Origin of the sequence: Brevibacterium yomogidense (genome assembly GCF_016107685.1) — a bacterium.
GTDB lineage: Bacteria > Actinomycetota > Actinomycetes > Actinomycetales > Brevibacteriaceae > Brevibacterium > Brevibacterium yomogidense.
Genome location: NZ_JABASY010000009.1, coordinates 1 through 57,402, shown reverse-complemented (window position 1 = coordinate 57,402; position 57,402 = coordinate 1). Strand labels below are relative to the sequence as shown.

51 protein-coding genes and 3 pseudogenes are annotated in these 57,402 nt (G+C 62.4%); 32 read left to right on the top strand and 22 right to left on the bottom strand.

Going from position 1 to position 57,402, the window contains the following annotated elements; genetic code table 11:
- Positions 1–563 precede the first annotated feature (563 nt).
- The 3 genes from JFC09_RS15930 to JFC09_RS15920 all read left to right on the top strand — a co-directional run bounded on the left by JFC09_RS15930 (position 564) and on the right by JFC09_RS15920 (position 5,627).
- Positions 564–3,518 carry a choice-of-anchor G family protein gene (locus JFC09_RS15930; RefSeq protein ID WP_198395037.1) on the top strand — a complete coding sequence of 985 codons (2,955 nt, stop codon included), beginning with the start codon at positions 564–566 and terminating at the stop codon, positions 3,516–3,518.
- Between the two features lie 199 nt (positions 3,519–3,717).
- The gene (locus JFC09_RS15925; protein WP_232483712.1) at positions 3,718–4,431 is read left to right on the top strand and encodes a DUF5819 family protein; all 714 of its coding nucleotides are present in this window, start codon (positions 3,718–3,720) and stop codon (positions 4,429–4,431) included.
- Entirely contained in the window at positions 4,428–5,627 is a 1,200-nt protein-coding gene (locus tag JFC09_RS15920) for an HTTM domain-containing protein (protein WP_198395036.1), read from the top strand. The genes JFC09_RS15925 and JFC09_RS15920 overlap by 4 nt, the downstream gene beginning before the upstream one ends.
- Positions 5,628–5,915: 288 nt before the next feature.
- Here JFC09_RS15920 and JFC09_RS17005 read toward each other — a convergent pair whose 3' ends face one another.
- Both JFC09_RS17005 and JFC09_RS17000 read right to left on the bottom strand, forming a co-directional pair.
- A complete protein-coding gene (locus tag JFC09_RS17005) occupies positions 5,916–6,716 on the bottom strand; it encodes a phytoene desaturase family protein (protein ID WP_332839806.1) in 801 nt (266 codons plus the stop codon).
- 474 nt (positions 6,717–7,190) lie between these two features.
- Positions 7,191–7,343, bottom strand: a pseudogene (locus JFC09_RS17000) (NAD(P)-binding protein); the annotation flags it as partial.
- 401 nt (positions 7,344–7,744) lie between these two features.
- On the opposite strand from JFC09_RS17000, the gene JFC09_RS15910 reads away from it, so the two are divergent.
- Together JFC09_RS15910 and JFC09_RS17135 are read left to right on the top strand one after the other, a co-directional pair.
- Positions 7,745–8,461 carry a FadR/GntR family transcriptional regulator gene (locus tag JFC09_RS15910; RefSeq protein WP_198395034.1) on the top strand — a complete coding sequence of 239 codons (717 nt, stop codon included), beginning with the start codon at positions 7,745–7,747 and terminating at the stop codon, positions 8,459–8,461.
- Positions 8,462–8,504: 43 nt separating this feature from the next.
- Positions 8,505–8,687 (top strand): annotated as a pseudogene (locus tag JFC09_RS17135) (hypothetical protein); the annotation flags it as partial.
- Between the two features lie 100 nt (positions 8,688–8,787).
- Here JFC09_RS17135 and JFC09_RS15905 read toward each other — a convergent pair.
- Complete coding sequence (locus JFC09_RS15905) at positions 8,788–9,462, bottom strand: hypothetical protein (protein ID WP_198395033.1); 675 nt, start codon at positions 9,460–9,462, stop codon at positions 8,788–8,790.
- A 75-nt stretch (positions 9,463–9,537) separates the two neighbouring features.
- Between JFC09_RS15905 and JFC09_RS15900 the strand changes: the two genes are divergently transcribed.
- The 3 genes and pseudogenes from JFC09_RS15900 to JFC09_RS16995 form a co-directional block, all read left to right on the top strand.
- Entirely contained in the window at positions 9,538–10,161 is a 624-nt protein-coding gene (locus JFC09_RS15900; protein WP_198395032.1) for a TetR/AcrR family transcriptional regulator, read from the top strand.
- Between the two features lie 92 nt (positions 10,162–10,253).
- The gene (locus JFC09_RS16600; protein ID WP_232483711.1) at positions 10,254–11,393 is read left to right on the top strand and encodes a DNA methyltransferase; all 1,140 of its coding nucleotides are present in this window, start codon (positions 10,254–10,256) and stop codon (positions 11,391–11,393) included.
- Positions 11,284–11,946, top strand: a pseudogene (locus JFC09_RS16995) (type IIL restriction-modification enzyme MmeI); the annotation flags it as partial. The gene JFC09_RS16600 and the pseudogene JFC09_RS16995, both read left to right, overlap by 110 nt.
- Positions 11,947–12,104: 158 nt before the next feature.
- On the opposite strand, the gene JFC09_RS15890 reads toward JFC09_RS16995, so the two are convergent.
- From JFC09_RS15890 to JFC09_RS15855, 8 genes are all read right to left on the bottom strand, one after another.
- The gene (locus JFC09_RS15890; protein ID WP_198395031.1) at positions 12,105–12,311 is read right to left on the bottom strand and encodes a hypothetical protein; all 207 of its coding nucleotides are present in this window, start codon (positions 12,309–12,311) and stop codon (positions 12,105–12,107) included.
- 972 nt (positions 12,312–13,283) lie between these two features.
- A complete protein-coding gene (locus JFC09_RS15885) occupies positions 13,284–14,219 on the bottom strand; it encodes a hypothetical protein (RefSeq protein ID WP_198395030.1) in 936 nt (311 codons plus the stop codon).
- 259 nt (positions 14,220–14,478) lie between these two features.
- Positions 14,479–14,718: a hypothetical protein gene (locus tag JFC09_RS15880; RefSeq protein ID WP_198395029.1), complete on the bottom strand. Its 240-nt coding sequence runs from the start codon at positions 14,716–14,718 to the stop codon at positions 14,479–14,481.
- A gap of 63 nt (positions 14,719–14,781) precedes the next feature.
- The gene (locus JFC09_RS15875; RefSeq protein ID WP_198395028.1) at positions 14,782–15,105 is read right to left on the bottom strand and encodes a hypothetical protein; all 324 of its coding nucleotides are present in this window, start codon (positions 15,103–15,105) and stop codon (positions 14,782–14,784) included.
- 33 nt (positions 15,106–15,138) lie between these two features.
- On the bottom strand, positions 15,139–15,804 hold the full coding sequence (locus JFC09_RS15870; RefSeq protein WP_232483710.1) for a MinD/ParA family ATP-binding protein: 666 nt from the start codon (positions 15,802–15,804) through the stop codon (positions 15,139–15,141).
- Positions 15,805–16,492: 688 nt separating this feature from the next.
- A complete protein-coding gene (locus JFC09_RS15865; RefSeq protein ID WP_198395027.1) occupies positions 16,493–17,974 on the bottom strand; it encodes a hypothetical protein in 1,482 nt (493 codons plus the stop codon).
- Positions 17,975–18,004: 30 nt separating this feature from the next.
- Positions 18,005–19,633: a M15 family metallopeptidase gene (locus tag JFC09_RS15860; protein ID WP_198395026.1), complete on the bottom strand. Its 1,629-nt coding sequence runs from the start codon at positions 19,631–19,633 to the stop codon at positions 18,005–18,007.
- Positions 19,633–20,184 (bottom strand): hypothetical protein, encoded by a 552-nt coding sequence (locus tag JFC09_RS15855; protein ID WP_198395025.1) that lies wholly within the window; start codon positions 20,182–20,184, stop codon positions 19,633–19,635. The genes JFC09_RS15860 and JFC09_RS15855 overlap by 1 nt, the downstream gene beginning before the upstream one ends.
- Positions 20,185–20,344: 160 nt before the next feature.
- On the opposite strand from JFC09_RS15855, the gene JFC09_RS15850 reads away from it, so the two are divergent.
- Genes JFC09_RS15850 through JFC09_RS15810 form a run of 9 tightly spaced genes read left to right on the top strand, consistent with a single transcriptional unit; the run spans position 20,345 to position 29,249 of the window.
- Positions 20,345–20,995 carry a DUF6668 family protein gene (locus JFC09_RS15850; protein ID WP_198395024.1) on the top strand — a complete coding sequence of 217 codons (651 nt, stop codon included), beginning with the start codon at positions 20,345–20,347 and terminating at the stop codon, positions 20,993–20,995.
- Positions 20,988–21,326, top strand: a complete 339-nt coding sequence (locus JFC09_RS15845) for a hypothetical protein (RefSeq protein WP_198395023.1) — start codon at positions 20,988–20,990, stop codon at positions 21,324–21,326. Before JFC09_RS15850 ends, JFC09_RS15845 begins: the two co-directional genes overlap by 8 nt.
- Positions 21,327–21,357: 31 nt before the next feature.
- Positions 21,358–22,074 (top strand): hypothetical protein, encoded by a 717-nt coding sequence (locus tag JFC09_RS15840; protein WP_198395022.1) that lies wholly within the window; start codon positions 21,358–21,360, stop codon positions 22,072–22,074.
- A gap of 3 nt (positions 22,075–22,077) precedes the next feature.
- The gene (locus JFC09_RS15835; protein WP_198395021.1) at positions 22,078–23,571 is read left to right on the top strand and encodes a hypothetical protein; all 1,494 of its coding nucleotides are present in this window, start codon (positions 22,078–22,080) and stop codon (positions 23,569–23,571) included.
- A complete protein-coding gene (locus JFC09_RS15830; RefSeq protein WP_198395020.1) occupies positions 23,568–23,894 on the top strand; it encodes a hypothetical protein in 327 nt (108 codons plus the stop codon). Before JFC09_RS15835 ends, JFC09_RS15830 begins: the two co-directional genes overlap by 4 nt.
- 13 nt (positions 23,895–23,907) lie before the next feature.
- The gene (locus JFC09_RS15825) at positions 23,908–25,404 is read left to right on the top strand and encodes an SCO6880 family protein (RefSeq protein ID WP_332839802.1); all 1,497 of its coding nucleotides are present in this window, start codon (positions 23,908–23,910) and stop codon (positions 25,402–25,404) included.
- Positions 25,404–27,101: a hypothetical protein gene (locus JFC09_RS15820; protein WP_198395018.1), complete on the top strand. Its 1,698-nt coding sequence runs from the start codon at positions 25,404–25,406 to the stop codon at positions 27,099–27,101. Before JFC09_RS15825 ends, JFC09_RS15820 begins: the two co-directional genes overlap by 1 nt.
- On the top strand, positions 27,101–28,849 hold the full coding sequence (locus JFC09_RS15815) for a type IV secretory system conjugative DNA transfer family protein (RefSeq protein WP_232483709.1): 1,749 nt from the start codon (positions 27,101–27,103) through the stop codon (positions 28,847–28,849). The genes JFC09_RS15820 and JFC09_RS15815 overlap by 1 nt, the downstream gene beginning before the upstream one ends.
- Complete coding sequence (locus tag JFC09_RS15810) at positions 28,839–29,249, top strand: DUF4913 domain-containing protein (protein ID WP_198395016.1); 411 nt, start codon at positions 28,839–28,841, stop codon at positions 29,247–29,249. The genes JFC09_RS15815 and JFC09_RS15810 overlap by 11 nt, the downstream gene beginning before the upstream one ends.
- Positions 29,250–29,292: 43 nt before the next feature.
- On the opposite strand, the gene JFC09_RS17110 is transcribed toward JFC09_RS15810, so the two are convergent.
- A complete protein-coding gene (locus JFC09_RS17110) occupies positions 29,293–29,610 on the bottom strand; it encodes a response regulator transcription factor (protein ID WP_408610980.1) in 318 nt (105 codons plus the stop codon).
- A gap of 874 nt (positions 29,611–30,484) precedes the next feature.
- On the opposite strand from JFC09_RS17110, the gene JFC09_RS15800 reads away from it, so the two are divergent.
- The 7 genes from JFC09_RS15800 to JFC09_RS15770 all read left to right on the top strand — a co-directional run bounded on the left by JFC09_RS15800 (position 30,485) and on the right by JFC09_RS15770 (position 38,138).
- Positions 30,485–31,528, top strand: coding sequence for an extracellular solute-binding protein (locus tag JFC09_RS15800; RefSeq protein ID WP_198395014.1), 1,044 nt, complete (start codon positions 30,485–30,487; stop codon positions 31,526–31,528).
- Positions 31,529–31,632: 104 nt separating this feature from the next.
- Positions 31,633–32,652: a Gfo/Idh/MocA family protein gene (locus JFC09_RS16990; protein ID WP_198395013.1), complete on the top strand. Its 1,020-nt coding sequence runs from the start codon at positions 31,633–31,635 to the stop codon at positions 32,650–32,652.
- Positions 32,649–33,704, top strand: coding sequence for a prenyltransferase/squalene oxidase repeat-containing protein (locus tag JFC09_RS15790; RefSeq protein ID WP_198395012.1), 1,056 nt, complete (start codon positions 32,649–32,651; stop codon positions 33,702–33,704). The genes JFC09_RS16990 and JFC09_RS15790 overlap by 4 nt, the downstream gene beginning before the upstream one ends.
- A 48-nt stretch (positions 33,705–33,752) precedes the next feature.
- Positions 33,753–35,144, top strand: a complete 1,392-nt coding sequence (locus JFC09_RS15785) for an NAD-dependent succinate-semialdehyde dehydrogenase (protein ID WP_198395011.1) — start codon at positions 33,753–33,755, stop codon at positions 35,142–35,144.
- 62 nt (positions 35,145–35,206) lie between these two features.
- Positions 35,207–36,226: an ABC transporter permease gene (locus JFC09_RS16985; protein ID WP_198395010.1), complete on the top strand. Its 1,020-nt coding sequence runs from the start codon at positions 35,207–35,209 to the stop codon at positions 36,224–36,226.
- A gap of 3 nt (positions 36,227–36,229) precedes the next feature.
- The gene (locus JFC09_RS15775; protein ID WP_198395009.1) at positions 36,230–37,039 is read left to right on the top strand and encodes an ABC transporter permease; all 810 of its coding nucleotides are present in this window, start codon (positions 36,230–36,232) and stop codon (positions 37,037–37,039) included.
- A complete protein-coding gene (locus JFC09_RS15770; RefSeq protein WP_198395008.1) occupies positions 37,032–38,138 on the top strand; it encodes an ABC transporter ATP-binding protein in 1,107 nt (368 codons plus the stop codon). Before JFC09_RS15775 ends, JFC09_RS15770 begins: the two co-directional genes overlap by 8 nt.
- Before the next feature lie 148 nt (positions 38,139–38,286).
- Here the strand turns inward: JFC09_RS15770 and JFC09_RS15765 are convergent, their stop codons facing one another.
- From JFC09_RS15765 to JFC09_RS15755, 3 genes are all read right to left on the bottom strand, one after another.
- Complete coding sequence (locus tag JFC09_RS15765) at positions 38,287–39,366, bottom strand: coiled-coil domain-containing protein (RefSeq protein ID WP_198395007.1); 1,080 nt, start codon at positions 39,364–39,366, stop codon at positions 38,287–38,289.
- Between the two features lie 12 nt (positions 39,367–39,378).
- A complete protein-coding gene (locus JFC09_RS15760; RefSeq protein WP_269770559.1) occupies positions 39,379–40,743 on the bottom strand; it encodes a relaxase/mobilization nuclease domain-containing protein in 1,365 nt (454 codons plus the stop codon).
- Positions 40,744–40,937: 194 nt separating this feature from the next.
- The gene (locus JFC09_RS15755; protein WP_198395005.1) at positions 40,938–41,318 is read right to left on the bottom strand and encodes a plasmid mobilization protein; all 381 of its coding nucleotides are present in this window, start codon (positions 41,316–41,318) and stop codon (positions 40,938–40,940) included.
- Between the two features lie 261 nt (positions 41,319–41,579).
- Here JFC09_RS15755 and JFC09_RS15750 point away from each other — a divergent pair, with 261 nt between their 5' ends.
- The 3 genes from JFC09_RS15750 to JFC09_RS15740 all read left to right on the top strand — a co-directional run bounded on the left by JFC09_RS15750 (position 41,580) and on the right by JFC09_RS15740 (position 43,686).
- Positions 41,580–42,023, top strand: coding sequence for a hypothetical protein (locus JFC09_RS15750; RefSeq protein ID WP_198395004.1), 444 nt, complete (start codon positions 41,580–41,582; stop codon positions 42,021–42,023).
- 1,111 nt (positions 42,024–43,134) lie between these two features.
- Complete coding sequence (relB, locus tag JFC09_RS15745) at positions 43,135–43,413, top strand: type II toxin-antitoxin system RelB family antitoxin (protein WP_198395003.1); 279 nt, start codon at positions 43,135–43,137, stop codon at positions 43,411–43,413.
- A 9-nt stretch (positions 43,414–43,422) separates the two neighbouring features.
- Positions 43,423–43,686, top strand: a complete 264-nt coding sequence (locus JFC09_RS15740; RefSeq protein ID WP_198395002.1) for a type II toxin-antitoxin system RelE family toxin — start codon at positions 43,423–43,425, stop codon at positions 43,684–43,686.
- A gap of 182 nt (positions 43,687–43,868) precedes the next feature.
- Here JFC09_RS15740 and JFC09_RS15735 read toward each other — a convergent pair whose 3' ends face one another.
- From JFC09_RS15735 to JFC09_RS15725, 3 genes are all read right to left on the bottom strand, one after another.
- Positions 43,869–45,419 (bottom strand): AbgT family transporter, encoded by a 1,551-nt coding sequence (locus tag JFC09_RS15735; protein WP_198395001.1) that lies wholly within the window; start codon positions 45,417–45,419, stop codon positions 43,869–43,871.
- A gap of 717 nt (positions 45,420–46,136) precedes the next feature.
- Positions 46,137–48,368 carry a heavy metal translocating P-type ATPase gene (locus JFC09_RS15730; RefSeq protein WP_332839801.1) on the bottom strand — a complete coding sequence of 744 codons (2,232 nt, stop codon included), beginning with the start codon at positions 48,366–48,368 and terminating at the stop codon, positions 46,137–46,139.
- Positions 48,365–50,374, bottom strand: coding sequence for a cytochrome c oxidase assembly protein (locus tag JFC09_RS15725; RefSeq protein ID WP_198395000.1), 2,010 nt, complete (start codon positions 50,372–50,374; stop codon positions 48,365–48,367). The genes JFC09_RS15730 and JFC09_RS15725 overlap by 4 nt, the downstream gene beginning before the upstream one ends.
- A gap of 193 nt (positions 50,375–50,567) precedes the next feature.
- On the opposite strand from JFC09_RS15725, the gene JFC09_RS15720 reads away from it, so the two are divergent.
- The 3 genes from JFC09_RS15720 to JFC09_RS15710 are packed head-to-tail and all read left to right on the top strand — an operon-like array spanning position 50,568 to position 53,630.
- Positions 50,568–51,164, top strand: a complete 597-nt coding sequence (locus JFC09_RS15720; protein WP_198394999.1) for a DUF5134 domain-containing protein — start codon at positions 50,568–50,570, stop codon at positions 51,162–51,164.
- A gap of 55 nt (positions 51,165–51,219) precedes the next feature.
- Positions 51,220–51,921: a YcnI family copper-binding membrane protein gene (locus JFC09_RS15715; protein ID WP_198394998.1), complete on the top strand. Its 702-nt coding sequence runs from the start codon at positions 51,220–51,222 to the stop codon at positions 51,919–51,921.
- On the top strand, positions 51,918–53,630 hold the full coding sequence (locus tag JFC09_RS15710; protein ID WP_198394997.1) for a copper resistance CopC/CopD family protein: 1,713 nt from the start codon (positions 51,918–51,920) through the stop codon (positions 53,628–53,630). Before JFC09_RS15715 ends, JFC09_RS15710 begins: the two co-directional genes overlap by 4 nt.
- 14 nt (positions 53,631–53,644) lie before the next feature.
- On the opposite strand, the gene JFC09_RS15705 is transcribed toward JFC09_RS15710, so the two are convergent.
- The 4 genes from JFC09_RS15705 to JFC09_RS15690 form a co-directional block, all read right to left on the bottom strand.
- Positions 53,645–54,451: a M56 family metallopeptidase gene (locus JFC09_RS15705; RefSeq protein ID WP_198394996.1), complete on the bottom strand. Its 807-nt coding sequence runs from the start codon at positions 54,449–54,451 to the stop codon at positions 53,645–53,647.
- A gap of 4 nt (positions 54,452–54,455) precedes the next feature.
- The gene (locus JFC09_RS15700) at positions 54,456–54,839 is read right to left on the bottom strand and encodes a BlaI/MecI/CopY family transcriptional regulator (RefSeq protein WP_198394995.1); all 384 of its coding nucleotides are present in this window, start codon (positions 54,837–54,839) and stop codon (positions 54,456–54,458) included.
- Positions 54,840–55,004: 165 nt separating this feature from the next.
- Positions 55,005–55,250, bottom strand: a complete 246-nt coding sequence (locus JFC09_RS15695) for a hypothetical protein (RefSeq protein WP_198394994.1) — start codon at positions 55,248–55,250, stop codon at positions 55,005–55,007.
- On the bottom strand, positions 55,247–55,834 hold the full coding sequence (locus JFC09_RS15690; RefSeq protein ID WP_198394993.1) for a ParA family protein: 588 nt from the start codon (positions 55,832–55,834) through the stop codon (positions 55,247–55,249). The genes JFC09_RS15695 and JFC09_RS15690 overlap by 4 nt, the downstream gene beginning before the upstream one ends.
- Before the next feature lie 476 nt (positions 55,835–56,310).
- Here JFC09_RS15690 and JFC09_RS16980 point away from each other — a divergent pair, with 476 nt between their 5' ends.
- Positions 56,311–56,565, top strand: a complete 255-nt coding sequence (locus tag JFC09_RS16980) for a DUF1016 N-terminal domain-containing protein (RefSeq protein WP_332839800.1) — start codon at positions 56,311–56,313, stop codon at positions 56,563–56,565.
- 20 nt (positions 56,566–56,585) lie between these two features.
- Positions 56,586–57,392, top strand: coding sequence for an NADP-dependent oxidoreductase (locus JFC09_RS17105; RefSeq protein ID WP_408610979.1), 807 nt, complete (start codon positions 56,586–56,588; stop codon positions 57,390–57,392).
- Positions 57,393–57,402: the final 10 nt, after the last annotated feature.

Here is a 57,402-nt window from a genome sequence, read left to right as displayed (position 1 = left end):
GACGCCGTCGTCGATCCAATCGCGCAATCCGGGACCAGCCCCCGGCGGCTGGTGTTTTCGGCTCTCTTGTGCGGGCAGGTGCGTCTCTCAGGGAGACTCCGTCAAGGGGACCAGTGAGCATCACGCTGGATTGGGTTGTTGTGCCCTATGGTCGCCTGCTCCTACGACGTTCATACAGAGCAGCAGCTGAGAGGGTGGTCGCGAATACTGACAGCAGACCACGCAGAGACGGCTGCTCCCCGGTAGGGGATGGGAGAGCCATCGGTGATCGCGTCTCCTCTGAGAAGCGGGCCCGATCCAGGGGTAGATACTCCTACCGTCACGCACTCACCTGGCTCTCGAACGAGCAGACCGGGCATAGGATTTTCAGCGAATGCCTCTGAGAAGCACGTGCAACACACACCTTTTTCTCAGGTTCTCGCTTAGACTGCAAGAGTTCTTCCTGGTTTTATTGATCGGTTTCCCAGGGACCGACCACACCGAAAGGATGCTGAATGAGACCGCCTAACCTCTCGCGCGGTCGCCCCGCTCGCGTGAGAACCGTCATCGCAGCCGGAACAGCTATGGGCATGCTCGTCGCCCCGATCTCCGTTGCGAACGCCGCACCCGAAGACCAATCTGAAGCTCTCGGTCAAGTCATCAGCACGGACCTGCTGGACATCGATCTCGCAGACCTCAACACCGCCCACACCGGCTTTCCGAGCGAAGTTGGGCCGGAGTCCACTCCGCTAAACCTCGAACTATTCGAAACCCTCACCCTTGATCTGGGCGACGGGATCTCTCTGCCCCTCATCAGTCAGCCGAATGCTCCCGGCCTGCTGGACCTCGGAGAAGTGGGCGCACTCAACTCATTCGCTGAGTCGCCGAACGGCACGACCTCCACAGCCAGCGCTGGTGCAGTAGGCACCGACGGTGCAATCAACCTCGATCCGGATAATCCCGGCGCGTATGGTCCTGCACAGGTCGACCTCACCAACCTCTTCGCGCAACTGGGTCTAGACGCCATCACGGACGCAGTGCTCGATGAAGCTTCTCTAGAACTAGGCGCAGCGGCATCCACGGCAACGAAGGAAGCCGGAGACGTCAGCTCCGAGTACCTGCTCGCAGGCGCGGATCTCAACGTCTCGAGCCCTCTGGTCGGTGACCTCACCACAGGCGTAGACGGAGCACTTGGCGACGTCGGTGACGTCGTCAACGGTGCTCTCGCAACGGACGGCGTCCTCGGTGAGACGGTCGGCGCGTTGGAGGCCCTGAACCTCGACCTCGTCATTGCGCAACTGGGAATCAGTGATGCTGAGCTTGGCATCAATGGCTTGGACACCGCTCTAACGGAACTGAGCAACACGCTTCTCGTGGAGCCACTTGAGGACGAGAACGGCATGGTTTCGGTCAACCTGTCGACCGGCGTGATCCACGTCGACCTCGAACAGGTCTATGCCGACTCTCATGGCGTCGAGGATCTCAACGGTCTTGGCGCCAACACGCGACTGCTTGACGAAGAGACGATCAGCGGAATCACGACAGCCGTCGCAGAGGCGCTGGGCACACTCACGACCAAGGTTACCGACGGCGTAGAAGATGTCCTCAACAACACCGAAGTCGTCATCGACCTGGGTGCGCAGCTGAGGGTTGCAATCCTCTCGTCGGATGTCGACATCACAGTCAACACCACACTCGGCTACCTGGCCGGAACCTCTGATGTGGAACCTGTAATCGAGGTGGACGGCAATCTGCTCGGTCTCCCACTCGGCTCGCTGCTAGGAACTCTCTCAGACATTCTCGTTCCTGCCGTTCTGGACATCCTCCGCCCCGCGGTCGGAGGGCTGCTGGACACTGCCGGAGACGGACTGTCGTCGACTCTCACAGGAGTCCTGGATCCGGTCCTCGATGGACTGGGCCCGGTCTTCGATGCGCTCAACGAAGTTGCTGAAGTGACCATCAACGAGCAGCCCGAACCCGGGCAGCTGGGCGATGAATCCTTCACTGTCAACGCTCTGAGCCTGGAAGTGCTGCCGGCTGCGAGCGTGGCGAACGTTGACCTGGGTTCCTCCACAGTGCGTGCGCTCGATGAGGCGCTCGCGCCCGGGATCACGGTCTCGCCGGCCTCCGTCCCCGCAGGATCGGAGACGACAGTCACCGGAACTGACTTCGGACCCGAAGAAGACGTCACCGTCACACTTGTCGACCCGGACACGGGAGACACGGTTGGGGAACCCGTCGTCGTTACGACAGACGCTCTGGGCAACTTCACCACAACACTTCCTGTCGATGAGGGTGCAACCGCCAAGGACTACACGGTCAACGCCGCGTCGGAGACCGGCGAAGCAACAGCGCCGCTCACCGTGACCGTGGTGGAGGATGGCAATGAGAATGCGTCATCGTCCGCCAGTGCCTCGGCTGATGCTGATTCCGATGCCAATGCTTCTGCTCAGGCAGCAGCACAGGCAGCGGCGAACGCCGACGCGGACACCACCGCCTCGGCGGCAGCGGATGCTGACGCTTCCGCGGCCGCACAGTCCGCAGCTGAAGCAGACGCCTCCACGGACGCCTCGGCTGACGTGAGCACGGATGCAAACGCCGCCTCGTCCGCAGCAGCAGACGCTGCAGCGAACACCGATGCGGATTCCGACAGCAACGCCGACACCACCGCAGCAGCAGACGCTAACGCAGCAGCCGCGGCTTCCGTGGCGGCAAACGCTGACTCCTCCAGCGATGCTTCCGCAGCGGCAGCCGCGGACGCTGATGCAAATGCAGACGCCACCGCCGATGCAGAAGCAGATGCGGCAGTGGATGCGGATGCGACGGCTGATGCTGATGGCAACGAGAACGCTTCGGCTTCTGCAGCGACCTCGGCTGATGCTGATTCCGATGCCAATGCTTCTGCTCAGGCAGCAGCACAGGCAGCGGCGAACGCCGACGCGGACACCACCGCCTCGGCGGCAGCGGATGCTGACGCTTCCGCGGCCGCACAGTCCGCAGCTGAAGCAGACGCCTCCACGGACGCCTCGGCTGACGTGAGCACGGATGCAAACGCCGCCTCGTCCGCAGCAGCAGACGCTGCAGCGAACACCGATGCGGATTCCGACAGCAACGCCGACACCACCGCAGCAGCAGACGCTAACGCAGCAGCCGCGGCTTCCGTGGCGGCAAACGCTGACTCCTCCAGCGATGCTTCCGCAGCGGCAGCCGCGGACGCTGATGCAAATGCAGACGCCACCGCCGATGCAGAAGCCAACGCGGGCGCTACTGCTGATGCTGACAGTGATGCGTCGCCAGAGGCAGATGCGGACGCGAACGGTGATGATTCGGCAAGCGCATCCGCTAACGCCAACGCATCGGCAAGCGCTAGCGCATCCTCGAATGCCGGGGCTGGCGCAAATGCGGACGGCGGCGGCGACGGGGATGACGATCTGCCCCGTACCGGCGCTGAAAGCGTCGCGCCGATCCTGGCGATCGCAGCGATGGCTCTGCTTGTCGGTGGCGGCATCCTGATGGTCGTTCGCCGTCGGAAGGTATGAGAAGGGCTCTGTAGCCGGGGGCTGGCTTCTCACCACTGAGTGAGAAGCCGGCTCCGGCGTCAGAGCAGTGGTGGGGTGCTGTGAACAATGCGGCACCCCACCACTGCGTCAGCTATCGAAAGAAGTCATGACAGTGAAGAACAGCTCTGCGGCTAGCACGATGCCCCGGACACGGCGACCTTTCTGGGTTCGCATCTGCATGGTCGTCGCTCTTGTGCTGACGGCATGGCATCTGCTGGCGTCGTTCCTCTGGATCGCACCAGCCGGTCCTGCCCGTGAGGTCGTCCCGGGTGAGACGCTGCGCAACTACATGCTTCCCTTGTATGGACAGAGCTGGAGCGTGTTCGCGCCTGCTCCCGTCAACGGAGACCACCACCTGGATGTGCGTGCTGTGGTTGAAAGAGACGGTGCGGAAGAGGTCACGGATTGGGTGCGTGCCACTGACGTTGAACTGTCTCTCTCACGGCACAACCTGTTCCCGCCCCGTGCAGCCAGCCTGGGTCTCAACGTGGCAGCCGGCCACAAGCGCACCTACGACCAGCTCAACGATGACCACGAGGTGGTCGTCGACCTTAACTACTTCAAAGACGATTGGCAGCCTCGGCTCGAGGAGAACCTGAAGTCTTATGACGGGGAGGACGCAGTCGACGCCTACCTCCAAGCGGAAGAGACGGCCACCGCATATGCCACACAAGTCGCCTACGCAGTCTGGGGTGAGGATGTCATCCGCGTGCAGTTCCAGACGACACGTCAGAACGTCATCCCCTTCGACGACCGCAACGAGCCAAATGCCGAGGAGCCCCCGCTTCAAGTGGTCAGCACTGGATGGCGCGGACTGATCGAACGAGATGGACAGTCGCGTGAGCAGTTCGCGAACTACTTCTGCTCCGCACCCGAGGATGTGTGCACATGAATCAGAAGACCAGCTCACGGGACGCCGCGCAGAAGACGCAGGGGTCTACACCAACGACTCCCCGAAAAGCACGTACCACCGAACCAGCAGGTGCAGCGCCGAACCGCACATCCACAGCTTCCGGGGCTCTGGGGCGCCGCGTCCTCCGCACTTCGAGAGATCTGCTCACCCAGCTCCGGCAGAGGGTGGCGGGAGTAGTGTCTTCTCTCTATCTCTTCTCCGAATCATGGTTACTGGACGCGAAGCATGCGCAGTACGGTCTGGCCGTCACACGGATCGTCATGGGCTTCGTGGGCCTAGGGCTCTTGCTCACCAACTTCAATGCACGGCTGTACACCTTTGGGGAGGGGTCTGCCTGGAACGGTGAGCTGGCAGAACCGGTAAGTGTCTTCCCGAGAATCTGGCTCTTCAGCCTCTTCCACCGTGTAGCCGACAACGCCGCCGTATTCACCCTGTTCTATCTCCTCCTGGCGGCCGCGGCGATTGTGATCATCGTGGGGTGGCGGACGCGGATCATGTTGCCGATCTACTTCATCGGGTGGATTAGTTTCATAGAAGTCAACGATTCTGCCGGTGACCAGGGCGACAACGCGTACCGGATCTTCCTGATCGCTCTACTCTTCGCGGACACATCGATGCGGATGTCCCTCGATGCCCGTCGGCGTGCCCGCGGAGTTGATGCTTCGAAACCCTGGCTCTCGCGCAAGTTCGCCGGCGAGCGACTCCTGCCCGCGCCTCTGACGAACCTCGCGCATAACATCGTGCTCATCGTGCTCACGTTCCAGGTCTCTGCGATATATGTCGCTGGCGCTCTGTACAAGGCAAGTGGCACTCCATGGTCAGCGGGCTGGGCAGTCTACGATCCACTGCACGTCGCGCAGTTCAGCACGTGGCCGGAGATCGCGGACCTGATCACCGTCTGGGGTCCAGGTGTAGCCGCGATCAGCTGGGGCTCGATCATCCTGCAGATGTCTTTCCCTTTCATGCTGCTACGTCGCGGTACTCGAGTCGTCGCGCTCTTCGGCATCCTCAGCTTCCACGTAGGCATCGGAGTCCTCATGGGCCTGCCGTGGTTCTCTCTCACGATGGTCGCGATAGATGCGATCTTCATCCGCGACAAGACGTGGAAGGGGATCGGCAGAGTCGTCACGAACACGTGGCAAGCTGCAGAAACGAAAGAGAAGAACGAGACGTAACGTCTCGATTCCGACGGCTCATCTCAGGGTCCTGTGAAGCGACACCGAAGGCGTTAAGGCAGCGCAAAGAGCGCTGGCACCGAGTCGCTGCCGCCAGAATCGAAAGGGGAGCATCCTCGCAGTTGCGCGGTCAGCGAGATCATCCACCAGTACGTGTTCTTGAAACCGCCACGACCAACGACGGAGCGTGATCGTCGCTCTCGATCGTTCAGCTCAAAGCAGTGGCATCTCATCTGGATCTGCGTCCTTGTGTCACGCTCTCCGCAAGCGGTCATCTTCGACCGTCAGTCACAACGAGCTGGTCCCTGAAAGTTCTGCCAGTGCCGCCCCTGCTGCGTTGTACCCACACATGCCATGAGCCCCTGCTCCTGGGGGAGTAGCCGCAGAGCAGAGGAAGAGCCCCGGCCGCCCCAGAGAATAGGGCGAAGCGGAGACCCGAGGTCGGAACAGCAGCTGCATCGCTGAGTTAGCTCCGGTGACAATGTCGCCTCCGACGTAGTTGGCATTGGTGGATTCGACTTCGGCCACATCTTTTACATGGCGCGCGATGATTCGCCCTCGGAATCCAGGCGCGAAGCGTTCGATCTGCCTTTCGATAGCGTCCGTCGCATCGCCGTCGAACCCTGCCGGCACGTGAGCGTAGGCGTCGATCGGATGAACATCGCCGGCCGAACGTGATGGATCAGCGAGGTACTGCTGTCCCAGAAGCACGAAGGGATGCTCGGGCATCCGGCCTCGGTTGATCAGCTGTTCCGCGGCTGCGATCTCCCTGAAGGACCCGCCCACATGGACGGTGCCTGCTCGTCGTGCCGGTGCGTAGGTCCAGGGGATACCGCCTTCCACGGCGAAGTTCACAACGAACGCGGCAGGGCCGTGACGGTAGCGCTTCAGTGCCCGGGAGATCCTGGGAGGTAGTGCGTCGCCTGCGATTCTCGCGGCGGCGGCCGGTCCGGTGTCGAACATGATGATGTCAGCCTTCGGCAATTCCGACAGTGACTGCACGCGCATCCCTGTCTCCACATGTCCTCCCAGAGTTTCCAGCGCACCGACCATCGCGTTCGCGATGCTCTGAGAACCGTTTTTAGCCACAGGCCACCCATAGGTGTGGGCTGCAGTTCCTAGTGCGACTCCGATTGCTGAGGATGCAAGCGCATTCAGAGGTCTGAACGAGTGCGCTGCGACGCCTGCGAAGAGTGCCCGGGCTTCCTCTGTCTTCCAGACTCGGGATAGCCATGATGCCGGGGGGCCCGCGAATCCGCCGAAATGAGCTAGCTTCAGAGGGTGGATGGGCACGTGGAGCATGGGACGGAGGAAGTCCTGCTGAATATCGGGGAACCGGTTTGCGAGGGGCCCGAAAATCCGCTTCCACATCTGGCCATCATCTTGCAGGTGTCGAGCGGTCTCCCCGATGTCCTGCCAGGCTGCGGCACCCGCTCCTCGAGCGAGGGGATGGGCATATTGGACTTCAGGCCACGCCCACTCCAGGCCATGGTCAGACAGGTCGATGAAATCAGAGAACGCGTTGGAGACTGCCAGTGGGTGGAACCCTGAACACTCGTCGTGGACAACACCTGGGACAGTGAGTTCCGAGGATCGGGTGCCTCCACCCACGGTGCCCGCGCCTTCCAGGACCGTGACCTCAACTCCACTGCGGGCGAGTGTTACGGCGGCAGCGAGCCCATTGGGCCCACTGCCAACTACGATCGCTTTCGTCATCGCAGTAGTCTGCCACGTTCGGTGTGAGAGCAGCCTGCCGCCATTTGAAGCTCCCGGCTGAAGAGCCTCCAGCTCCACTCCGTCAGACAGCGGCATCTGCAGTCGATCGCAGACAGCCCAGTCCTGATCGTGCAGACATAAATCCCCATTACACGCTCTTGAGATTTCGCCTGGTGTCATCTCTTCGAGGAACAGCCGGCTGCCCAAGACGCATACCTGCGTTGATAGGGCAAGCCGATCACTCCAGCCACACCGCTTGCTGTCATCGGCCCCCATGGCTACTGCACCCGAGGGCCGCGGGTGGCCCTCTAGCGAAAGTTTTCATTTCGCTCGATCCGAAAGGTGGGAGAAAAGCGAAGCGACCATTGACCACCCTGAGAGAAGTGGTCTAACCTTCCAGCATGGAGACATCAGACCACCGGAGCGACGGAGGGAAGCCGCGCCGCCGGTACACTCCCATCGCCCAGGATCTGTTGCGTTACATTGATCGCACGCCGGGGGCAGGGCCGGTCCGCCTACCTCCCGATCGTGACCTCGCAGAGAAGTACGGAGTGTCCCGCGCCACCGTGCGGGAGGCTCTCTTCGCTCTCGACCTCATCGGTGCTGTCGAAGTGAAACACGGCGAAGGAACCTACGTCGTCAACAGGAGCGCGCGCCTCCAGGAGTCGGATCAGTTCCAATACGGGGCGACACCGGAACATGTGATCGACACGCGAATTATCATCGAACCGTCCATCTCAGAGCAGCTCGCCCGCCATCCTGCGCAGATTGAAGACGCTGTCCGTGCTTATGAGATCGGACAGGATCTCATTCCATCGCAGACCCGAGTCGCGGAGTTCACCCAGCAGGCCCTCCAGTTCCACCTGAGCCTCGCCGCTGCCTTGGACAACAAGCTTCTGGGAGAGCTCGCCTTCGAAGTGGTTTCAATCGACACACAGCCCCTCTGGGCACTCATCAATCAACTCGCCCTGCAGAGCCCCTCGCACCGCGAGAAGCTTCAGGAAGAGCACCTATCGATCCTCGAAGCGATCCAGAGCCGTGATGAGGAACGCGCCTTCCGCGCAATGGAGGGACACCTCAAGAACAACAAGACCCGCATTATCCCCGGCCAGCAGTGACGCGGGCCGAACAAGAAGGAGAGACCATTACTCGGCCCCTCCTGAGCTTAAGGAGGTCCTGCTCGATACTGCGCGTTTCCGCTGGACGACCATCAGCCCCGCGATCTTCGGGGCGATGTTCCAGCTGGTGAAGAACAAAGAAGCACGCCGCGGGGACGGCGAGCACTACACCAGCGAGACGAACATCCTCAAAACTCTCGGCCCCTTGTTCCTCGACGAGGCTCGCAGGATCACTATTGCCCCCGCCTGATGGCCGGCCCAGGGAGACGAGAATCTCAGTCGCTCTGACCTTGAACTGCACACGCACCTCGCGCCGTGAACCCTGGCTAGTGGATCATCCTGTAGAACCCAGGGAGAGCACGCATCTTATTTCGTTTCAATGTTCCTCGCACAATGCGATGGAAGCTCGGACGCAGGAGTTGATTCAACAGAAATCCAGGCGGATTGGAAGGTAGCCGGGCGTAGTTCACGAACGCGAACTCCGATCGCTCATCGACCGAACGTAACGCCGTCGAGTTGTCTACACCGATTCGCGAGGTGTACCAGTCGGTGAGAGTCATCCACGCCTCGACGGGATCCGCGGCACTCGCCAAGGTGAAGTGATTGAACAGGAAGACCGCATTCTCGTCCGACTCAGTTTCCCCAATGCGCGCTGCGTTCGACCCGGCGAGCAGCTCTGTCCCCCCAAGAGATCTGACCATCTCGTTGTTGCGCACGTCTGCCAGATTCGCCGCCGAGGTGGTTCGGATCAGCATCGCCAAGTCATGCCGGGGTGCGCCCGCTATGGGAGGGACCATGTGCGTTCGGAAAATGCGGCTCGAAAGAACTCCCGGCCGCTCACTGAGTTCCTTGGCTTTCGCGATCAGCCGCACCGCTGCTTGCTGTCGTGAGGGTGACTGGCGATATAGCGGAACCGTTTGGGGCTTATCCGCCTGGAATCCAAGGTAGAGGAAGCCGTGAGGCTCCGGCTCAATCAAGGGGAGTGGGGGACGAGTGTTCATGTGACTCCTAACGACTTGAGTGAGTGCCCACTCATACTAACATGAGTGGGCACTCACTCAAGCTACACTGGTCATATGAACCTAGGCACCTCAATGCGCGACCGTATCCTCGCAGCAGCGCTGGAATGCATGCGAGAACACGGCGTGGGCGCTACGACGACTAAGAACGTCGCCCGGCGCGCGGGTGTGTCTGAAGGCAGTATCTACAATCACTTCAGCAATCGTTCCGAGCTGATCATCGAGGCCTTCGGAGACGCGACCAGCGCGATCCGTCACCGCGCCATCGGCCTGAAACAGCTCGTCGGCACGAACTCAGTAGAAGAGAACGTGGTGGAACTCATGGAAGCGATCATTGAGTTCCTTCGTGAGATCGCCCCCATTGCAGGGTCGGTAATCGGGGACATCGAGTTACGGTCCTGGTTCACAGACGAGCCGGCAATGAGTTCCGCGGGGCAGCGGCTGACTCCGCTGAACGGAGTGGTCGAGCTCAGCGATTACCTCGAACGCGAACACGAGCAAGGACGCCTTCGTGAACGCGACTCATGGGTGGTCTGCGCGTCGATGCTGATTGGTGCGTGCATGCAATACGTCTACTTGGAGCTGCTGTCACCGTCGGGTAGCGCAAGCATCTTCACGATGGACGAGAACTCCGTTCACGAGTACGCACGTACGGTGGTGCGTACTTTGTTCAGCGAGTAACAGGTACTTCGGGTCCCGCTACGACGCTCAGCTCGGCGCACCTCATCTATTCAGATGCTCAGTGCCTCCCGCCGGCCACGCAACCCGGGTGCGTGGACCTGAACCAATCGGTTCGGGTGATCTGGGCGCTCACCCGTTTGGTGTACTTTCCATCGGTTGCTGAGTACCGTAAGAAGGCCGATCGCCTCATCGCAGACACGGAGCAGACAGGGCCTCTCCGTCGCCTGCAGGAAGAGATCGCGTCGAACATCTATGTTGACCCTGCCTGCGGTGCGGGGACCTTCCTCAACGTCGCCTACGCGCAGCTCCGAGAGATCGAGACGGATCTGATCGTCGAGCGACGCAAGCGCGAGGGAGCTACGACGGGTGCTCTCGATGTGACGATGGATCAGATGCTGACCATCGACAAATTCTTCGGCTTCGAACTGAACTGGTGGCCGGCGAAGATCGCGGAAACCGCGATGTTCCTCGTCGACCATCAGGCCAACCGCGAGCTCGCGGCTCGTACAGGTCAGGCGCCGGAGCGACTACCCATCACCCTCACCGCGAAGATCACGCATGGAAACGCTCTTCGTCTGGATTGGAGCAGTGAGCTACCGACCCCTCCTGGTAAGACATTCATCTTCGGCAACCCTCCATTCCTCGGCCACTACACGCGAAACTCAGAGCAAGCAGAAGACCTCAACACTGCATGGGGTGAAGACGTCAGCGGGCGACTGGACTATGTAACAGGCTGGCACGCGAAAACCAAGGATCTCCTAGCCACACGGCCCGGGGAGTTCGCCTACGTAACCACCAATAGCATCACTCAAGGATTGCCTGTCCCGGCGTTGTTCGGCCCGCTCTATCGCGAAGGGTGGAAGATCAAGTTCGCTCACCGCACCTTCGCGTGGGACTCCGAAGCTCCAGGTAAGGCTGCCGTCCACTGCGTCATAGTCGGCTTCACCAAAGCCCCTTCAGCCCGACAACAGCTTTGGGACTATCCCAACGTGCACGGGGAACCAGTGCCACAACGCGTCGTTACCGGCGTGAACGCATACCTCATCGACGGTCCCGACCTTATGGTGAAGGCAACGACAAAACCGCTTTCGCCCCACAATCCCTCCCGTTCGATATGGCTCCATGCCAGCCGACGGAGGGCACCTCGTGTTCAAAGCCAAGGAAGGCAAGCGAGGGTTTGGCAAAGACCCCGTGGCAGCGAAGTACCTTCGGCGCTTCGTGGGGACGTCTGAGTTGCTCTACGGCACGGAACGGTGGTGCCTGTGGCTTGAGGACCTCCCCCAGGCCGATTTAAAGGCATCTAAGCAACTCCAAGAGACGATCGAAGCCTGTCGTCGATGGCGTTCTAAGCAGAAAATAACTGGGGATGCGTACAACCTTCAGCACATCCCGCACCTGTTCAGGCCGAGCCGGCATGTTCCTCACACGCCGTATCTCTGCATCCCTCGGCACGTCACAGAAAACCGCCGATACTGGACTGCCTCTCGCTTGGAAGCCAAGGTTATCTGCGGCGACGCAGCCTTCCTCGCCCCCGATGAAGATGGGCTCCTGTTCGCATTGATTTCGTCCTCCATGTTCATTACCTGGCAGAGGACAGTTGGCGGTCGACTCGAGTCACGCCTACGTTTCTCCAACACGGTCACGTGGAACACGTTCCCCGCCCCTGCGCTCGATGGCGTGGCACGTGACCGGATCATCGAAGCAGGGAAGAAGGTCGTGGCGGCCAGAGCTAAACGCCCCGACCAGTCGCTAGCGGAGTTATACGACCCGTATCTCATGGGTGCGAACACGAGCCTCCAAAAGGCCCACAATGCTCTCGATACAGAGGTCGATAAGGCGTTCGGGGCACCCCGTCGACTCCAATTCGGAGAAGCAACGGCTAGAGCTGCTGTTCCCTGCGTATCAAGCACTGGTCACCCCTCGGAGGTAGGTTCACCCGCAGTTCACTTCTCCCTGTCACTTTCGGGGATCCGCGCGATAAGCGCGCTCACCTGCCCTACAACGCGGTCACGCTCCGCTTCGGCGGTCGTGGTCCGGTCCTCAGTGTGGTCAGCACGGGCCGTTACCTCGGTTCGCTCGGATACGGCGGTGTCGCACTCTTGCTCTGCCTTCTCGGCGCGGGCGGCATTGTCGTCGCGTTCCGTTTCCACGTCCTCGACAGTGGCGGTGGGCTGACGATGGTGACAGTCTCTGCGTCCACGGCTTCGGTGATGGTGAACTCCGGAGCATCTTTGAAGGTGAGGCGGAAAAAGATGATTTCGCCCATCGATCGGTGGTAGACCGCGCGGATGCGAGAGGCTTGGAGTTCCAGGCGAGACGTTCGCGGACCTCTTCGGAAGTGAGCACATCGCAACTGTATAGAGCACTAGTTCTATAGGTGCTGGTCGTTTCGAGAGTGGGCCGGGGTCGCTGGCAGCTCGTTCATGGGTGTTCTCTTTGTGCTTCGCCACGGCTAGTACAGACATTAGTGACCCCACGGGAATCTGCACCCGGTCACACGAACTGGCCACACCGGACGACTGCACGGACAGCCGGCTCCTTTTCACTGACCGCGTTCGCGGCCTCCATCAGCGGGGGTCTGCTGTTGGATTCGGTGGCGCTGCTGAAACTCCGCTGTCGGCTTCGCAGTTGGGGTGTTCGTGGTCATACCGGTGAAGAGTCGGTTTCGAGTGTTCACCGTTTCTGCGTACTGGTCCCGCCGCGGCGCTTCCCGGAGGGGTGGGCCACTGCTGTCCGGACCGGGGTTGGGGGAGTCTTCCCACGGGGTGCGTGCTCCGAAGTAGCCAGTCGGGTTCTGCGGGGTGAAGGTCTCAGTCGAGACGGTGTCTCCCATCGGTCCTTCTTCGGTGTGCTCAACGGGTTGGCTCCCGAGGGCGGGAGTATCGGCTGGGTGCACGGTGGTGCGGTGTGTCAGGGGCTCGGGGTCAGAGGCGTCGTTGGAGAACGTCTGCTCGACCTGCGCGGCGAGTCCATTCTCCACTGCGACCTGGGCAAGGTCCCTGTGAGCTTCCCAATCGCCTACAGGAAGACTGTTGGCCTGCGCTTGCAGAGTATGGATGATCGAATCTGACGATTCATTCGCTACCATGGGCTCCTCCTCGAAGTCCGACGCTCTCAGCGTCTCATGCTGCCCAGACACGGCTGGGTGATCGCAATGCCTGGATGGCGGCCTTAGCCGCGGCCACCTCGGCGCGGCCAGCGGGAGTCTCCCGCGCTGCCTTCGCCCGTGCGGCACTCTCGCGCTGCGCTACAGGATCCCAGGTGGGCCGTGGCCGTGATCCTGAAGGGGCAGGGGTGGTCTCGCGCACGGCCAGGGCGACCGGGAGTGCTCGTCTCAGCCATCCAGCAGGATTCCTCACGTGGGTGAGTGCGTCTTGTCCCAGCGCGACATTGCGGGAGTCGAGCGCATCGACCAGCTGCCTAGGGGACAGGACCAGCGCCTCGGGCGTCGCGTCGAGGACTCGCGCCAGCTCTGCGGGCCGGCTGCACTGGTGGAAGATGCCTTTCAGCTCTCGCATGAGACGACGAGCCAGGTGCCGTGCCCGCGAACTCGCCGCCGGAAGCGCCTTCTTCTTTCGGATCGTTGCTCGCCGCGAAGCGGCTCCCTCGGGCGCGCCCTGCGCGCGCGTTGGTGAGTAATTACCAAGGTGAGAGAGACGTAGAACCTTAGTTCTACGAACTAGGGGGGTGGAGACGGTCTCTTCCGCGTACTCATGCGGAACGGTCAGTGCGCGCGTCGAGGCGATGCGCAGCTGCATGCCTCCATGTGCTGCGCGGGCCTGCTGGCGTTCAGCGGTGGTGAGGTAGCGACCTTCCAGAACCGTGCGCATGAAACCAAGGCGGGTGAGGATCCGGCGGGCATGCTTCACCGTGTCCCGGGTGAGATCGAGCTTCTGCGCCACGGTCTCGTGAGCGGTGCGCAGTTCGCGGCCGGTCTTCACATCGGCGTAGGAGGCATCGCAGTCTGCGACACGCAGGAGGGTGTGTCGTCCCAGCTTCTTTGTCGCCAGCTGCTTTCGGCCAGCGTCTGTGACGAGGGCACGAGCAAGTGCTTGCATCCACTGGCGGCGTGAGCGCCAGCAGGGGACGTCTGAGTATGCGCCTTCAGGCGTCTCAGGTGCCCACGACGTGTGGATTGGGGGTTCTTCAGGACACGCGGACAGGGCGGGAGTAGACCCGCTTTCGGGTGTGCGGTATCCTGAACTCAGCTTAGGCAAGCAGAGTCCTTTCGGATTCAGCGGAGAAAACTAGTTGGTAGCTAGCTCTCCCGCATACTTCAGCCCCTCGCGGATTAGGCCCCGCGGGGGGCTAATTTTTTTATGGGCTGAGCGGGTCGGGCAGCAGTGCCTCCTGGCCGTGATTGGAATTGGTGGTCGGCTGTGGGGCGAAGTCGGGCAGGCCCAAGGCCTGGGCGACGATGTACTCGGTATATTCGGCCCACGACATGCCTGCGGCCTCCGCACGTGCTTTGAGCGCGGATTCGACCTTCACATGCGGCCGATAGGCAATCGGCCGATCTGCGCGGTCGGCTCTGGGTTTGGGTCCTGGCTTCGCCATATGCCCCACACTACAGGAACGCAATTTGGCAATTGAGATTCATGAGGCGCGTGTTGCCCCGTTTTACCGGGAGGGGTCGAGGCCATTCCGGGCGGCGTCGAGAACGGCGGCGACGGCATCGTGGTTGATCGTGTAGCGCACGGTGCGTCCGTGCCGCAGCTCTTGGGCTAGGTCGCCGGTGATGTAGCCGAACGTTTCCAGCTCGCGCAGGATCTTTCCCAGACCCGTGGGATGAATGCGGTGACCGCGTTCTTCGAGTGCGTCCACGATTTGGCGGTGGAAGACCGGTTCCGGCTGTGCGGCGAGGACGGCGAGGACTCGCAGGCGCTGCTCGCCTCCGGCAAGCTGCCGGAGGTCGGCGATCCAATCGTCTGAGGAAGGCGGCATCGTCGTCCTTTGGCTCTCGTCGGCGAATGTCGGTCACAATGCGTCAATGATCGTGGCACCCACTTCGAGGTAAGCCTGCCGGGTCTGCGGTGTCAGGTCCGGCAACCGCACAAGGTCACCCTTGGCCACTGCGGGATCGAACGGAACGACGTGGACTGCTCGGCAGAGTGAACCGAGGGTTTCCACGATCTGATCACGATCGATGGCCTTGCTCGTGGTGCCAGTGTCAGTCAGTACGACAACGGCATTGCGCGCTAGTTCAGCATACGCGCCGTTGTGAGCCTGGTGGAGCCATGTCAGCGTGCGCTCAGCGCGCTTGGCGCCGGTCACAGCCCACCCGGATGCCACGACAAGCTGCTGGGCGTTTTCCAGGATCCCCTTCATCGCTGGATGCGTGACTCCGGTGCCGCAGTCGGTCAGCGTGATGGGGTAGAACCGGTCAGCGACGTCGCGGACACTGATGTATTCCTCGGCGGTGAGGGACTCCGACACGTCAGGGTCCTGTTCGCCGGCGATCAGGTGGAGCCGACCGCTGGTCTGGGTGAACCGGTTGAGGTCGGTGAGGTTGTGAATCTGATCGGCCTCGATGGCGTGGACGAGGTCGGTGATCGTGCGGGGGCTGACCGCTTCGACCTGCTCATGGGACAGGGCTCGGTCTGCGAGGTCACCGGCATCAGGGTTGGCGCCGATGGCCAGCACTGAGTCGGGCGGTGCTCTGCAAGTGTCAGGCCGACTCCGAGTGTGGTGCTGGTCTTGGAGATGCCGCCTTTGAGACACATGAACGTCACGTTCCGGGTGCCGGTGATCTGCTTCGCGGCGCGCTGGTGGAGCTCGTCCTTGTAGCGCTCCGTCTGCCCAGGGCCAAGGTTCCACAGCCCTCCGGTCATCTTGTAGACGACCGACTGCATTCCCTGCCTCGGCGCAGGCGTCTCTTCACGCACGAAGCTGCCGCTGCGTGGGGGAGTGGTCGCCGGTTGCTGGGTGTGCTGCGCCGGGGCCTGCGCTGTAGTGGGAGCGGGGTTGAGCAGGAGTGTGGGGTAGTCGCCGGCCGGGGCCGACTGGGCCTCGACGGGTGGCTGGTGCGGCCTCGACGGGACCGGCGTAGCCTCGGCAGCTGGCACTGCGGGAAGCGTCTGGGTGTCCTCGACTGGTTGTGCCGGTGCCGGTGCTGCGCTCTTGGGTTCTTCGTGGACGCGACCGTCTGGGTGGATGACCAGGCGCGCGTTATCGGCAGTCGCGGAGGCTGGTCCGCCGAGTTCGCGGGCGTAGGTCGCCACTACTCCGATGGCTTGATTACGGCCATCTGCCAGACCTGCACCGTGAATCTGGACGGTCCGAGTGGGCAGCGTGACGATGCCCTGCCCCTTGTCATCGAGACTAATGGTGATCATGGTGTCGGCTCCTTCGATGGTGTGCGATCTGCACGGTAGAGGTATGTCTGATCGACGCGGGTATGGACGACATAGGCCGCCCCGTCAGTGACGAGAACAGGGCTGGGATCCTCAGGGGAGTACAGCGGATAGTCCTCGACCTCGAGCCCGTCGCCGGTGACGGTCGCCGTCAATGGTGTCCGGTCCTCGGTGCCGTAGATTCGATGGCCGTCAATCGCGGTGGCATCGAAGTCCTCCAGTCCGACTAGTGCGGGGTCGTCGCCGTAGGAGACGAACACGTCTCCGATGACGGCGGTCTGGGCGTCTGCATCGGTCAGGAGCGGATCGTTCTCGGCGGGTGGTCGTGTGAGGGTGGAGTGTGCTGCCACTGTGTCGGTGGTCAGATCGATGAGTGCCAAGGTGCTCTTCGACGAGCCTTTCTGCTCCCACTGCGCGAGGACATGATCGGGGCTCAGGCCGATGACCTCGTCGGGTGAGCCCTCGGCTGCCTTCGGAGGATCGAGGCTGACCTGCTCGTGTTCTTCCGTCTCGGGGTCCGTACTCCAGACTGCCTCGTCGGTGAGGGAGCGGATCGCTCCATCGGCCACCGCGGCAGGCACGGCCCCCGGTGGCAGCGTGACGCGCTTGGCGTCACGGGTCTCGGTAGCTGGTGCAAGGACGGTGTAGTCGCCCAAATCGATCAACGGAGCAGTCCCTGCATACGTGACATCAGCGCTGGCCTCCAGAGAGACGGTGACAGGTGCGGCCCGGTCCTCGCCGTCATCGAGGGGCCAGAGGCTCAGGGACTGCGAGGAGGCGGAGGCCAGGACCGGACGGCCTTGCCAGGTCGTCTCGTGGACCTCCTCGAGGTCGGTGGGAGCGCTGCTTCCCACCCACTGCGCCTTGCCCGTCGCAGGGTCGAGGATGGCCAGCGTGCGGTCTGCGGTCAGGGTCAGGATGCGTCCATCTCTCATCTCGCGGGCGAGGGCCTTGTCGTTAACCTCGGCTATCCATGCGGCGGTCGTGGTGAACGTATCTGGCAGCCCGACGGGAATGTCGGTGCCGTATCCGGGTGGGGGAGTCGGGGTTTCCGCGACCGGTTGCGGTTCGTCGGCTGAGAGGGTGTGGCCCAGGACGAAGGCGCCGCCGCCGAGGATGAGTGCTCCGGTGAGGCCGACTGCGGTGAGGATGAACGCACGCTTCCTGCGACTGGGTTTCACCGGCTCGTCCGGCGCGGTGGTGTCGTAGACCTCGCCGGTGGTGCGGACGACGAAATCGACCCTCCGGCCACCCACTAAGTGGGCGCGCACGCGCACTGCGTCATGGCCCTGCTGGGCGGCTTTCTGCGCGGCCGCGTCGGTCGCGGCGCGGTGTCGGCTGGCCTCATCGTGGGCGGGTTCGATGGGGACACCATCGAGCGTGTCTGTCCCGTCCTGCGACTGGCGAATCGTGAACACCGGGAACGGTGGGACCGCGTGAGGATCGAACTCGTTGTTCATCTGACTCCTTGTCGAACGCCAACGCTGCTGTTAGTCGACACCGTTGAACTCCCAATGCCATGCCTCGGGTGTGCTGCCGCCTTGTTGCGCCCAGTCGGGGTGCTTCCAGCCGTACTTCCCGGCGTTCTTACGCATCCACTCATGCTGGGGGCTGCCGAACGTGTTGACCCCTGTGCCGAGATCGACTGCCAGCGCCCAGCCATGGATCGACGTACCGGGCTTGGCTGCCATGCCGTCGGGCTTGGTCTCGTAGAGATATTCCTGCTCGGCATACGTGCGGTAAGCATCAGTGATGCCGAGGTCAGTGCCGAACTCGTCCTTGAAGGCGTTGTTCATCTCGATCAGCTGATCGGTGGCATCCGTGCGGAGGGACTCGCCGCGGGCCCACGGAATCGACTTCAGCGAATCCTCCGGGACGCGCCCGTTCTCGTGGTCTCCCCACGGACCCGGCTCGTTCTCACCGGGGGGAGGGTCGCCGCCGCCTTTGTCTTCTTCGCATTCCTCCATGCCTCCGCCGTCCTCGCCGGGGATCGCCGGTGCCTCATCGGCATCGCGGGGATCGCCGGTGGCTTCTTGGGTGAAGGAGATGTGCGGGTGGTCTACGTGGTTCTGTGTGTCGCTTCCGCGATCCTCCATGTCGCGCCAGCCTTCCTCGGCCCGGTCGACGGTGTAGATCTGCTGGTACCAGATCACGTACTTCACGTTCAGGTGCTCAGCGTTGTCGATCGCGTAGGCGGCTATCGCCTGTCCGCGTGTCTTTCCTGCGTCGGTTAACGGGACCATGAAATCGACAGCCAGGCCGGTGGGGTGCCCGTGGGGGTCGCGGTTGCCGCCTTCGCGGTAGCCGCCAATATCGGCCGGGTTGTGGTCGGTGACTGTGGCGATGACGGTGGTGGCTTCCAGAACGTGGGCCTTGACCGGTCCCAGGCTCTCGTCGAGCTGCTCGTAGATATCGTCGTCGTGGTTGCTCTGGGCCATGAGAGACGTTGTCATCGGGGCTGTGAGGCCACGGAGGCCGGTGACCTGCGCGGTCGCCGGTGGCACGCCAAGACCGGTTTGGCCCTGGGCGAGTGGCACGTCTTTGAGCGCTTCGACGATGTCGCGGGCGGCCTCTTCGTACTGCTCGTAGTGGTACGGGTCGGCGTTGCGCTGGACCTTGTTGATCGCCAGCGTCAGTTCCATGTCTTCCCACCCCTCGACGTCGGTCAGGCCGTCTGATTCGGCGTGGTCACCGATGCCGAAGAAGCCTTGGGCGGCCACGTAGGGGTCCATGCGCTCTTCCTCACTTCCCCAGCCCTCGGCCCGCTGCTGGAACAGCCCGCGACTGTCGGGGCCGGCTGCGTCGCCGTGGTCGAGGTTGCGCAGTGCACTCTCACCGATCGCAGTCATGATGCCGATGATCTGAGCCTTCTCGCTCAGCTCCGCGTCGGCGGCCGCGTTCATGATCAGTGCGGCGTTTATCAACTGCGGGTCTTTGCTGTAGGGGCCGACGCTCTCGACAGGTATGTCTTCGGGGTCAACGTTCTTGCCGACTTCGGAATCGTCGCCACCCTCGCCTCCGCCGGTGACGTCGCACTCGCCGCCGCCTGTGGCGATGATGATCACCAGGAGAGGGATCAGGAGCATCAGGACAGCTCCGATGGCGACGGGCTTGTTCATCAGTTCTCAGCAGAGGGGAAGCGGAAGCGATCGACGGCCCAGTCGTGGCCGGCTTCTTCAACGATGAGGTCCACTTGGACGTCCCCGGCCGTGGTGGGTACGGCGATGGTGATCGCTCCACCACCGGAGTGGCGCACGACAGATGGATCGCCGGCCACGTCATGGGCGGGAATGCTGGCCGGGTCGACGGTCTCGTAGGCAGTCTGCGCCTCACGGCTGAGCAGCGGCCGCAGATCGTCGAACCACTCCTCGTGCTCCTTGCCGCTCGCGTAGTACGCCGAGAGGGCTTCCGTCGCCTGCTCCATCGCTTCCTGCTGGCGCTGTGCGCTGGGAGTTCTCGGGCCGGACGTGTCTTCGGGGATGCCCTCGTAGTCACCTAAGAACTCTTCGTCCGGGTATGCCGTTCCTCCCGTAGACGGGGAACTCGAGCCCGGGGGGCTACTCGGGGAGGAGGCGCTGTTATCCACATCCCCGCATCCCACTAGGCTGACCGCGGTCACGACGAGGTAACTACCCAGGATCAGCGCACACAGCGCAGGGTCGCGACTCATGCCGCCGAGCGTAAATTTGCCGGCACACCCACGTCAAGTCCATCAGACGTGCATCCACCTCTCACACTATGCAAGGTTCAACTTTGCAAACTCTTATGTTGACATGCCCCAAAACCCGAGGTCAGACTGAGCGGGTGGTCACGTATGTGAGGGGAGTGGGATGAGCGTCAATCCGTTCGTGCCCGTCGAAGAGGCGGTGCCACCGGAAGAGGTGGAGATTCGCGATGCTGTGTTCGGTGATCGCGAGGTCCTTGACGGTCCTGCTTCGCCTGCGACAGCTCCACCTGTCGCAGGCGAAGTCGTTGAGTGGCCCCTCGTAGAGGTGGCGGACTCGCCGGGCCTCATGGTCATGGGGCTGCACGGCGGTGCCGGAACGAGTCTGCTCACGTCCCTGCTGGTTCGCACCGAGCAGGACGAGACGCGCTGGGAGGCCCACGACGTGGGCGCTGCGTGGCCAGTCAGTAGCGGGTGGGCGCGGCCTCGTCCGTCCTTGAACGTAATCGCGGCCTATCGGCCACACCGTGCAGGCGTGGAGGCCGCTGAGCGGTTCGCTCGGGCCTGGGCGATGGGCGCTCTTCCCGATTCGGTGCTGCTGGGAATCGTCGCCGTCGATGACGGGCCAAGACTGCTGGAAGCACAGAGGCAGGCAATCCGCAGAATCGCCCGCATGACTCCACACGGCTGGCATGTGCCCTGGAACGAAGAGTGGCGGGTCACCGACCCAGACTTCGACGCGGTCCCGCGTCGGATCCGCAAGACCTTGCGATCCATCCGCAAGACGACAGAAGAAGAAGGGGTACGCAATGACTGAGAAGACAGCGCCCAGGGTGCCTCGTTCCTGGCTTGTCGCCGTGGGTGTGCTCACAGCGGCCCTGGTGATGCTGATGCCTGAGACGGCACTGGCCCTGCCGGACCTCAACCCTGAGCAGCCCCCCGGCACCGAGGGCTTCACCACGGTTCTGAACTGGATCGTGTGGGGAGTGATCATCCTCGGGCTGGCTGCATTCCTGTGCTCGGCCGGCTACCTGGCGTTCGCGTCCTTCACCGGCCGCGAGATCCAGGGCTTCAAGGGTCTGATCATCGCGATCATCGTCTGCATCCTCGCGACGGCCGCAGGGGCCATCATCGCGGTGTTCATCTGACCTCTGTCGACTATTCGGAGAGGGGCAGCTCATGGCTGAAACCGAAAGCAAGAGTCCTTTCAACGTTTGGTGGTTCGGCGCTGGCGCGTTCGTGATTCTCGTCCTCATAGGCGGGGTGCTGTTGGGCTTCCAGCTTGGAAGCTCAAATGACGGTGACTCAGCGGCCGCTGAGTCACCTACAGAAGAAGCAGCGCCGGAACAGTCAGCGCCGGCAGTCGAGGAGACGCATGCGGCTGACGACGAAGTCCGCGAGTGTGGGTCCCTGGCCACCGATCAGGACTACCCCACGGAGGCTCCGCCGACCGAATGGGAGACCTATGGGTCGTCTTCGATGACCGTCCCGGTCTCCGAGGAGTATGGGCCAGTCAATCGTGACGGCAACCTGTGGGGCTGTTACGCACACTCGCCCACGGGCGCGGTCTATGCCGGCCTGGGACTCATTGCGTCGTTCAGTATCGGTGGGGAGTACGACGTCGCAGTGGATACTGCACAGGCTGAGAGCGCGTTCGAGGATCAGTCAGCGGGATCAGGGGCGAGCTTTCCCTCGTTCTCAGGTTTCCGTATCGATGAGTACAGCGATGACGCTGCGAGGATCACGTACTACGGCGATCAAGGTGAGCACAGTGCTGGAATCTCGTTCTCGTTGGAGTGGGATGAACAGGCCGAGGATTGGCGGCTCGATTGGACGCGTCCGGACGGTTTTGAAGAGGACCCCGACCCTGAGCAGTTCGTTATGTGGGAGCGGTGACCTATGGCTGACAGCGGGGGCATGACTGACTGCTCGTGGTACGAGGTCGGGTGCAAAGTCGGAGGCGTCATCTCGGACGGCGTCGGAGCGATTGCCCATGACCTCCTCGTGAAGGCTGGCGATGCCATCACCTTCCTGAACAAGGGGTGGCTGTCGTGGTCACCGGGCATCGACACGGAGTCGAACGCTGTCGCACAGATCCAGGCGAATCTCTGGTGGTACACCGGAGCTATCGCCATCCTCGGGATTCTGATCGCTCTGAGCCGGATGGTCCTCAGCAACGATTTCAAATCCCTCATCGGCGTGGCCAAACCCATCGTGAACCTCATCATCGTCACAGGAACCTACGCAGTCGGTATTCGTCTGCTCGATGATGCGGGCAACGAGCTGGCTGTCTGGCTGTTCGAACAGATCGAAGTGAACTACGACGGGTCAGTCGGCCTCGACGCGATCACGGGCATGATCGTCATGAACCCTCAAGCCGTCAACGCAGCTATCGGCGGTGCTTTGATCGTTGGTCTTCTGGCGCTGTTGGGTGCTGTCGTGCTCTTCGCGTTCATGATCTTCCGTGACGTGATGGTCCTGATCATGCTGGCTTTCCTGCCGACACTGGCAGCCTCGACGGGTACGGAGACCGGTGACCAGGCGTTTAAGAAAGCCAACGGCTGGCTACTCGCGCTGCTCTTATTTAAGCCAGTTGCTGCTGTCGTCATCGCTCTCGGTGTGACGTTGATGGGGGACAACACCAGCATCAGTGGCGAGGCCGAGGGCGGGATCATGCGGCCGGTGTCCGGAGTGATCGTCATCTGCCTCGCCTCCCTTGCCTTGCCAGCTCTCATCAAGTTCGTGGTCCCCGCAGCCTCCGCCGGGTCAGGTGCCTTTTCGGGCGGTGCTGCGGTCGCTGGCGCCGCGACTGTGGCCGGTGGAGCGGCGGTCCTCGCCGCGTCTGCTGGAACGGGCGGCGGCGCCGGTGCGGCTGCGGGCGGCGGCTCGAAACTTGCCTCCGCTGGTGGCGAGAAGGGCGTGGGTGCCCCGACCGGAGGAGGAACGAGCGAGGGGCCGGCTGGCGCGACGTCGTCGCCCTCCAGTGACGGCGGCGGGGGCCCCGCAAGTGGAGGCGCCCCCGCAGACGCTGGCACGACAGCGGGAGAGTCCTCGTCCGGCGACGGCGGCCCTAGTAGCGGGACTGGTTCCTCAGGTGGGGAGACCGGGTCGACGGAGGGTGCAGCGCCCGGTCAGTCGTCCACAGGCGGTTCGCCGGAAGGTACCTCCTCTGGCTCATCGTCTGAGGGTGATTCGTCTGGCGAAACGTCAGCCAGCGGTGCCGAACAGACGGGCGGCACTGGTGGCTCGGGCGGTCCCTCCCAGCAGCCGGCAGGCGGGTCACCCTCGGGCGGCGGGACGTCCGGCTCGGACGTAGCTGCTCTCACGCAAGCGCTTGGTCAAGGAAGCGCGGACGCGCAGAGCGGTCTCGATGAGGCGGCGGAGGGATCGTGATGCGGACAGCTGTGGGCCGCTGGTTGATGAGGATGCCGCTGCGGCGGGGCCGCGACCTGTGGGCGCATACCGGTGCCGCTATCGGCCTGGCGGTGGTTGGTGCGGCCGTCGTGGGCGGGATTGGCTCGATCGATGCCGGGGCACTGGCGCTGTACGTGTTGGCGATCCCTGCGGCTGTCTATGTGGGCCTGATCCACTTCTGGCCCGCCATACGGACGGACATCGCGGCCACTCGTCGGCACAGGGAAGCCGTCGAGGCTGAGGACTCAGCCGTGGCTTCGGCTCAGGAGATCCTGGGAGGGGGCCGGACTGATGAGCAGTAACACAGAGATCAAAGTGCAGCCGGGCACTTACGGGAATATGACCAAGCCTGGACGGTCGGGCATTCTCGGCCTCCCGATGGCGGCATCCCTGGCTGGCGTGCCGCTCGTCCTCCTCGTGGTCGGAGCAATGGCGCGGGGCTGGTTCCTGGTCGCGCTGACAATCGGTCTCGGCGGCATCATCGCTGCCGTGTTGGTGCTGGTCACGCGGAAAGACGGACGCTCAATCTATGGACGGACGATGCTGAAGATCATGCAGAAGCGAAAAGAACGGACGGGGAAGCACGTCTACCTCGCCGGACCCACGGGCAGGGCGCGCGATGGAGCGGTCCGCCTGCCGGGGCTGCTGGCTCCGAGCGAGCTGAGCGAGCACACGGATTCCTACGGCAACCACTTCGGCATGATCCGAGTCGCTGGTCAGGGGGTGAAGAACTACTCCGTGGTCTTCGAGGCCTACCCGGATGGCGACGAGCTCGTGGATCAGCAGCGGGTGAACTCGATGGTCGCGCATTGGGGTGGGTGGCTTGCCCAGCGCGGCATCGAAGAGGGCATCCGTGGTGCCTCGGTCACCGTTGAGTCCGCGCCGGACTCGGGCCTGCGGCTGCGCAGGATGATGGCTGCCAACGCCAGCGGTGCCGGGTCGGAATTCGCGACGGCTGTGGCCGAGGCGATCCCGGATGAGTACGAAGGTGGAGCACCTGTGCTGACGACCCGCCTGACCGTGACGTTCGACGGCAAGGCCGTCGACGGGTCGGGTAAGGATCGAGGCGTCGAGGAAATGGCCCAAGACATCGGTAACCGGCTGCCGGTGATCATGTCGGGTCTGATGGACACCGGTGCCGGCACGTCAGTGCGCACGGCCACGGCACAGGACATCATCGACCACACGCGCATGGCCTACGACCCGACGACGGCCACACAGATCGAAGAGGCCTGCGCAGAAGGCGGGACCGGTCTTTCGTGGTCAGATGCAGGGCCGGTCTTCGCGCTCGATGCGTTCGACCACTACCGCCACGACCGCGCCTTCTCGAAGTCGTGGACGATGTTCGAAGGCCCTCGTGGGGTGTTCCACTCGAACGCACTGCGGCGCGTGCTGGAACCCTCCAAGGACGTGCTGCGGAAACGCGTGACGATCCTCTATCGGCCTATTCCTGCCGCGAGGGCCACGGAGATGGTCGAGCGGGACATCAACGATGCGACGTTCGCGGCTTCTCAGCGTCAGCGAGTCTCAGCCCGCGACGCACAGCGTCGGGCGGCAGCGATGAAGTCCGCGCAAGAAGAAGCACAGGGGGCCGGTCTCCTGCGGTTCGGGCTGGTGGTGACGGTCTCGGCGGCGAATCCGGAACGGTTCAAGCAGCTGGATAAGCAGATCCCGGCGTCGTTCAACCAGGCCCGCCTACGCGTGCGCACGGCGCTGGGCAACCAAGCGGTCACGTTCCAGGCCGGACTGCCTCTCGGCCTGGTTCTGCCAGACCACATGCTCCTGCCGGACGAAATTCGTGACTGGATGTGATGACAGTGCTGAATCTGAAACCCAAGCGTCTGCGCACGGCAAAGCCGAACCGCAAGGACCAGCGCGACGAGCAGGAGGATCTGGTCCGCAGTATGCGGCTGACCCCGAAGGAAGCGACGGCGCTTCAGCGGCAGGTCGCTCAGGAAGAGCGTGCCTCCCGGAAGCGTCCCTCGACCGTGAGGCGGTGGGTCGAGAACGCGGAGGCTGCCCGGGTGAAGACATTAGAGAAGCCAGGCCCGCGCGGCTGGAACGTACCAGGCGGTGGCCCGGCGGGATACGTCGAACCTCCGGTCGAGGCGCAGGGCACCTCGGTGCAGGTGTGCGGCCTGTGGCCGTTCGTCGCCGGTTCCTCCTCCCCGATGGTGGGCGTGCCGCTGGGCAACCACCTGCGGCGCGGCACGACCGTGTGCGCGGACCCGATCATGTGGTTCCTCGCGAACCTCGTGTTGCAGCCCTCCGCGTTCGTCCTCGGACGCCCCGGGCTGGGGAAGTCCTCGCTCATGCGGCGCATCGTGACGATTCTTCAGGCATGGGGTGTGACCCCCCTCGTGCTCTCAGACACGAAGCCGGACTACGTGCCACTGATCCTCGCGATGGACGGACAGATCATCGAGGTCGCCCGCGGCCGCGGGCACCTCAACCCACTCGACCTCGGCCCACTGGTCCAGCACCTGCGGGAGATCCCAGAGGCGCGCCAGCGGCACGCTGCGCTAGAGGAAATGCGCGGTCGCCGGCTAACGATCCTCTCAGGACTCATCAGCCTCGTCCTCGACCGGAAGCTCGAAGCACACGAGACGGCGCTGCTGTCGGAGACGATGCGGGTACTCGATCCCGACCTTGAGAACGCTCCAGTGATCGGTGACGTGGGCCGGCTCATCGAGTCGCGCCACGACCGGCTGCGCGCGATCGCGCTCGACCGGGGCGACGATGGCCACTATGACAAGCGCGTCTCCGGGCTGCTCGATGCGTGCACGGCACTGGGTCCGAACGGGCCGTTCAGCGACTTGTTCTCCGCGCCGACGTCGGAACACTTGCAGCCGGGGGTTCCGGCTGTGTTCGACATCTCCGGCATTGACGACGGGGACAAGACGATGGGCGCGGCCGTGCAGACGGTCTGCTGGGGCCTCGGCTCCGCGATGGTCTCGGCTGAGAAGCACCTCGCGGTGGGAATGGGGCAGGACCAGCGGCATTACTTGCTCATCATGGATGAGATGTGGCGGATGCTGCGCGCCTCGGAGCAGATGGTCTACTTCCTCGACTCGCTGACCAGGCTGAACCGCACGCTGGGTATCGGGCAGATCATGTGCACGCACACGATGGGTGACTTGAAGCTCTCAAGCGATCACCTCACAGAGATTGCGTGGGGCTTCGTGGAGCGGTCCGCGATGGTGTTCCTCGGCGGGCTTGCAGAGCGCGAGATGGGCAATCTGGAAGAGGTCTTCATGCTCAGCCAGGATGAGAAGTCGATGATCACCGACTGGTCCGCCGAAGGCGGCATCAATCCGGACACGAACCGGGCAGCCTCCCCACCGGGGTTGGGGAAGTTCATCCTCAAGATCGGCAAGAAGCCGGGTATCCCGTTCCAGGCCGTGATGACCAACGTCGAAGGTCGGGTCAACGATACGAACCAGGCGTGGTCGAAGAAGCCCGCTCAGCGCGAACCGACAACCAGTGCACCCGAAGGTGAGGGCTGGTGATGGCCCGGCAGGCAGGGCGGCGGCCCCAGCCGCAGAATGACGAGCTGGCGTGGATGCTGCTCGGCGGCGTCCTCGGGCTGATGTTGCTGCTAGTTGTTGCGTGGTGGGCCGGTGGCCTGTCGAGCGCGCCTGTGCGGGAGGTCGCAGGCTCCGCGAATCCGGCCACGATCATCCTCGGTCAGTTCAGTGGCAGTGTGCCGGTCACGGCCGGCCAGGTCGTCGTGTTCATGCTGATCATGGTGGTCTTCGCCGCGATTACTGGACTGCTGGGCTGGGCGGCGTGGAAGCAGGTCGGCGGACGGTCGCGGGTCGATGACCGCGCGAAGTCGATGGCGCATGTGAAGGACATGGAGGAGTTGACGGCAAGGCGGCAGGCCGCCGATGCGGCACGTCTCGGCGCGGGTGGAGCCTCGGAGGGTGTGCCGCTGGCGAAGCTGGTGAACAACCGTAAGCGGCTGTTCGCGTCGTGGGAGTGGGTGCAGCTGTGGATCATGGGTCCGCGTGCGGGTAAGACCTCGTGCGTGTGTGTGCCCCAGATCCTGGAGACGAAGGGGCCGGTCGTGGCCACCTCGAACAAGCGAGACATTGTGGACCTGACGCGGGGGCCGCGTTCGCGTGAGGGCGTGGTGTGGGTCCACGACGTGCAGGGCATCATCGGTGAGCCGGCCTCCTGGTACTGGAATCCGCTGAGCTTCGTGGATGGTATGGAGAATGCGGAGAAGCTGACCGATGTGTTCGTCTCGGCCCTGGCGAACGCGAATGCGCGCGAGGATGCGTACTTCGGGCCGACAGCCAAGGGAGTGCTGGCCCGCTACATCCTTGCGGCTGCGCTCGGTCAGCGTCCGATCACGGACGTGTACCGGTGGGTCAATGACGAGACTGACTTCACGGCGGTGCGCCTGCTACGGGAGGCCGGTGAGTTCGGTCACGCGGAGAACCTGGAGGGCAATCAGAAGGTGACCTCGAAGCAGCGTGACGGCATCTTCGGTCAGGTGCGTACGTGGGTGGGCATCCTGGGCAATCCCAAGGTCGCCTCCTGGGTGCGACCGGATGCGAACCCGAACCGGCCGGAGTTCAACCCGGAGGCGTTCGTGAAGTCCTCGGACACGATCTACCTCATCAGTCGTGAGGGTGGCGGGTCGGCGCGTGCGATCACTGCTGCGTTGGTGATGGCGATCCTGCACACGGCTGAGCGGGCGGCTTCTCGGCAGGCCGGGGGTCGGCTCTCGACGCCGCTGATGGCCGTGCTCGATGAGGCAGCGAACGTCGTCCGATGGCCGGAACTGCCAGACCTCTACAGCCACTACGGCTCGCGCGGCATCGTCGTGTCGACGTTCTTCCAGTCCTTCGAGCAGGGTGTGGAGGCGTTCGGAGAGCACGGCATGAAGAAGATGTGGTCGGCGGCGAACATTCGCGTTGCTGGCTCGGGCCTGTCGGAGGATCCGTTCCTGCCGTTCTTGTCCTCGCTCATCGGTGATCGGGACGTGGTGAAGCGGACCTCGCAGACGCAGGGAGGCGGCCGCATGGGTGGTCGGTCCTCGTCTACTTCCATCCAGCGTGAACGGATCATGGAGCCGTCTGATCTGGCTCAGTTGTCGCGTGGCCGCGCGGTGATGACTGCTTCGGGGCAGCCTGCTGCGCTGTTGGAGTTAGAGCATTTCTCACAGAAGGATTACGCCGACGACGTGAAGGCGTCCCAGGAGTTCTACGAGTCGCAGATCGGTAAGGAGGAACACCATGTCCGATGACTTCGAGACGGAAGAACCAGTCGAGGAGCCACCAGCGTTTGAGCCGCTTTACTCGTCTCTGGATGCGTGGGTGACCGATTGGCTCCTGCCGAACTACTCGCGGCCGCTGCGGGACGTGTCGCAGTTCCGCTGGGACCCGCAGTGGTGGCGGTACTCGGAGGTCGTCATGCGTTTGGAGGCGCTGTGGGCGTCGTGGGAGAAGATGCGTCTGGAAGGTGGGCCGGGGATTGTGGCGTTCTTCCGCGACTACCTGGACCCGATGATGCGGGTCATCCTCGATCCTGCCGGACCGTTCCACACTTACGATCCGAACAAGACGGACCCAGATGGCGAAAGGGATATGCCGGAGCCATTGCCGCATTCGCCGTTGACGGTCCCAGACCTGTTCAAGCTCAACTGAGATGGACCGAACGCGTCCGCAGCAATTTGTGGCCGCGGTCCGTTCACCCGTCTGTGGCAGACGGCACGTAGATACCCTCCCCGATTGCGATCGATGCGACTGCAGTACGCGAACTGGCGCTGAACTTGTGCAAGATCCGTTCAACATGTGTCGACACTGTCCGGTGGCTAATCCCGTGCCTGGCTGAGATCTCTCGGTTACTTAACCCAGCGACTAAGCCCGAGACCACATCAAGCTCCCGAGCTGACAATCCATACGGTAGGGAACCTCGGCGCCAACTCACCAGGTGCTGGGATTCGGCTGCCGCACCACACGGAACAATCTCCGCCGGGAACACGGTGCGACCGGTCCCTTTGACCATGAACTTGCTCGGGGAGCGACCACTCCGAACAAGTCCCTGTGCCGCGTCTATGAGGCCGTCTGGCACTTCACCATCGACATAACCTCCGACGGTCCCATCGGAGGCAATCAGAAGCCCCCCTTGCCCTGCAGACTCCACCAACGCCGACAACGACGGGACGCACGCTTCGAGAAGCGCGACTACGTCTTCACTTGGGGGCGTGTAAGAGTCTACGTTTAGTGCCAGCATGCCGACGTAGCTAGTGGGGGAGTACAGGGGAACAGTAAGTCCTTCGTACAGACCATGTGGCCGAAGAACATCGCGGAAGAACGGTGACGACGACTGTCCTGGCACATCTATCCAGCGCACGGGCGAACGGCGCTGTTGCATCTTGTGCCATTTCGGGTCAGAGACATATGCCCCCGAGACCACGGCCTCAGCCACTGAGTCCTCGTACCGGGAGACCGCAAGTGGCAGATGGTGGCTCCGCGTGGGGTCCCAACGAGCCAGCAGTGCTCCTGCGTACCCAACAACACCCTTCAGTTCATCGACAACGTCAGACGCACGCGTCTTGATATCAACCGCCGGCCTGGCCGCCGCCTGGGCCATACGGATGGCAGACGTCGCACCCTGCAAGCTAATCATGCCGCAATAGTACAGCTAACCAAGCCGCCATCAGTCGTCGGGTACGTACGATGACGTATTTCGGCTCCGCCGAGAGACGAGTAGAGTCAACGAAACGTGACGCCGCGGACAACTCTCGTCGACCGTGCGTCAGAGACACACTGTGCCTCGCACAGGGCAGAGGGCTCCCCAAAGCTCACACATTAACACGCCCTGTTATCAGTCGCGCACTGAGCGCAATATTACGAATGTAGTGCAGGGAGACATCTCAATGATGAGAAACCGCAAAGCATTGCCCTTGGCAGCCGCTGGAGCCGTAGTCGCGATGACGCTCACCGCATGTGGGGGAGGCATCGGGTCAGGAGACAGCAGCCAGGTCGTTTTCGCCACAACCGGCGGGACTACGACCGAAGCCTTACAGGCCAGCGCTTACGAAACGCTGGCTGAGAGCGGAATAGAGGTCCTGGAGGAAACTCCGAACGATCGCGCCAAGCTCATTGCTATGACGGAATCAGAAAACCCCATGTGGGACGTCTTTCATTCCGCCCCTTACGACACCATCGAACAGTGTGGAGTCCTCTATGAGGAAATCGATTTCGATCGCATCGAATCAGATGGCGTGAATCTCGATAGCGCCAATAAGTGTGGCGTTCCATTCCTCCAGTCGAACTTTGTTCTTGCATATAACGCGGACACCTACGGAGACAATCCACCGACTGGCTGGGAGGATTACTATGATCCCGAGTTCCCTGGTGAGCGTGGAATCATGAACTACCCAAAGGACATGGGCCTCGAAACAGCTTTGCTCGGGGCAGGCGTTGAGCCTGATGATCTCTACCCCATTGATTACGACAAGGCCTTCGAAACCCTCGACGGAATCCGAGGCAATCTGCACTTCTTCTCCACGGGAGCCGAGCAGCAGACTGCACTCGCGAACGGGACCGTCGACATGATGCTGGCCTGGCCGACACGGCTCGCCGGAGCACAAGAGAAAGGTCCTGACATCGAAGTCGTATGGAATCAGCCGATTGCTTACAGCGACGCACTCGGGATCGTTAAGGGCGCCCCTAACCAGGATGCGGCATACGAATTGATCAACGCGATCCTCGACGAAACGAGCCAGGCAGCCCTTGCTGAGGTTATGCCCATCACGCCTGTCAACGAAAACGTCCCGACCTCCGACGCTCCTGAAATCGAGGAGTTCCTGAACACTGAAGAGAAGTCCGAAGGAACCACCATCACCCGCAATGACGAATGGTGGGGCGAGAATCGAGACGAAGCAACTGAGCGCTGGACGGCCTGGGTAAACCGCTGACGACCCAGTAGTGGGAAAGCCGGCCGTCGCGCCCGCATGCGGTACCTCATTCGGCAAGAAACTAGTCACTGTAACGCGATCAATAGAATATTAAAGGGAAGACTGTGAACGAAATAGTAAAAACTGCGATCATAGGCGCCGGCCGATGGGGCCAGGTCATGATTGCCGCCTGGCAAAAGAACCCGAATGTCTCGATCGAGGCGGTCTGCGACCTAAACGGCGAGCAGGCTCGGGCTGTAGCCGACAAACACAACATCCCTCGGTCGTTCTCAGATATCAATGAAATGTTCCGTACTGCGGATATCGATGCTGTTGGGATTGCAACTCCCGACTTTGCTCACCGCGATCCAGTCGTGATTTCGTTGGAACACGGCAAGCATGTTCTCGTGCAGAAGCCAATGGCAACGAATGTGGCGGACTGTCAGGCGATGGTCAAGGCCCAGGAGTCTTCCGGTGCCCACCTCATGGTCGACTTCCAGCACCGGTGGGGCATTGGTTATCGAGAGGCAAGAGTAGCTGTCAGCCAAGAGTCGTTCGGAAACCCTGTGCATGGCCGCATCAGGATGAGCAATAAGCAGAGCGTTCCTCTTGAGATGCTGAGCTGGTCGGGTCAGTCAAACGTTCTGTGGTTCATTGGAACCCACACCTTGGACCTCCTTCGATACATCCTTGGCTCGGATCCCGTTAAGGTCTTTGCTGCATCCGAATCCAATATTTTGCGAGCAAAGGGGCCTGACACGGAAGACTTTTTCCAGTCGATGATTCAGTTCGATAACGGAGCGTGGATCCAGATGGAGAACTCCTGGGTCCTGCCAGCGGGCGGATCCAGCACAAACGAGACCGACATGATCATTTATGGAGCAAATGAGTCGGTTGAAGTCAAGCAATCGCCCACGGACCTCGTCGTGAAAAGCACCGAAATTGGAACTGAAGTTCCTGACGGCGCTCGCGCGGACATTACCGCGCGGCACGTATCGATCAATCATTTTATTGATTGTATCCGCGAAGGAGTGGCGCCGTCGGTAACCGGATACGACGGTTTGATGAACACTGCGACGCTCGTGGCTATTGAGAAATCCGCAAAAACCGGACAGCCAGTCCTGATCGAGGAGATGCTCTCGTGACCGCTACTCACGAATCAACCCAACTCAAGGAATCCCGCAGTCAGGTACGCCGCGCACGCGATCGGGGAGCGCAGTGGCTTCTCGAGCAGCAGCGTTCCGATGGCGCACTCAAGGACACCGACAACACTTTGGCGACCTACTTCAAATCGCCGCTTGCGTTCTCTAGCGCGGGCGAAGGCGCCGCGGGGAAGCAGTTGCTCTCCTGGGTGCGGGAGAATGCGCTGACTTCGATTGGAGATTTCGCAGGGGCGGATGGGCGCGGTACGCAGGCCCACAACGCCACCTACGCGAACGCTTGGCTTATCGTGGGCGCGCAACGGCTTGGGGACTACGATCTCGCTCACCGAGCCGTCGAGCGGCTGCTCGAGCTTAGGTTCGATGGTGGAGGCTTCTATCGTGTTACGCCGGACCAGAGCGTTCCTTCCCCGAGTGAACAGGACGGCGGGGTTTACACATCTGGTTTAGTGCCTGGTACTACAGATCTCCTGTGCACTTCAATGAGTGGCCATGCGTGTCTCGCTACGGGGCGTTTGCGTGAAGCTCAGATGGCAGGTGACCTCCTTTGCAGAATGTGGGAGGCGCAACCGAGCGTGTCGAACGGTGTCTACTTCCAGTGGCACGATCACGACGGTCTGGTGACGGATTTCAGCGAGGACGTAGCTGATGCCTTCATGATCATCGCCAATGCGACGAAACAGAAGTACTTCCAGGTCGGTATCGCAGCGTCGTTCCTTGCGAAACTATACGAGGTAACCGGAAACGATAAGTATCTACAAGTGGCGTGCGGCTACTTGGATGCGATCGAATTCTTTGCCGAGGATCGGTTCAGTACTCCTCAATCTGGAAAGGTTGGCTGGGGTGCCGCCTACGTGTACCGGATCACGGGCGATTCGAAGTACCAGGACATTGCTCGAGCTGTTGGTGAATCCTTGGTCACCTTGCAGGGCGCTACAGGATCTTGGGTCGAAGACTCTCAGGATATGTCGCGCCAGATCGAGGTGACGTCTGAGTTTGTGGCGCTGTTGAATGAGATTGAGGACGCGCTCCGGTAAAGCGTAATAGTCCATTCGATAAAGAATACTCCACGGAAGGAACAGGGCTTGTCTGCAGACTCAGCGTACCGAATTGAGAACCCGTCCACCGGCGCGGTTGAGAAAACCTTTCGGTTCACGAATGATGAAGAAGTGTCATCTGCCATCAAGGCGGGGGACGAGTCGTATGTGGAATGGTCTTCGCGTTCGATGGCCGAGCGCGGAAGCATCCTTGAGCGGCTTGCCTCGCTGCTCGATGAGCGTGCGTCTCAGCTTGCTGCTATCGCGACCCGGGAGATGGGTAAACCTCACGCTGAAGCGGTGGGCGAAGTCAAATACTCAGCACAGATCGTACGGTACTTCGCTACCGAAGGAGAACGGCTGACCCAGGATCAAGAGCTGAAAGATGTGGATGGCACTAAAGCAGTGCTTCAGCGTCGACCGATCGGTTTACTTCTCGGGATCATGCCGTGGAACTATCCGTACTACCAGGTGGCGCGCTTTGCTGCGCCCAATCTGATGCTGGGCAATACCGTTCTCCTAAAGCACGCGGAGATCTGTCCAGGTTCTGCCTTGGCAATACAGGATCTTATGGACGAAGCCGGGGTCCCCTCCGGCGTGTACCAGAACCTTTTCGCCACGCACGAGCAGATTTCCACAGTCATTGCTGATCCTCGCGTACAGGGGATATCTCTGACTGGGTCAGAGCGAGCAGGGTCGCAGGTCGCAGAGCAAGCCGGCCGCCACCTGAAGAAGGTTGTCCTTGAGCTGGGCGGATCCGACCCCTACGTTGTGCTGTCGACTGAGGACATCGATGCAGCTGCGGAGACTGCCTGGTCAGCCCGAATGGCAAACTCAGGGCAGTCTTGTGTTTCGAACAAGCGAATAATCGTCATGGAGGACATCTATGACGAGTTTGTCGATGCACTCAGCGCCAAAGCTCGAGCGCTCTCCCCCGCGGATCCGATGGACAGCCCCCCGAACGGATTTGCTCCGCTATCGTCAGAAGCAGCGGCAGACCGGTTGCTCGGTCAGATCCAAGATGCAGTCGCCAACGGTGCGACTGTAGTCACAGGAGGCACCCGCGAAGACTGCCCTGGGTACTACGTGAAGCCTGCGGTCATCACCGGGATCACGCCATCAGCCCGCGCGTATAGGGAAGAACTATTCGGGCCTGCCGCCATGGTCTACAAAGTTTCCAGCGAGACGGCAGCACTTGAGCTCGCAAATGACTCGGATTATGGACTAGGCGGATCCGTGTTCTCTACAGACGCTGAACAGGCGGAACGAGTAGCACAGCAGCTCAACGTTGGAATGGCTCACGTAAATGCTTACCACACTGCGGGCGCTGATCTTCCGTTCGGCGGTGTGAAGCGATCTGGTTACGGACGCGAACTCGGGCCACTGGGGATGGACGAGTTTGTCAACAAGCGTTTGTTCACGTTGAACACACCGGCATGAGTAGATGACAGCCTTAGGGATGCGGGCGCTCACCCGTCCAGCGAGCGCGTCGCTCCAATGTCGTGTTCGACCACATCCTCCGCAGCAACGCCGCCAGACACTTCGAGATCGAGCTGGCTTCACACTGCGGGTTCTCCAGCAACAACTTGGGGGTGACACCTGTGTCCACTTCGACCGCGACAGGGGACGATAAGAAGGCGAACCGTCGCGCGACGGAAGACAGCTCTTCAGTCAAACGCGACCGCCGCGCACGGCGTATGCGGCTGTTGATACTCGCGCCGCCACTGGCATTCGTACTTCTCCTCTTCGTTTACCCAGCCCTTGAGCTGCTGTGGCGATCATTCACGGACCCTGAATCAGGATTTGGCAACTACGTCCGAATCGCGACTGATCCTGTCGTGAGCACAGTCATCGTTCGAACTGTAATCATGGCGGCTATCGTAACCGTCACATCGGTTGTCATCGCTTACCCCTACGCCCATCTGATGAGTATTGCGACAGACCGCTGGCGCATGGTTCTCACCGCAGTCGTGCTCATCCCACTCTGGACTTCCCTCATGGCACGCACGTTCGCTTGGATCGTTCTGCTACAGAATGATGGGCCCGTAAGCGGTCTATTCGAACTATTCGGCTTTGGTCCTGTCACACTCCTCGGGACAACCCCTGGCGTTGTCATCGCTATGGCGCAGGTAATGCTACCTTTCGTTGTTATGCCGATGTACACCAATATGAAAGCGATCGACTTGCGGCTACTAGACGCTTCCCGATCGCTCGGAGCAAAGCCCTTCACCGTATTTCGCAAAATATATCTGCCTCTTTCGTTCCCCGGTATCGCGTCAGGCGCCACGCTAGTTCTCGTGCTGTCCCTCGGCTTCTACGTGACACCAGCACTTATCGGAACACCACAGAACTCCATGTTCGGGCAGTACATCGCTGTGCAGATTAACGAGCTCGTCGCCTTCGGGTACGCAGGAGCCCTCGCTGTTGCACTCATCGCCGTGACTCTGATTCTTCTCGGCGGAGTACGGATAGCGACCAAGACAAAGATGTCCGACAGCCAAAGCAGCATAGGAGGGAGGTGAATCATGGAGAAACCATCGTTCGGCAGATCCTTCCTGATTGCGTTCAGTGCGTTAGTCGCAGCCTGGCTTGTCGTTCCCACCCTCATTGTCATCCCTATCAGTTTCACCGGCGAGAGTAGCTTCGCGTTCCCGCCGCAGTCGTGGAGCTTGGATTACTACAAAAACTTCTTCAGTGATCCACGATGGCTCAATTCTCTATTTAACTCGCTTCTGATTGCATTAGTCGCAATGACTATTGCTACCGTCCTCGGCACGATGGCTGCGTACGGACTCTCGATAGCGACATTCCGGGGCAAACCGGCCGCACACCAGCTGTTCCTCGGACCGCTGATTATGCCTTCAATCGTGGTGGCAGTCGCAACATACCTGATATTTCTGCAGTGGCATTTGGTGGGCACTTTGTTGGGATTCATCGTTATCCACGCAATCTTAGGAATACCGTTCGTGGTCACCAACGTCACCACGGCCCTGTCTTCATTTGACTACAATCTTGAACGAGCAGCAGCCATTCTTGGCGCGTCCCGATTCAAGACGTTTATGCAGGTAACGCTGCCAATAATCCGTCCGGGTATTGTGGCGGGCGCACTTTTCGCGTTCGTGATTTCCTTTGACGAGGTGGTGGTGTCGCTGTTCATACAGTCGCCGATGCTTCAGACGTTGCCTGTACGCATGTATGCGTCAGTGGCCGAGGAGGTCGACCCCACGATCTCCGCCGCCTCTACAATTGTTCTAGCAGTATCAGCACCCCTTCTGCTACTGGCCAATACGCGCACTAAGCGCAAGACAAAGAAGAGTGAGGTGTCCCATGCATAGCGGAGCACGCCTATCCGAGACGGGCGCCCAGATTGATCTCGAATCTGTGACAAAGGTCTATCGCGGATCCACCGAAGAAACGATCAAGGGAATCGATTTAAGTATCAAGGAAGGCGAGTTCATGACCTTCCTTGGAGGCAGTGGAACAGGCAAGACAACTACGCTGAACATGATCGCGGGATTTGAAACGGTGACGACCGGCGAGATCCACCTTGATGGCAAGGACATTTCTCGCCAGAAGCCTCACGAGCGCGGCCTCGGGATGGTCTTCCAGAATTATGCACTGTTCCCTCACATGACGGTTCGAGAGAATATCGAATTTCCTCTTAAGCAACGCAAGGTGTCCCCCAAGGGGATTGCCCAGCAGGTGAACGAGGCGCTCGATATGGTCGATCTGGGTCAATTCGGGGAGCGTCTTCCCTCGCAGCTATCGGGTGGCCAGCAGCAGCGCGTGGCGTTGGCGCGCGCTATCGTATATTCACCCCGCGTGCTTTTGCTGGACGAGCCTCTTGGAGCACTTGATAGACGACTGCGAGAGTCCCTTCAGGTCGAGATTTCGCGGATCCATCGTGAGCTAGGGTTAACGTTCGTTTACGTGACCCACGATCAGGAAGAGGCTCTGGGCATGTCCGATCGAATCGCCGTCTTTAGAGACGGTCAAATAGAGCAGGTGGGAACGCCGACAGAAGTGTATGAGTCGCCGGCTAATAGTTTCGTGGCGACGTTTCTCGGCGATTCTAACGTTTTTTCGGGAAGTTTGAAGGGCGACGTACTTGATACGGGGTGGGCTCAGTTCAAAGTCGACGCGGGAATGTCTTCCAACCAGCAGTCGGGTGCGATGGATCTTGTCGTTCGGCCTGAACACATGAGTATTGGTGACCCTCCCGCGGCCCCGCATAACTCGATCACCGGCGGCGTGATTAGTGTGATGTTCCAGGGCGCGTACAGGCGCGTGTCCGTGGAACTCTCGAATGGTCTGGTCTGCTTGGTCCGCGAACCTGCCAGCGTCAGGAGCGGGGTTTCGATCGGGGACCGGGTGACCGTTTGGTGGCACCCGGTGGTTGGTATCGCTGTAGCCGGTGAGAAGGCGTCCGCTTAGCCGATTCGGTTCGACTATTGGAGTTGGCTGCCCAAGTGGGTCGGAACCGGGCTCGAGAAGAGTTGGAAGAGAACCTGCACCGCGGTGAAAGCAAGACGCGCTAGGCCTCATTGGGCATGGAGTTCAGAAGCCCGTCTAAATTTCCGAGTCAGCGCTGTTGAACGTGCTCGGGCCCATGTGAGGACTGGTTTTGGCTGGCCTTACGCACGTGTGTCTTCGAGTCCACGGAACGCTTCATGTAATCCTTCCCGTCGCCGGGAATGTTCTTCATCGCGTCTCGCCTCGCGGCGGCCGCCTGGGGGTCGCGCTGGGCGGCGCTGTCCAGGTGCCGTCTAATGTCTCGGCCGTGCTGAGACTCGGGCAGGGAGTCCGCCGCCGCTGTGTTGCGGACCTCTGACTGCCGCGCCTGGTCCGAGTCCTCGCGGGCTGTCTGTGCCGCCGTGTCGTAGTGCTTCTCTTCGGGGTGCGATTCGGCGTGAGTGCGGTCTGCATCCGCACCGGCAGCCTCACTGCTGGCCTCTGAGCTGGCGCCCTCGATCCGGGCATCCCGCGCCTCGGTGTTCTCCGGGTCGTTGACCAGTGCGTCACGGTCGTCGGTCGAGAGCTGATCGAGGTACTCGTCGGGGTCTATGCCGGCCTCTGCGGCTTCTTTCACGGCTGCCTCACGCAGTGCCGGAGCGTGCGTGGCTTCATCCTCGGCCTGCGCCTGCTGTTCTTCACGGATCGACTCTGCGGCATGGTCGCTGGTGCGGGACTCTTCCCGGAGTCGTCCTGCGGCGTTGTGGTCATCGAGCGCTGCTTGGAGTGCGTTGAACCGTTCAGTGCTGTCTGCGCCTGCTGGCGCAACGTTTTCGATGTTGAGGCCGTGTAGGTCACGCGCGCGGTCTGCGAATGCCATGTAAGCACTGTTCGCTGCTCCATGTCCCTGAGCGGCGAGGTCTTGGGCGTCGGTGATGGACCGGGCAAGATGCGTGTTCGAGGTCGACTTCCAGAAATGTGACGAGTAGGCGTCCTTGTGCAGGGCCTTCGCTGACTCGGCTCCGTCCCGGTGCCGGTCCTGGGCCTGGCGCTGCTGCTCGGCTTCTCCCGCTTGAGTCTGTCGGTCGGCACGGTCGCGCTTGCGCTCCTGTGCCTCCCGCATCTGCATCCCGGCCATACCCAGACCGCGTGCGATACGGCCGATCTCGTTGACCGATTCGGACTCTTCTTCTGCGGGGTTCACGCTCATCGTTCCGCCTCCTTATCGTTCGACGCCATCATCGCGCGTGCGCGATGAGTCCCGTGCCTGCTGGTCGTTGCGGGTTGTCGGTCGGGACGGTGCCCTGGGGGCAGTGCCACGGACTCCGAACAGCCTTTCGCGGGCGCTCATGGAAGTCCCGCCTCCCTGTCCGCGTTCGCTCGCTGGTGTGGGACGTTCGAGTGTGGCTGTCGCGGTCGTGGTGTCGTGGCGCTGGGTTGCTTCAGCCAGCACACGGTCGTGTGTCGCTGACAGCTGCACGCGGCCGCCTCCGAACCGGTCACGGCTCATGGCCTGGGACAGTTTCATCGCTTGTCGCATGAGCGCGGTCCATCCCTCGATGGAGTCGCGGCTCAGCGCCCGATCCATGAGCTTGGCTGAGTGGCCGGCCTGCATCGGGTTCGTCGCCACAGCCGCGATCTGCTCACTGGCTTCTGCTAGCGGCCCATGGTCCGTCTTCTCGAAGTGGATGGAGGCCGATGCGTAGATCCTCGACAGGTCCGCCACCGAGACAGTGCCGGCCGCCAGACGATTGCGCAGCGCCTCAGCCGGTGGTGCCAGAGTCTGAGCGGGAACACTCTCTCGCGTCGCACTGTGGTGCTCCTGCCATGCGCCGACTGCGCTCGGGTCACCCTCCTTCGACAGACCGAGAGAGGACCGGACCTTCGGCAGGCTGAGGTTCTTATCCAGGTGCTTCGCTGGTGAGTAGAAAATCGGTTCGCGCTCGGTCCCCTTCGGGGGTGGCAGTGCTACCGAGTAGCCGGTGACACGGTCGGTGCTTCCCCCCGCAAAGCGGGGACGGAGAATCACCCCGGAAGAGTAGACACGCTGCACGAACTCGGCCTCACTCGTGGCCCCGGCTGCCGCCGCACGCACCCGGCGGCGCAGCTCCTTGCGCTCGAGGAAGGGAGCGCGCTCACGCTGTTTACGCTCACGTTCCCAGCTCTTCTCATGCGGAAGCGTCTGCTTCATCGCGGCACCTTCAGTGATCGCGAGCCCGAACTCTCGCTCGAGCTGTCGGCAGACCTTCTGTGCACGCGATCGATCGTTGTGCTCACGGGCGCGCGATCCGTCTTCAGTGACCATCTGCACCGCGACGTGAATGTGGTCGTTACCGTTCTTCGACAGTCCATGCCGAACCGCCACCCAGCGAGAAGACTTCGCGCCGTCCGGGTCGATGAAACCCATGCGCTCAACAAACTGCTCCGCGAGCATCTTCCATGCAGCATCGGTGAGTGCCTCGTCGGCGTCTGCGCTCAGTGACAGGGAGCAGTGCCACACGTGCGCGTCCTTCTCTCCGATCTTCACCCGCTTGCCCTGGTCCGGATCGTAACGACGAATGGGAGTGGTGACTTCGCGGCCATACATTCTGCGTGGATGATCGAGGGTCTGTGCGAGGGCGACCGCATCGTCGCGGTCCAGCTCTTTGCCTTCCGCAACGGTGGCAAGTGCGACGTCGTCGCCAGCGACGACATGAGGGTTCTCGTGCTCGTTCGAGCGACCCGGACCGGCGAGGTACACCATCAGCCCAGTCATGCGTCCTCCACGCACGATGTTGGGAATCACCGCTCGCCCATCTCGGCAATCCGCATCCCCAGCGACTGCACCGCGCGCATCGCGCGACGCACGTCCGCCGCTGCTTCTTTCATGTCGGGATCGACTTCTTCCAGTGCGTTGAGCCGGTGTGCGATCTGATTGACGTTGTTGCCCACGCGGGCGACCTGCCGTTCGAGCTTCACGACCTCGAACAACGCCGCGTCACGATCAGTGGGTGTGTCGAACCCGCCTGACCTCAAACCCGAGTGAACGAGGTAGGCAGGAAGCGACATCCCAGCCTGGACGGCAGCGGCAGACAGCCGCACCTTGTCCTCCGGCGACAGACGGACATGGACGCGCTCGTCGCGTCGAGGCCCAACATGCGCCTGGCGCTTCGCTTCGGCCACTGACGGCACCTCCCCCGCTTCTCCGCCTAGTGCAACGACACCATGAACCCTGGTTCTATGGTGAGCCATCGCGTAGCCCCAGGCAAGCGCGTGAGCGCATCTGGCATCCAGATGCTATAGCTCGCTCCACTGACTCCACTGACTCCACTGGGACACCGCTTCGGCGTCACGTACCAGCGTGCGTCCCTTCAGTCCGCGCGGAGCCCGGCAACGACCGCAGCGGCTGTGCTGTTGTAGTTGCGGTTCGGATACGATCAGCCCATGAGTGCAGACACGAAGACGGTCGACGTGGGACACGTCGCACAGCGCAGTGAAGAACTCCTGAACCAACGCGTCGAAGCCGTGCGGGAACTCGCCCACGCGCACAATGAACGTGCCGCAGCCGAGGCCGAAGCGAAGCGTCGGCGTGACGAGCTGGAAGCAGAACTGAAAGAGACGGCAGACCTGCTCGAAGGCATCAACCGGGAGAAGTACGATGCGGCGCTGAAAGCAGGGTGGACTGAGCGCGACCTGCGCGGGTTGAAGCTCACACTCCCGGCCAAGAAGACTCCGCAGCGCCGTAGGCGTCGCACCACCACGGCAGCTAAGCAGCACGCGACAGAAACGCCGCCCGCAATCTCATCCGATCCGGCACAGGAAACGCACAACGCTCACGTGACGCATAACGACCACGCTGAAAGTCGACGCCAGCCGAAGGCAAGCTAAACAAGCTTTTACAGCCCTGCGTCGCGGCACCGCAGACGACTGGATGGCCACCACCGATTAATCGGTGTCAGACGGTGGGAGTCAAGGCCGACGACAGGACAGCGGGAGCAGATATGGCTACCGCTCCCGGTTTCGCGCTCGATGCGCGCGATCTGGGAGAAGGCCGCATCCATCGGCAGAGTGTTAGTCGTCGGTCGCGGCCGAACGTCCATGTCCACGCGCGGAGGCCGGCTGGCCGGCCTCCGTTGGGTGCGCAACATAGTTCGCCATCGTCCGTTCGATCGGTGAGTCCATCGTGTTCCCCTTCTGCGAGTGGCCCCCATCGTCTCAGGAAGATGCGGCTGGGTCCCCGTGCCGTCGTGAGGTGCGGTCTCCTTCATGCGCACCGGGTGCAGCTCTTCATGTGGTCACTACTGCCTGCACTGGCCGTCGCGAAGCACGAGAACGCAGCAGGGTTGGACCACAGTGGCTGCGCGTACGTTCACTGAGAATCGCGATCCCAGCGGATCGTCACCTCAGTTTCCGCCGCTTGCAGGTCCAGGGCGGCAAGGCCAACGGCAGCGTTGTATATCTGCCGATCCACCCTCAGTCCGGTTCCGGCTGTGAGCGCATCGCCGTGACGGTACGCCGTCAACGTCGCCGTCTCACCCCTGTCGCACAAGAAGCAGCACTGCTGGCCAGCCGCCGGCTTGTCACCTCAGCACAACTCTCGAAGTCTCTACCCTCTACCCCATGCCCGCGAGTCCAGGCAGTCCCGACCACACGGGAAGCTGCACCTGGTGCGCTCGAACCACCCACACCGAGTGATCAGCACGGCCAGTCGCTGCGCAACCTCCGAATTAGTCACCCTTACACGCTAGCTCCGCAGCGCCCGCAACAGACTCCTCATAGTCGGCATACTTCGACGTCTCCGCAGTCCCGCGTTGGGTATCAATCATGGGAAACCCTCGCTGACAGCGGAATAACGCACGTTCTCGTTTCCGTGTTACGGCGCACCAGCGGGACCACCACCCGCTCAGGCGCTCAAGTCCACTAAGCGAGGTGCGGTACTCAAAAGCCAGGAAAGGTCACAGGACTTGCCCGACGGTAGACAACGGAGGACAATGTTTACATGTCTACATCTGAAGTGCTCAGCATCCGACTCCCAAATGAAATGAAGGCGCGCCTTGGAGCGCTGAGTGAGACCACCGGCCGACCGGCAGCGTATTACGTGCGCCAGGCCATCAGCGAACGCATAGACGATCTGGAGTGGGCCTACGGAGTAGCCGCACATGCTGAAGCGATCCGGTCCGGCACCAGCGGATCCCGCCTGCTCGACGACCTGGCGAGCGAACTCGGGTTTGATCCGAACGAACTGCGAGATGACGCTCGCAGCTTTGGCGACGAGTGACTACAGGGCATGTGGGCTGTACACACATCCAGCGACTTTGACCGCGCTCTCAATCGTCTCGACCGACAGATTGCGAGACGAGTGATGACAAAGCTATACCGTCTCGCCGACCTCGAAGATCCCACGGTGCGCTGCAAGCCGCTCACAGGCCCGCTCGTGGGCCTGTGGAGAATCCGAGTTGGGGACTACCGCGTGATTCTTGATGTTCGCCGTACCGAACTCGTCGTGATCGCCCTCGACGTCGATCACCGCAGCAGCATCTACGACACCTAGCCACCAGCAGCAACCACCGGAAGCGCTCCTGACCAGGCGACACATCTACGCCGATACTGCACTGAGAACTGTTGTTGCACTCCACTGCTGATGGGGCTCAAGACAACCATCATGCTCAGCGGACAGAGCCATTCCTCCCACCTTGCTGCGCAAGCATTATTCTCAGGCTCCAGTAGCGGTGGTCAGCGGACGGGGACTCCAGGACCCAGTGGGATGCCCAGGGCGTACCAGAGCATGAAGAACAGGAACCACCCGACCAGGAGGGTGATCGAGATCGGCAGCGTCATCGACATGAGGGTGCCGATACCCGCCGAGGACTTGTACTTCTGCAGATAGCCCAAGGCTAGGGCGAAGTACGGGCTCATCGGACTGATCACGTTCGTCGGGGAATCGCCCATTCGGAACAGCACCTGCGTGACTTCTGGTGCGGTTCCCAACAGCATCAACATGGGAACCAAGACGGGGGCCATAAGCGCCCATTGGGCGGAGCCGCTGGTGATGAAGATGTTCATCACACATACCAACACCACCACCGCGGCGTAGAGGATCAGCGGGGGCAGGCTCGCCTTCTCGATCAATTCCGCACCCTTGATGGCGACGACGGGGCCGAGTTCTGACCATTTGAAGTAGGCGATGAACTGGGATGCGGCGAAGAACAAAACGATGATCGGACCCAATTCCTTCACCCCCTTGGCCATGAGAGGGGGAATGTCTCCAGGGGCAGTGATGGTTCCGACTGTGGCCCCGTACACGGTACCCACGATCAGGAAGATCACACCGATGACAACCGCAACACCTACGATCAGCGGCGAGTTGAGCACCCCTTGGTCTTCGCCCCGCAACGGCGAGGACGGTACAGCCAATGCCAGGGTGATGAGGACCGCCAGGATCAGGAAAGCGATCAGTGCGTTGCGCAGCCCTTTATGTTCGGCAGCAGCCGAGATTTGTTCGTCGCCTGCGGAATCTTCGTCGGGTTCGGCATCGGCCGTGGCTGCGGTGCGCACCAGGAGGGTTTCGGTGATGAGCGTGACCAAGCCTGCTAAGACGACAGCCGATGCCGCGGTAAAGAAGTAGTTTGAGATCGGGCTGACCACGTAGTTCTCATCGAGCAGGTTTGCTCCCGAGGTAGTCAGCCCTGCCAGCAACGGGTCAGACGCGGTCACGACCAGGGAGGCATTGTAGCCAGCCGAAGCTGACCCGAAAGCTACGATCGCGCCCAGGATGGGACTTCGGCCTGCTCCCTTGAAGATCACGGCGCCCAAGGGGATGAGCACGACATAGATGGCATCAGAGGCCACTGACCCGGTGACCCCGACCAGCGCGAGGGTAAAGGTCAACCATTTCGCAGACACTCGCGTCACGATCACGCGAATGGCCGCGAAGATCAGTCCGCTGTTCTCGGCCACGGCCACGCCGATCATGACTACGAGGATGATGCCCAGGGGTGGGAAGTTCACGAAGTTGGGAACAGCTTCGGTGATGATCCGCGCGGCCCCGTCCTTGGTTAGCAGGCTCTTGACCGCGATTTCCTCACCGTCCGCAGGAGAGGTGGCCGAGAATTTGAAGCTGGCCAGGATCCAGCTCAGAACAAGGACGGCTATGGCGATGAGGATGAACAGCCAGAATGGGTGCGGCAGTTTATTGCCCACACGTTCAAGTCCCGAAAGAAAACGAACGAGAACGTTCCCCTGAGACTGCCCGTCGTTGCGGGAAGGATTTGCTACGGTGTTCATACCGATTCACCAGGAGTAACGCGTCGTTGCATAATCTGATTATTGTCATGACCTCAAACCCTGTCAATTTCTTGAGAATACTTCTCGAGCGTTCACGAGCAACGCGTACCCCTGCGATAACCGCACACGCTCACTGGTTAACGTTCGCGTTCCCGCCCCTGATCACGTTCTGGGCCTGGGTCTCGTCGCAAATGCTCAGGCCCCGTCCGCGAGGTGATCGTTCCCAGGGAAGGGGAGAGGCGGGACCGTTTACCCAAGGCCAACTTCAACTGCGCACACTCAGTCGCAGACATGTAGCCAGGCACCCTAGACTTTTCCGAGCCCGACTGATGCTCAACAAGCGGGGGTTGATTAAGCACTCCCGCGAACTGAGAGCCGTCACACTGGCCGCTCTCCGATACGGCGCAACAAACTAACAAACTGTTGCACTCCTAGTGACCGGCACCAATGTCGAGGACCGCCGCGAAACCCTCGAAGCACTCAGCAGCCTTCGAGCACCGCAGCACCAGCGAATCCTTCCCTGCCCGACTCTCCGACGCCGATAACGCATGTTATGTAAACTGCAGCCCTACGTATTACATCGGATGCGTTATATTCCTGCCTGCGATCCCCTCTCCCGCGCAGCTCCCCGACTACGTCCTTGAAAAGCGGAAACATCAATATGTTGCGGCGCGCGTTGCGTCTCGCTCTGTGGTTCGGACGAGCGGGCCATGTGGTTCACTTCTGCAAGCGCAGGCTGTTGAAGATCACGAACATTGAGGACAGCGACATCGCTACGGCAGAGATGAGCGGATTGAGTAGTCCTGCCATCGCGATGGGGATCGCGGCAACGTTGTAGCCGAACGCCCACACCAGGTTCACCCGAATCGTTCGCAGGGTCGCACGGGATAGCTCGATGGCCTCGGTGACAGCCGCCAGATCATCGCGGACCACGATGAGGTCCGCTGAACGCATCGCGACTTCCGTCCCCGACGCCACCGCGATTCCTAGGTCCGCTTCTGCCAGCGCTGCCGCGTCGTTGATCCCGTCGCCCACCATTGCCACGTTTCGTCCTTCAGCCCGCAGTTCTGCGATTGCATCCGCTTTCTCAGCTGGCCGCACACCTGCGCGAACTTCAGCCATCCCCAGCTCCTGGGCGACGGAGTGGGCAGTTGCTTCTGTGTCACCGGTGAGCAAGAGCGTCCGCAGCCTCATCCCCTCAAGATCGGCAACTGTCGCCGCAGCGTCGGGCTTTACAGGGTCTCGCAGCGTGAGGGCCCCCAGCGTATCCCCGTCCAGTGCCACTATGATCACGGTGCGCCCCGCCGCAGTCCGGGCGGTGCACCATTCGTGCAGTGACGCGTCGATGTCCACGCCCACCTGTCGCATGAGGTCCTCGCTGCCTACCGCGGCGGGCCGCCCGTCGATGTACCCGGTCACCCCGAGGCCGGGACGGATACGGACGTCGTGTGCGACTTCGGATTCGTCCGATCGGCCCTCTGCGGCACGTTCGACGGCCCGGGCGATCGGGTGTTCCGAGGACTGCTCGAGCGCCGCCGCGACGGCAAGCGCCGACCGGTCCCCCTGCTGGTGGACTTCATCGACGCTGATGCGTCCCGTCGTGAGGGTGCCAGTCTTGTCGAAGACAACCGTATCGATGATGCCGCTCGCCTCGAGTGCGCCGTGGCCCTTCACGAGGATGCCGCTGCTCACTCCGCGACCGATCCCCACCATGAGTGCTGTGGGAGTGGCAAGACCTAGCGCGCAGGGGCAGGCGATGATGAGCACCGCGATACTTACGCCCAGCGCACGGGTCGCCGTCGCATCGAGGGCGACGAACCAGACGACGAACATCAGAAGCGCCACCGCGATGACGATGGGGACGAAGACGGAGGTGACGCGGTCTACTAGCGATTCGATGCGTGATTTGTTTGCCTGTGCGCGGTCTGCGATTGCAGCGATCTGGGCCAGGTGGGTGTTTGCGCCCACGGCTGTCACCCGGACGCGCAGTGCGCCGTCCGTGCTCACCGTTCCCCCGTCTACCGCGTCATCGGTGGCTACGAGGGTGGGTACGGATTCGCCGGTCATCGCGGCTGTGTCCACGCTGGCACTGCCGTCCACCACTACCCCGTCGACGGGGATGGTCTCCCCCGGACGGACCAGCACGTCATCGCTCACCAGCACCTTCTCCACCGGTACGGACACCGGCTGACCATCGCGCATGATCCGTGCCATTGAGGGGGTGAGTCCCTTGAGTGCGGTCAGCACGTCACCGGCTCGCCGCCGGGAACGGGTCTCGAAGTAGCGGCCGGCCAGCTGGAACGTCGTGACCCCCGCAGCCACATCGAGGTAGAGGGCATCACCGCCGTCCGGCACCGCCCCAATCCCCAACCACTCATCGGGAGCACTCTCCGGGCTGCCGAAGACCACCGTGGCTAGCGCCCAGAAGAACGCCGCGAGGATCCCGATCGAGACGAGGGTGTCCATACTGGGCGTGCGCTGGACGACACTCCTCCACGCGGACACGTAGAAGGGCCACGCTGCCCACCCGACGACGGGCACAGCGAGCAGGACGCACAACCAGTCCCAGCCCGGGAACCTCCAACCGGGTACCAGAGCGAGCGCGATCGTCACGTCCATCAGCGGGATCGTCAACAGGGTTGAGACGATCAGCCTGCGGCGCAGAGAGGAGATCCTCACTTCCGTGGCCCGCCGCGACCAGGCGTCCCCTTCCCCCGGGTCATGGACCCGGGCGCCGTAGCCGGCTGCTTCGATCGCGGCGACGGCACGGGCGGGATCGTCGATCCCCACCACCCGCGCCCGTTCGGTCGCGTAGTTCACCCACGCGTCCACACCATCGAGGTGGTTGAGAGTCTTTTCCACGCGACGCGCGCACGCCGCACATGTCATCCCCGACACGTCGATGTCCACCGCGTCGGTACCGACCGCCTGATCTGTCGCGTGTGTCACTGATTGTCTCCTGTCTCCGCCACTCCCCCGCTGCTGCGGCCAGTCATCGAGGCTTCCCTGTCGGCCAGTCGCTGCAGCATTTCGTTGTAGGCGTCCGCCTCGTGGGACAGGCCCCGCTCCTCGTGTCGGTCGAACCGCCGCTCATGGGACCTGTCCTGGCGCGTCCACTGGACGGCGAGGATGAGGAAGACCGCCAGGAGCGGCAGCTCCCCTCCTGCCCACGCGATCCCTCCTCCGAACTCCTGTCGTTCCCCCACGTCCAGCCAGTCCAGTCCAAGGGACCGGTAGAAGTAGTCGGCCACGGGGATCTCGGTCATCATGAGGATCACTCCGAAGAAAGCGTGGAAGGGCATCGCCGCGATGACCAGCCCCAGGCGCCCGATGTGCGGCAGCTCGCGCGGTGTCCGATCGACACCGATCGCCAGAGAGAAGAACAAGTACCCGATGATCACGAAGTGCAGGTACATGAGCTGGTGTCCCCAGTGCGTGCGGACCAGCGTCTCGTACAAGGGTGTGAGGTACACGCCGTAGTAGGACAGGACGTACGCGGTGAACACCAGCAGCGGCTGATAGACGAGCTTCGCGGTGGGCCACGTGAGGAACTGCCTGACCTTCCTGTGGGCCGGGGAGTTACCGGGCAACGCTCTGAGCAGAAGGGTCATCGGCCCGCCCAGGACGAGGAAGGTCGGCACGACCATGTTGAGCGCCATGTGCACGATCATGTGCAGCCCGAAGTCTGCGGGTGCGTAGCGTCCCAGCCCTGTCGACAGCAGGAGGACCGAGAGCATCCACCCTGCGGTCCAGCAGAGCAGACGAGACACAGGCCAGTCGTCTCCCCGTCGTCGCACCGTGGTGTAGCCGACCGTGTAGACGGTGATCGCGACACACGCGATGACAGTGAAGAGAAGGTTGATCCGCCAGTGGCCCAGAAGGACACCGAGCCTCGGTGCAGCGTCCACGTCGTAGCCGAAGAAGATCTCTGTGATCGTTGTGTCGACGAAGTAGCTGGGCGGCGGTACGCGTGTCATCGCCGCGGTCATTCCCGTCCACACGGTCGCCGCGGCCGCCAAGAGGACGAATGCGGTGCTCGTGCGTCCCCTTGCCGATGCCCTGATGGCGAGAGCCGCGAGGATGAACGCCGTCCACCGGGTAAGGATCTGCCATCCGGTGACGCTGTCCAGCAGTCCGCTTCCCTGCGTCTTCACCGCGGTGGTGACGATTTCGCAGGCCATGACTGCAGCGGGGACCAGCCACAGGAGACGGCGTTCCCCCAGGGCACGTAGCGTCGTCGCGTCACCGCTGACTCGCGATTGCCCCGCTGCAACGAGGAGTGTGCCGAACAGGACCGCCGCGAGCACCGTGGAGATGATTCCCGCGTCCACGCTGAAGTCGTGCATGGGGCCGACCAGCACCTGGCCAATGACGACGGGCGCCAGAAGCGCCAGCTGGGAGAACCACAGGGACGCCGCGAACGCGGACCACGTCGTCGCGAAGTGGAGCACGAACATGAGGACCCCGGCGATGAGCGCAGTGAGCATCCACGCGGCGGGCCACTGCGTACCCCAGAAGAGGATGTCCCCGATCCCGTCATGAAGCAGATGGCCGAACCCCAGGCCGTTGGTGTCGAGCCCATCGACGACGATGAGAGCGCCTGCCGTCAGGCACCATCCGATGGCCCCGTACTCCGCTGCCTCAGCGAACCGCCTGACCTCCGGGAGATCGTGCGGGTCATTACCCGACCGTGACCGGATGACCACCAGGACGAGGGATCCCACTGTGACGACTCCCGCGATCTCGACGAGCGCTCGCAACACTGCGGCGGTAATCGACACCGCGGTCCCCGGGTACTCGCGGATAATCGATGTATACGCTTCTGGCCCTGCGAAGATCGCTGTCACGACCACCACGGCCACCGCCGTGACGATGCCGGCAAGCGACACTGCGGTGACTTCCGCCCGCCCCAGCCCTGAGCGCGGACTGGCTGCATGACCGGACGAGACCGTCATCCCACTCCCCCTGACTCCGCGCCGCCCCGGAGCGCCTCCCGACTACTCCAAATCCGACCTCGCATCGAGGTGATCGACACCGATGACGCTACCCGCCGACCCCTGTAACTCTACATTATGTAGTTGCCACGAGAAGGCGAGAGGGCTAGGTTACCTACTACTTAATGTAGTCCTGGCGAGAGGTGGTCGACGGATGGTTGACGGTCCGGCGGCGCAGTGGATGTTCACCGTCGTCTTCACCGTCCTGACTCTCTTCTCGCTGATTCGCCTGGCCCATGAACGCACCCGGCCATTGCAGGTGGTCAGTCACGCCGCGCACGCCGTCATGGCCGCAGACATGGTCGCGATGGCATGGCCGTGGTGGTGGGCGATCCCGCACGTGCCCGAACTCCTCTTTTTCGCGGCCGCCGCTGCCTGGTTCGCCGCGATGCTCGCACTCCAACTCACCGGCAGTCTTCCCCGTCACCGCCTGGGAGATCACGGGCCAGGTCATCAGAGCGTGCACGTGGTAATGATGCTCGCGATGGTGTGGATGATCGCGGCAATGGGCGCGGACGCTCCCACTACCACGGGCGGGCACGATCACGTGGCACTGTCTGTGACTGCGTCGCTCACAGGGGTCGCTGTCACCAGCGGACTGATCATCACAGGCGCGATGCTCGTCATTGATGCAGTCGAGGGCTCGCTGTTTCCCGCTCGCTCGAGGCGGGGGGCCCACGGGGACGTCGTCGCCCATGCCGTCATGTGCCTGGGGATGGCGGCGATGTGCGGGCCAATGCTCACACACTGACCACACTTGACGTCTGGTCAACACTCAGCAGTCCGACCAAGAAAAGGAGAAGCAGATGCACACACGCTCGAAGAAGCACCCCCTTGTACTGGGAGGTGGCGCCGCACTCGGCGCACTCGCACTGACGTTCGGCGGGACGACCGCGGCGAACGCGCACGTCGGGGTCACCCCGAGCAACACGGAGGCCGGCTCGTACACGGTCCTGGAGTTTGGCATCCCCCACGGCTGCGACGGGTCGTCGACCACGGAGGTGTCGATCCAAATCCCCGAGGGTATCGACGCTGTCACCCCGACCCGGAACGCGTTCTATTCCGTCAACACGGTTGAGGAGACCCTGGATGCCCCGGCCGTCGACAGCCACGGCGAGGAGGTATCCGAACGGATCGCCGAGGTCGTCTACACGGCCGTAGACCCCCTCCCGGACGACCAACGGGACACCCTCGAGCTGTCCCTACGACTGCCGGAGGAGGCCGCCGGACAAACCCTCTACTTCCCCACTGTCCAGACGTGCGAGGGGGACGAGGCGGCATGGGTTCAGAAGCCCGCGGACGGGCAAGACACCTCCGAGCTCGACATGCCAGCCCCGGAGGTGGTCGTCACCGCCTCTGGGGATGACGACGTCGGGGGCGGGTCTACGCAGGTCGCCGGGGACACTGCGGGCGGGGAACCCCCCTTGATCATCACGTCACTGATCATGGGAGGCCTCGGTCTGGTCGTCGGACTCATCGCACTGCTGCGGGGCCGCCGGACGGCATGAGAAACGTCGTTGCTGGGGTGGCGCACGTGCGGCCGGTCCTGCGCGACCGTGGACTGCTGCGCGTGCTCCTGTCGCTCCTCGCGGGGCTGGTCCTTGCGGTGGGAGCGGCCCCGGCTCCCGCTTCGGCGCATGCCCAGCTCCTGAGCATCACGCCGGAGGACGGGACCCTCGTCGAGCAGGCGCCGGCGACGGTCGATCTGGAGTTCAACGAACCGGTAGAAGTCATCGACGGTGCAATCCAGCTGTTCCCCGATATCGGCGCCCCTGTCGCTCTGCAGGCACGAACAGAGGGGCACTCCGTCATCATCGCGCTGCCGGAGGACCTCGCGGACGGGACCTACGCGCTCGGTTACCGGATCGTGTCCGCCGATGGCCATCCTTTGGGAGGCGCGATGAGCTTCCACGTCGGGCACCGCTCCGACTCCGCACCGCAGCCAGGCGACGGATCAGTAACCGCCGGAACGACTCCGGGGTCCATCGAAACAACGGTGACAGTCCTGACAGCGGCGCAGTACTTGGGCCTGCTGCTACTTGCCGGGCTCGTGGCCTTCCGCGTCGTCGTGCAACGAGATCGGGCGCCTGTCGACGGGCTTCTCCGGCTCTTCGTGCGTTCCTCGTGGGTAACCGCGGTGGGCGCCTCACTTCTGCTGGTCCCGGTTGCGGCGCTGCACATCACAGGTCTCCCTCTCGCAGCCCTCTTCGTCCCGCAGGATTGGTTGGCGGGGGTGCGGTGGCAGCCTGTCGCCGCCGCGGTCGTGGTGCTCGTCGCGGGGCTCCCCGCGGCTCTGCTGGCTACCCGCACGCTGACCCGGACGAGGGGCGGCATAGCACTGGTACTCGTTGGGCTCGCAGTGTCCGCCCCCGCGCTTGTCGGGCACTCACAGACCACCGAGCCGGTGTGGCTGATGATGGCCGCCGACGTCACGCACCTGCTCGTCGGTTCGTTCTGGACCGGCGGCGTCGTGGGGCTCGTCCGGAGCTTGGCGCTCATGGATCCGGGAACAGCGGTAAGGACCGTTGCCAGGTTCTCACGTGCCGCGCTGTACAGCGTCATCCTCATCGGCCTTAGCGGTGTCATCATGGCGGTCCTCATCCTTGATGACGTCGCGAGCCTCGTGGGCACCGGCTACGGAAGGATGCTACTCGTCAAGCTGGGAGTCGTTGCCGCGGTTGTGTGCCTAGCCGCGTGGAACCGATGGCGGCTCCTCCCCCGGTTGCTCGCCGAACCCTCACCAGAGATCCAGAGGGATCACCTGCGCCGCACCCTCCAGTACGAGGCCGCCCTGCTCATCGCGGTCATCGCGGTGACGGGCATCCTCAGCAACTCCAGTCCTGATCACAAGCACACGGACCAGGGGGACGTCGCCGTCGCAACACCGGAGGACATCACTGTCCGAGGCGAGTCGCAGGGGCTGTTCGTCGACGGGTCGATCAGCCCAAGCCAGTCGGGAGCGAACACGCTGCGCTTCCGCGTCACGCACGACGGGGATGCTGTGGAAGGGAAGGCCGCCGACGATGTGAAGGTCTCCGCACGGCTGCCGGATCAGGACCTAGGGCCCTTCGACGCCACACCGGTCACAGCCCTGGAGACGGGAGAGTATGAAGCGGAGCTCATGCTCCCCGCCAGAGGAGAATGGCAGATCGACGTAAGCGTTCGAGTGTCGCGATATGACCAACCGACGGCCCGGATACCCGTCACCATCCAGTGACGGTGATCCCTGGTTCAGACGCGGACAGGAGCAGGCAACCGGCGATGGCCCGATAGTGGCCACGTGCGCAGCGTCATCCGTTCGGCCCGCAGGTCCAGCGACACGTCGCCTGTCAGCAAAGAAAGGCGACGAAGCGCGTTCGCGAGGTTCGCCGCTCCCGCCTGCTTGGCGGCGGTGTCATCCGCGATGAGTTCGACGAGTAGCACCGTCGCATCCCGCAGGCGAGGCCCGGCGGGCAGGCAAGCGGGCAGGCAAGCGGCGTTGACCTGCGCGCAGCGCACCAGCCAATTGTGTCGGTAGCGCAGGTGGGCGTACTCATGAGCGAGGACCGCCCGCAGCTGGGCGGTGGACAGTATTTCCTCGAGCGCGGAAGAAATGATGATCTCCGGGCGTGGCCCCGCGACGGCGTATGCGACCGGGTCTGTCGACGAGAAGCGGACCAGTGAGAACGGCCCGCGCGCCTCGCAGGACCGCGGTGCGGGGGAGATCTCGTTCACCGCATCCTGATGCTGCGCGACTACCGGCCCTGCAGTCCCCCACACCATTCCAATCACCACACCCAGCGCCCCGAGCCCCAGCCAGGGCGCAACGGTGACGACCAGGACATCCAAGGGAGTGGATAAGTGTGGCACATCGACGGCGACCACGATGATTGCGGTGATCGCTGTCCCCACACAGATATGACCCCCGACGACGGATCCCCACCACAGGGTCAGAGCCAGGCGTGGGCGCCGGACCTGCCAGGGACGCGCCGACAGGGCCATCGGTGCAAGGAGAAAGAAGACCCCGCTCGCAACGATGCCTCCGACGAACAGCAGCATGGCTCTACGTGTCTTTCTGCCTGCGAGGTTTGATGATCGCTTCGTGCAGCAGGTCGACGTCATCCGCCGTGAGGTTGCCTGCAAACCTGAGCAGCGCTGTCCGTCTGTCGCCGGCAGTGTTGAGCGCCATCATCATCTCGTTGCTGGCATGCTCGCCGGCAGACCGGGCGGGTTGGAACCGGATCCTGCGGGGTGATTCCGACGAACGGACTACCTCGTCCTTCTTCACCAGCCGGTCCAGCACCGTCATGACCGTGGTGTAGGCCGGCACCGGATCACCCAGTTCGTTCTGGATCTGCTTCACGCCAAGAGGCTCTGAATGACCCCTCAAAACCTTCATAATACCGGCCTCGAGCGCTCCCCATTCTCGTACGCGCTTACCTGCCATGTACGCCTCCTCTCCCCCACCATATCGAGGCGAAAGGGGGCGCGCTCGGCGCAAGCGCGCATTGGTCGAGATCGATCCTAGGCGCTCGTCGAACACCTGGGCGTGTGTGCGAACGGCTATCTAACGACGACCCTGCCGCCTCGCCGTCATGCCGCGGTGCCGCAGTCAGTCTTCGGCCTCGATTAAGCGTTCTATTGCAGCGACGACAAGCTCTTGAATCGATTGCTCATCTATGACGGCCTTTATCTTCAGCTTGCGATGCAAGTCACTAGGGAGCCGCACCGACAGCTTGGTCACCCCTTCTGTCGCTGGAGCCTCCCCCACGAACGTCGGCCGTGGCTTGGTTCCGCTCTGCTGTTCTTTGCGGCGCTTCAGGGTTGCATCGAGCGCCGAGGCCCTTTTGGTGGTCATGCCAACACCTCCTTGATTTCGGCGAGGACTCGGTCATAGTTGAACAGATCGGCAGGTATGGGGGAGTTCGCAGACCTGGCTATGGCTGTCCGCCGGTGGATGCGGGTAGCAAATAGCGGCACGTCCTCTGCGGCACGAAGGGCAGTCAACGCCTCCCACGACAGGTCTTCACTCTTAGCGAACCGCGCCAAGAGGACAACCGCAGGCGCGCCGTGCGCGATTCCATCGAGGGTCGCCCAGGTGCGACTCATATCCATTGCGCTAGGAGTGACGGGCACGACCACAAGATCCGCGGCATCCACAGCCGCGCGGATTGTGTCGGCCCCGCCTGGAGGTGTGTCCACAATCACGTGAGCCGAGTGGTCCTCGAGGCTTCGCAGCGTGCGGAGGTTCGCTGGCTGCACCTCGAATGGCAGCGCGCCACCTTGCGCTTTCGCCAAATCCGCCCACTCACTGGCGCTACCTTGCGGGTCCGCATCGAACACCGTCACAGCTTCGCCATTTCGGGCAAGAGCGGCAGCCAGATACATAGCGGTGGTCGTCTTCCCAACTCCGCCCTTCACGTTCGCGATTGCTAGTTTCATGCTTCCAGTGTGCCGCATAGACGGCTTGACTACTAAGCGGCGCGCCGCTTGCACGGCAAGACGGCACCCCTGGTTGCCGCATGCCTGGCACACCGCGTTGCCGCTAGGCAGTCATCGCGGCATGCCGACTTAGCGGCGCACCGGCGTGACGCATCGCCGGCAACACGGCATGCCGTGTTGCCCGGTTCGCGGCGCGCCGCCTTCATAGCAAGCCACTCAAGCGCCCCGCCTCCATGCCGCTGTCGCGGCATAACCGCTTTGCGGCATGCCGCCTCTACGGAGCGCCGCCTCCCTGGCACACCGCCATGCCCTGTTGCCGCGTAGCCGCCTTGGCGGCATGCCGTCACGTGGTGCACGCGGCACCCCGCCTTGCCGGGCCTATTTGTTTGCACCAAGGGTCTCCACGCAACGGGCGGGAATCGTGCTCCCCGTCGCTTCTCCACAAACGCTCGCCTTGCTGCCAGTACGGTAGGAGCGTGACGCACAATCTCGTACCCGATGGCTACGCCACCACGCTCGCGGAACTGAAACACCACGTCGACGCCGCCCGGTTTCAATCGCAACGGAAGGCCAATACGGAGCTGCTGAAGTTGTGGTGGCGTATCGGTCGCACCATCCTGGAGAGGCAACAGCAGGAAGCCTGGGGCACCGGGGTGCTTGAGCGCCTCGCTAAAGATTTGCGCGCCGAGTTCCCGTCGATGAAGGGCTTCTCGGTGGCGAACCTTTGCTAAATGCGCCGGTTCACGGAGGCGTGGCCCGAGGAGGATGCAATTCGCCAACGGGCCGTTGGTGGAACGGATGCAAGCAATCCCCACTTCGAGATGCTGGATTTAGCTACCCCTCAGGTGGGGGAGAGCGAGCTTCTGGTGAAGATAAACGCTGTCGGAGTAGGTGTGCACGACGCGTATTTTTACCCCCTGGGGCACCGCACCCCTACCCGATTGGCATTGAGTGCGCAGGTGTTGTGGAGGAGACCAGTGGCGATGCCACACGCTATAGGCCCGGGGACCGCGCTGCTTTCGTCAGTGCCATGCAAGACAAGGGTGGGTCTTGGGCCGAGTATGCAGTCGTCGACGAAGACGCTCTGATCCTGCCCCTGCCGGTAGACCTCGACTTTGTTCAGGCTGCCGCACTGCCGGTGGCTGGCAATACCGCACTGCGAGCCCTGGCCGCTCTGGGTGACCTTGATCCAGGTTCTTCCATCTTCATAGCAGGAGGCGCAGGTGCAATTGGGACACTTGCGATCCAGCTAGCCCGCCTGCGCGGCCTGCGAGTGGCGGCCTCGGCTTCACCGAGGAATCATGATTACCTGCGCTCCCTTGGAGCGGAGGTAGCCGTCGACTACCGGGACACTCACTGGCCCGATCAGATTCGACACTGGGTATCGAAGGGCGTGGATGCTGCCCTGGCCGTGCATCCAGACACCAGTGCAGAGACCCTCCGCGCAGTCGCAGATGGCGGCCGCCTCATCACGATCTCGGGCGATGCCGTCGTCCCGGAACGCGGGGGGTGTCCCTATGGTGCGTGTCAAGCAGCCGCAGGGACTCTCGGTTCATAGAGCGTGCTGT

What these genes read in the sequence shown, in the direction of transcription:
- relB (WP_198395003.1), top strand. Translation starts at nt 43,135, where the DNA reads ATGTCTACATCTGAAGTGCTCAGCATCCGACTCCCAAATGAAATGAAG.
- JFC09_RS15715 (WP_198394998.1), top strand. Translation starts at nt 51,220, where the DNA reads ATGCACACACGCTCGAAGAAGCACCCCCTTGTACTGGGAGGTGGCGCC.
- JFC09_RS15930 (WP_198395037.1), top strand. Translation starts at nt 564, where the DNA reads ATGGGCATGCTCGTCGCCCCGATCTCCGTTGCGAACGCCGCACCCGAA.
- JFC09_RS15770 (WP_198395008.1), top strand. Translation starts at nt 37,032, where the DNA reads ATGCATAGCGGAGCACGCCTATCCGAGACGGGCGCCCAGATTGATCTC.
- JFC09_RS15760 (WP_269770559.1), bottom strand. Translation starts at nt 40,743, where the DNA reads ATGTATGGCCGCGAAGTCACCACTCCCATTCGTCGTTACGATCCGGAC.
- JFC09_RS17110 (WP_408610980.1), bottom strand. Translation starts at nt 29,610, where the DNA reads ATGGTCAAAGGGACCGGTCGCACCGTGTTCCCGGCGGAGATTGTTCCG.
- JFC09_RS15845 (WP_198395023.1), top strand. Translation starts at nt 20,988, where the DNA reads ATGACTGAGAAGACAGCGCCCAGGGTGCCTCGTTCCTGGCTTGTCGCC.
- JFC09_RS15700 (WP_198394995.1), bottom strand. Translation starts at nt 54,839, where the DNA reads ATGGCAGGTAAGCGCGTACGAGAATGGGGAGCGCTCGAGGCCGGTATT.
- JFC09_RS15775 (WP_198395009.1), top strand. Translation starts at nt 36,230, where the DNA reads ATGGAGAAACCATCGTTCGGCAGATCCTTCCTGATTGCGTTCAGTGCG.
- JFC09_RS15710 (WP_198394997.1), top strand. Translation starts at nt 51,918, where the DNA reads ATGAGAAACGTCGTTGCTGGGGTGGCGCACGTGCGGCCGGTCCTGCGC.
- JFC09_RS15815 (WP_232483709.1), top strand. Translation starts at nt 27,101, where the DNA reads ATGGCCCGGCAGGCAGGGCGGCGGCCCCAGCCGCAGAATGACGAGCTG.
- JFC09_RS15885 (WP_198395030.1), bottom strand. Translation starts at nt 14,219, where the DNA reads ATGCAAGCACTTGCTCGTGCCCTCGTCACAGACGCTGGCCGAAAGCAG.
- JFC09_RS15725 (WP_198395000.1), bottom strand. Translation starts at nt 50,374, where the DNA reads ATGACGGTCTCGTCCGGTCATGCAGCCAGTCCGCGCTCAGGGCTGGGG.
- JFC09_RS15690 (WP_198394993.1), bottom strand. Translation starts at nt 55,834, where the DNA reads ATGAAACTAGCAATCGCGAACGTGAAGGGCGGAGTTGGGAAGACGACC.
- JFC09_RS15860 (WP_198395026.1), bottom strand. Translation starts at nt 19,633, where the DNA reads ATGAACAAGCCCGTCGCCATCGGAGCTGTCCTGATGCTCCTGATCCCT.
- JFC09_RS15800 (WP_198395014.1), top strand. Translation starts at nt 30,485, where the DNA reads ATGATGAGAAACCGCAAAGCATTGCCCTTGGCAGCCGCTGGAGCCGTA.
- JFC09_RS15765 (WP_198395007.1), bottom strand. Translation starts at nt 39,366, where the DNA reads ATGAGCGTGAACCCCGCAGAAGAAGAGTCCGAATCGGTCAACGAGATC.
- JFC09_RS15900 (WP_198395032.1), top strand. Translation starts at nt 9,538, where the DNA reads ATGAACCTAGGCACCTCAATGCGCGACCGTATCCTCGCAGCAGCGCTG.
- JFC09_RS15905 (WP_198395033.1), bottom strand. Translation starts at nt 9,462, where the DNA reads ATGAACACTCGTCCCCCACTCCCCTTGATTGAGCCGGAGCCTCACGGC.
- JFC09_RS15855 (WP_198395025.1), bottom strand. Translation starts at nt 20,184, where the DNA reads ATGAGTCGCGACCCTGCGCTGTGTGCGCTGATCCTGGGTAGTTACCTC.
- JFC09_RS15720 (WP_198394999.1), top strand. Translation starts at nt 50,568, where the DNA reads ATGGTTGACGGTCCGGCGGCGCAGTGGATGTTCACCGTCGTCTTCACC.
- JFC09_RS15810 (WP_198395016.1), top strand. Translation starts at nt 28,839, where the DNA reads ATGTCCGATGACTTCGAGACGGAAGAACCAGTCGAGGAGCCACCAGCG.
- JFC09_RS15880 (WP_198395029.1), bottom strand. Translation starts at nt 14,718, where the DNA reads ATGGCGAAGCCAGGACCCAAACCCAGAGCCGACCGCGCAGATCGGCCG.
- JFC09_RS15695 (WP_198394994.1), bottom strand. Translation starts at nt 55,250, where the DNA reads ATGACCACCAAAAGGGCCTCGGCGCTCGATGCAACCCTGAAGCGCCGC.
- JFC09_RS15840 (WP_198395022.1), top strand. Translation starts at nt 21,358, where the DNA reads ATGGCTGAAACCGAAAGCAAGAGTCCTTTCAACGTTTGGTGGTTCGGC.
- JFC09_RS15750 (WP_198395004.1), top strand. Translation starts at nt 41,580, where the DNA reads ATGAGTGCAGACACGAAGACGGTCGACGTGGGACACGTCGCACAGCGC.
- JFC09_RS15910 (WP_198395034.1), top strand. Translation starts at nt 7,745, where the DNA reads ATGGAGACATCAGACCACCGGAGCGACGGAGGGAAGCCGCGCCGCCGG.
- JFC09_RS15875 (WP_198395028.1), bottom strand. Translation starts at nt 15,105, where the DNA reads ATGCCGCCTTCCTCAGACGATTGGATCGCCGACCTCCGGCAGCTTGCC.
- JFC09_RS15735 (WP_198395001.1), bottom strand. Translation starts at nt 45,419, where the DNA reads ATGAACACCGTAGCAAATCCTTCCCGCAACGACGGGCAGTCTCAGGGG.
- JFC09_RS15850 (WP_198395024.1), top strand. Translation starts at nt 20,345, where the DNA reads ATGAGCGTCAATCCGTTCGTGCCCGTCGAAGAGGCGGTGCCACCGGAA.
- JFC09_RS15705 (WP_198394996.1), bottom strand. Translation starts at nt 54,451, where the DNA reads ATGCTGCTGTTCGTCGGAGGCATCGTTGCGAGCGGGGTCTTCTTTCTC.
- JFC09_RS15925 (WP_232483712.1), top strand. Translation starts at nt 3,718, where the DNA reads ATGGTCGTCGCTCTTGTGCTGACGGCATGGCATCTGCTGGCGTCGTTC.
- JFC09_RS15820 (WP_198395018.1), top strand. Translation starts at nt 25,404, where the DNA reads ATGACAGTGCTGAATCTGAAACCCAAGCGTCTGCGCACGGCAAAGCCG.
- JFC09_RS15920 (WP_198395036.1), top strand. Translation starts at nt 4,428, where the DNA reads ATGAATCAGAAGACCAGCTCACGGGACGCCGCGCAGAAGACGCAGGGG.
- JFC09_RS15865 (WP_198395027.1), bottom strand. Translation starts at nt 17,974, where the DNA reads ATGAACAACGAGTTCGATCCTCACGCGGTCCCACCGTTCCCGGTGTTC.
- JFC09_RS15740 (WP_198395002.1), top strand. Translation starts at nt 43,423, where the DNA reads ATGTGGGCTGTACACACATCCAGCGACTTTGACCGCGCTCTCAATCGT.
- JFC09_RS15835 (WP_198395021.1), top strand. Translation starts at nt 22,078, where the DNA reads ATGGCTGACAGCGGGGGCATGACTGACTGCTCGTGGTACGAGGTCGGG.